The 57,671-nt window shown below is 40.6% G+C and carries 58 protein-coding genes (1 of these 58 running past the window's edge); 15 read left to right on the top strand and 43 right to left on the bottom strand.

Going from position 1 to position 57,671, the window contains the following annotated elements:
• Window positions 1-74 carry the 5' portion of a tRNA uracil 4-sulfurtransferase ThiI gene (gene thiI / locus OIZ54_RS10760; protein WP_096042132.1) on the bottom strand. The gene continues 1,384 nt to the left of window position 1, outside the view, so only the first 74 of its 1,458 coding nucleotides appear in the window; its start codon is at window positions 72-74; its stop codon lies beyond the left edge, outside the window.
• Between the two features lie 97 nt (window positions 75-171).
• Window positions 172-825 (bottom strand): TetR/AcrR family transcriptional regulator, encoded by a 654-nt coding sequence (locus OIZ54_RS10755; RefSeq protein WP_004588522.1) that lies wholly within the window; start codon window positions 823-825, stop codon window positions 172-174.
• A gap of 326 nt (window positions 826-1,151) precedes the next feature.
• On the opposite strand from OIZ54_RS10755, the gene coaD reads away from it, so the two are divergent.
• On the top strand, window positions 1,152-1,643 hold the full coding sequence (coaD, locus tag OIZ54_RS10750) for a pantetheine-phosphate adenylyltransferase (protein WP_004588523.1): 492 nt from the start codon (window positions 1,152-1,154) through the stop codon (window positions 1,641-1,643).
• Window positions 1,644-1,685: 42 nt separating this feature from the next.
• Here the strand turns inward: coaD and OIZ54_RS10745 are convergent, their stop codons facing one another.
• From OIZ54_RS10745 to argC, 11 genes are all read right to left on the bottom strand, one after another.
• A complete protein-coding gene (locus tag OIZ54_RS10745; RefSeq protein ID WP_264390388.1) occupies window positions 1,686-2,213 on the bottom strand; it encodes a hypothetical protein in 528 nt (175 codons plus the stop codon).
• On the bottom strand, window positions 2,206-2,727 hold the full coding sequence (locus OIZ54_RS10740) for a hypothetical protein (RefSeq protein ID WP_264390387.1): 522 nt from the start codon (window positions 2,725-2,727) through the stop codon (window positions 2,206-2,208). Before OIZ54_RS10740 ends, OIZ54_RS10745 begins: the two co-directional genes overlap by 8 nt.
• Window positions 2,720-3,232, bottom strand: a complete 513-nt coding sequence (locus OIZ54_RS10735) for a hypothetical protein (RefSeq protein WP_248462647.1) — start codon at window positions 3,230-3,232, stop codon at window positions 2,720-2,722. Before OIZ54_RS10735 ends, OIZ54_RS10740 begins: the two co-directional genes overlap by 8 nt.
• Window positions 3,232-3,750, bottom strand: a complete 519-nt coding sequence (locus tag OIZ54_RS10730) for a hypothetical protein (protein ID WP_264390386.1) — start codon at window positions 3,748-3,750, stop codon at window positions 3,232-3,234. The genes OIZ54_RS10735 and OIZ54_RS10730 overlap by 1 nt, the downstream gene beginning before the upstream one ends.
• A gap of 101 nt (window positions 3,751-3,851) precedes the next feature.
• Window positions 3,852-4,343, bottom strand: a complete 492-nt coding sequence (locus OIZ54_RS10725) for a hypothetical protein (protein ID WP_264390385.1) — start codon at window positions 4,341-4,343, stop codon at window positions 3,852-3,854.
• A 1,023-nt stretch (window positions 4,344-5,366) separates the two neighbouring features.
• Entirely contained in the window at window positions 5,367-5,573 is a 207-nt protein-coding gene (locus tag OIZ54_RS10715; protein WP_264390383.1) for a hypothetical protein, read from the bottom strand.
• A gap of 314 nt (window positions 5,574-5,887) precedes the next feature.
• Complete coding sequence (gene argH / locus OIZ54_RS10710; RefSeq protein WP_264390382.1) at window positions 5,888-7,753, bottom strand: argininosuccinate lyase; 1,866 nt, start codon at window positions 7,751-7,753, stop codon at window positions 5,888-5,890.
• 51 nt (window positions 7,754-7,804) lie between these two features.
• The gene (locus tag OIZ54_RS10705; RefSeq protein WP_004588532.1) at window positions 7,805-9,007 is read right to left on the bottom strand and encodes an argininosuccinate synthase; all 1,203 of its coding nucleotides are present in this window, start codon (window positions 9,005-9,007) and stop codon (window positions 7,805-7,807) included.
• On the bottom strand, window positions 9,004-9,936 hold the full coding sequence (locus OIZ54_RS10700; RefSeq protein WP_096740030.1) for an ornithine carbamoyltransferase: 933 nt from the start codon (window positions 9,934-9,936) through the stop codon (window positions 9,004-9,006). The genes OIZ54_RS10705 and OIZ54_RS10700 overlap by 4 nt, the downstream gene beginning before the upstream one ends.
• A gap of 7 nt (window positions 9,937-9,943) precedes the next feature.
• Window positions 9,944-10,711, bottom strand: coding sequence for an acetylglutamate kinase (gene argB, locus OIZ54_RS10695; RefSeq protein WP_024034342.1), 768 nt, complete (start codon window positions 10,709-10,711; stop codon window positions 9,944-9,946).
• The gene (gene argC / locus OIZ54_RS10690) at window positions 10,711-11,721 is read right to left on the bottom strand and encodes an N-acetyl-gamma-glutamyl-phosphate reductase (RefSeq protein ID WP_264390381.1); all 1,011 of its coding nucleotides are present in this window, start codon (window positions 11,719-11,721) and stop codon (window positions 10,711-10,713) included. Before argC ends, argB begins: the two co-directional genes overlap by 1 nt.
• 218 nt (window positions 11,722-11,939) lie before the next feature.
• Here argC and argE point away from each other — a divergent pair, with 218 nt between their 5' ends.
• On the top strand, window positions 11,940-13,091 hold the full coding sequence (gene argE, locus OIZ54_RS10685) for an acetylornithine deacetylase (RefSeq protein ID WP_264390380.1): 1,152 nt from the start codon (window positions 11,940-11,942) through the stop codon (window positions 13,089-13,091).
• Between the two features lie 79 nt (window positions 13,092-13,170).
• On the opposite strand, the gene panP is transcribed toward argE, so the two are convergent.
• Window positions 13,171-14,799, bottom strand: coding sequence for a pyridoxal-dependent aspartate 1-decarboxylase PanP (gene panP / locus OIZ54_RS10680; RefSeq protein WP_004588537.1), 1,629 nt, complete (start codon window positions 14,797-14,799; stop codon window positions 13,171-13,173).
• A gap of 276 nt (window positions 14,800-15,075) precedes the next feature.
• Between panP and OIZ54_RS10675 the strand changes: the two genes are divergently transcribed.
• Window positions 15,076-16,956, top strand: coding sequence for an EAL domain-containing protein (locus OIZ54_RS10675; RefSeq protein WP_413680505.1), 1,881 nt, complete (start codon window positions 15,076-15,078; stop codon window positions 16,954-16,956).
• Here OIZ54_RS10675 and trmB read toward each other — a convergent pair.
• The 8 genes from trmB to folB form a co-directional block, all read right to left on the bottom strand.
• Window positions 16,953-17,618: a tRNA (guanine(46)-N(7))-methyltransferase TrmB gene (trmB, locus tag OIZ54_RS10670; RefSeq protein WP_054983169.1), complete on the bottom strand. Its 666-nt coding sequence runs from the start codon at window positions 17,616-17,618 to the stop codon at window positions 16,953-16,955. The two genes, OIZ54_RS10675 and trmB, sit on opposite strands and share 4 nt — an antisense overlap.
• A complete protein-coding gene (locus OIZ54_RS10665; RefSeq protein ID WP_004588540.1) occupies window positions 17,618-18,385 on the bottom strand; it encodes an ABC transporter permease in 768 nt (255 codons plus the stop codon). The genes trmB and OIZ54_RS10665 overlap by 1 nt, the downstream gene beginning before the upstream one ends.
• Window positions 18,386-19,315, bottom strand: coding sequence for an ABC transporter ATP-binding protein (locus OIZ54_RS10660; RefSeq protein ID WP_004588541.1), 930 nt, complete (start codon window positions 19,313-19,315; stop codon window positions 18,386-18,388).
• Entirely contained in the window at window positions 19,315-19,935 is a 621-nt protein-coding gene (locus OIZ54_RS10655) for a flavin prenyltransferase UbiX (protein WP_264390379.1), read from the bottom strand. The genes OIZ54_RS10660 and OIZ54_RS10655 overlap by 1 nt, the downstream gene beginning before the upstream one ends.
• Before the next feature lies 1 nt (window position 19,936).
• Window positions 19,937-21,292 (bottom strand): UDP-N-acetylmuramate:L-alanyl-gamma-D-glutamyl-meso-diaminopimelate ligase, encoded by a 1,356-nt coding sequence (gene mpl / locus OIZ54_RS10650; RefSeq protein ID WP_264390378.1) that lies wholly within the window; start codon window positions 21,290-21,292, stop codon window positions 19,937-19,939.
• A 174-nt stretch (window positions 21,293-21,466) separates the two neighbouring features.
• Entirely contained in the window at window positions 21,467-22,267 is an 801-nt protein-coding gene (locus OIZ54_RS10645) for an undecaprenyl-diphosphate phosphatase (RefSeq protein WP_264390377.1), read from the bottom strand.
• Window positions 22,264-22,752 carry a 2-amino-4-hydroxy-6-hydroxymethyldihydropteridine diphosphokinase gene (gene folK, locus OIZ54_RS10640; protein ID WP_121637082.1) on the bottom strand — a complete coding sequence of 163 codons (489 nt, stop codon included), beginning with the start codon at window positions 22,750-22,752 and terminating at the stop codon, window positions 22,264-22,266. The genes OIZ54_RS10645 and folK overlap by 4 nt, the downstream gene beginning before the upstream one ends.
• Complete coding sequence (gene folB / locus OIZ54_RS10635) at window positions 22,753-23,112, bottom strand: dihydroneopterin aldolase (protein WP_004588546.1); 360 nt, start codon at window positions 23,110-23,112, stop codon at window positions 22,753-22,755.
• Between the two features lie 230 nt (window positions 23,113-23,342).
• Between folB and plsY the strand changes: the two genes are divergently transcribed.
• Window positions 23,343-23,951, top strand: a complete 609-nt coding sequence (plsY, locus tag OIZ54_RS10630; RefSeq protein ID WP_138578361.1) for a glycerol-3-phosphate 1-O-acyltransferase PlsY — start codon at window positions 23,343-23,345, stop codon at window positions 23,949-23,951.
• A 9-nt stretch (window positions 23,952-23,960) separates the two neighbouring features.
• Here plsY and tsaD read toward each other — a convergent pair whose 3' ends face one another.
• The 3 genes from tsaD to OIZ54_RS10615 form a co-directional block, all read right to left on the bottom strand.
• Window positions 23,961-24,974, bottom strand: coding sequence for a tRNA (adenosine(37)-N6)-threonylcarbamoyltransferase complex transferase subunit TsaD (gene tsaD, locus OIZ54_RS10625; protein ID WP_054983164.1), 1,014 nt, complete (start codon window positions 24,972-24,974; stop codon window positions 23,961-23,963).
• A 171-nt stretch (window positions 24,975-25,145) separates the two neighbouring features.
• Complete coding sequence (locus OIZ54_RS10620) at window positions 25,146-25,736, bottom strand: YjaG family protein (RefSeq protein WP_004588549.1); 591 nt, start codon at window positions 25,734-25,736, stop codon at window positions 25,146-25,148.
• Window positions 25,720-26,079 (bottom strand): DUF2007 domain-containing protein, encoded by a 360-nt coding sequence (locus OIZ54_RS10615; protein WP_264390376.1) that lies wholly within the window; start codon window positions 26,077-26,079, stop codon window positions 25,720-25,722. Before OIZ54_RS10615 ends, OIZ54_RS10620 begins: the two co-directional genes overlap by 17 nt.
• A gap of 83 nt (window positions 26,080-26,162) precedes the next feature.
• On the opposite strand from OIZ54_RS10615, the gene OIZ54_RS10610 reads away from it, so the two are divergent.
• From OIZ54_RS10610 to OIZ54_RS10600, 3 genes are all read left to right on the top strand, one after another.
• A complete protein-coding gene (locus tag OIZ54_RS10610) occupies window positions 26,163-26,600 on the top strand; it encodes a DUF2721 domain-containing protein (RefSeq protein WP_029773572.1) in 438 nt (145 codons plus the stop codon).
• Window positions 26,601-27,046: 446 nt separating this feature from the next.
• Entirely contained in the window at window positions 27,047-27,931 is an 885-nt protein-coding gene (locus OIZ54_RS10605) for a LysR family transcriptional regulator (RefSeq protein ID WP_004588552.1), read from the top strand.
• A 245-nt stretch (window positions 27,932-28,176) separates the two neighbouring features.
• On the top strand, window positions 28,177-28,797 hold the full coding sequence (locus tag OIZ54_RS10600) for a 2OG-Fe(II) oxygenase (protein ID WP_264390375.1): 621 nt from the start codon (window positions 28,177-28,179) through the stop codon (window positions 28,795-28,797).
• Between the two features lie 63 nt (window positions 28,798-28,860).
• On the opposite strand, the gene ubiA is transcribed toward OIZ54_RS10600, so the two are convergent.
• Both ubiA and OIZ54_RS10590 read right to left on the bottom strand, forming a co-directional pair.
• Entirely contained in the window at window positions 28,861-29,739 is an 879-nt protein-coding gene (gene ubiA / locus OIZ54_RS10595; RefSeq protein WP_264390374.1) for a 4-hydroxybenzoate octaprenyltransferase, read from the bottom strand.
• On the bottom strand, window positions 29,736-30,275 hold the full coding sequence (locus OIZ54_RS10590; protein ID WP_264390373.1) for a chorismate--pyruvate lyase family protein: 540 nt from the start codon (window positions 30,273-30,275) through the stop codon (window positions 29,736-29,738). The genes ubiA and OIZ54_RS10590 overlap by 4 nt, the downstream gene beginning before the upstream one ends.
• A gap of 154 nt (window positions 30,276-30,429) precedes the next feature.
• Here OIZ54_RS10590 and OIZ54_RS10585 point away from each other — a divergent pair, with 154 nt between their 5' ends.
• The gene (locus OIZ54_RS10585; RefSeq protein WP_138578367.1) at window positions 30,430-30,828 is read left to right on the top strand and encodes a flagellar basal body-associated protein FliL; all 399 of its coding nucleotides are present in this window, start codon (window positions 30,430-30,432) and stop codon (window positions 30,826-30,828) included.
• Between the two features lie 2 nt (window positions 30,829-30,830).
• Here OIZ54_RS10585 and glpG read toward each other — a convergent pair whose 3' ends face one another.
• From glpG to OIZ54_RS10555, 6 genes are all read right to left on the bottom strand, one after another.
• Entirely contained in the window at window positions 30,831-31,652 is an 822-nt protein-coding gene (glpG, locus tag OIZ54_RS10580; protein WP_004588557.1) for a rhomboid family intramembrane serine protease GlpG, read from the bottom strand.
• Window positions 31,649-31,966, bottom strand: coding sequence for a thiosulfate sulfurtransferase GlpE (gene glpE / locus OIZ54_RS10575; RefSeq protein ID WP_004588558.1), 318 nt, complete (start codon window positions 31,964-31,966; stop codon window positions 31,649-31,651). The genes glpG and glpE overlap by 4 nt, the downstream gene beginning before the upstream one ends.
• 64 nt (window positions 31,967-32,030) lie before the next feature.
• On the bottom strand, window positions 32,031-33,056 hold the full coding sequence (tdh, locus tag OIZ54_RS10570) for an L-threonine 3-dehydrogenase (protein WP_004588559.1): 1,026 nt from the start codon (window positions 33,054-33,056) through the stop codon (window positions 32,031-32,033).
• Between the two features lie 49 nt (window positions 33,057-33,105).
• A complete protein-coding gene (locus OIZ54_RS10565; RefSeq protein WP_024034359.1) occupies window positions 33,106-34,302 on the bottom strand; it encodes a glycine C-acetyltransferase in 1,197 nt (398 codons plus the stop codon).
• A gap of 174 nt (window positions 34,303-34,476) precedes the next feature.
• On the bottom strand, window positions 34,477-35,034 hold the full coding sequence (gmhB, locus tag OIZ54_RS10560) for a D-glycero-beta-D-manno-heptose 1,7-bisphosphate 7-phosphatase (RefSeq protein ID WP_264390372.1): 558 nt from the start codon (window positions 35,032-35,034) through the stop codon (window positions 34,477-34,479).
• Window positions 35,031-36,092 (bottom strand): glycosyltransferase family 9 protein, encoded by a 1,062-nt coding sequence (locus OIZ54_RS10555; RefSeq protein WP_264390371.1) that lies wholly within the window; start codon window positions 36,090-36,092, stop codon window positions 35,031-35,033. Before OIZ54_RS10555 ends, gmhB begins: the two co-directional genes overlap by 4 nt.
• 124 nt (window positions 36,093-36,216) lie before the next feature.
• Between OIZ54_RS10555 and OIZ54_RS10550 the strand changes: the two genes are divergently transcribed.
• A complete protein-coding gene (locus OIZ54_RS10550; RefSeq protein ID WP_264390370.1) occupies window positions 36,217-36,945 on the top strand; it encodes a 3-deoxy-D-manno-octulosonic acid kinase in 729 nt (242 codons plus the stop codon).
• On the opposite strand, the gene OIZ54_RS10545 is transcribed toward OIZ54_RS10550, so the two are convergent.
• Both OIZ54_RS10545 and OIZ54_RS10540 read right to left on the bottom strand, forming a co-directional pair.
• Window positions 36,928-38,010: a glycosyltransferase gene (locus tag OIZ54_RS10545; protein WP_264390369.1), complete on the bottom strand. Its 1,083-nt coding sequence runs from the start codon at window positions 38,008-38,010 to the stop codon at window positions 36,928-36,930. The genes OIZ54_RS10550 and OIZ54_RS10545 overlap by 18 nt on opposite strands.
• Window positions 38,007-39,080 carry a glycosyltransferase family 1 protein gene (locus tag OIZ54_RS10540; RefSeq protein ID WP_264390368.1) on the bottom strand — a complete coding sequence of 358 codons (1,074 nt, stop codon included), beginning with the start codon at window positions 39,078-39,080 and terminating at the stop codon, window positions 38,007-38,009. Before OIZ54_RS10540 ends, OIZ54_RS10545 begins: the two co-directional genes overlap by 4 nt.
• Window positions 39,081-39,291: 211 nt before the next feature.
• Here OIZ54_RS10540 and OIZ54_RS10535 point away from each other — a divergent pair, with 211 nt between their 5' ends.
• Window positions 39,292-40,797, top strand: a complete 1,506-nt coding sequence (locus tag OIZ54_RS10535) for a capsule assembly Wzi family protein (RefSeq protein WP_264390463.1) — start codon at window positions 39,292-39,294, stop codon at window positions 40,795-40,797.
• Window positions 40,798-40,895: 98 nt separating this feature from the next.
• Here the strand turns inward: OIZ54_RS10535 and hldE are convergent, their stop codons facing one another.
• Both hldE and OIZ54_RS10525 read right to left on the bottom strand, forming a co-directional pair.
• Window positions 40,896-42,335, bottom strand: coding sequence for a bifunctional D-glycero-beta-D-manno-heptose-7-phosphate kinase/D-glycero-beta-D-manno-heptose 1-phosphate adenylyltransferase HldE (hldE, locus tag OIZ54_RS10530; RefSeq protein ID WP_029773562.1), 1,440 nt, complete (start codon window positions 42,333-42,335; stop codon window positions 40,896-40,898).
• Window positions 42,335-42,925, bottom strand: coding sequence for an SIS domain-containing protein (locus tag OIZ54_RS10525; RefSeq protein ID WP_004588568.1), 591 nt, complete (start codon window positions 42,923-42,925; stop codon window positions 42,335-42,337). Before OIZ54_RS10525 ends, hldE begins: the two co-directional genes overlap by 1 nt.
• A 182-nt stretch (window positions 42,926-43,107) precedes the next feature.
• Here OIZ54_RS10525 and waaA point away from each other — a divergent pair, with 182 nt between their 5' ends.
• Window positions 43,108-44,391, top strand: coding sequence for a lipid IV(A) 3-deoxy-D-manno-octulosonic acid transferase (waaA, locus tag OIZ54_RS10520; RefSeq protein WP_264390367.1), 1,284 nt, complete (start codon window positions 43,108-43,110; stop codon window positions 44,389-44,391).
• Window positions 44,388-44,936, top strand: a complete 549-nt coding sequence (locus tag OIZ54_RS10515; RefSeq protein ID WP_264390366.1) for a DUF1415 domain-containing protein — start codon at window positions 44,388-44,390, stop codon at window positions 44,934-44,936. Before waaA ends, OIZ54_RS10515 begins: the two co-directional genes overlap by 4 nt.
• Window positions 44,937-44,973: 37 nt before the next feature.
• Here the strand turns inward: OIZ54_RS10515 and OIZ54_RS10510 are convergent, their stop codons facing one another.
• The 4 genes from OIZ54_RS10510 to purL form a co-directional block, all read right to left on the bottom strand.
• Window positions 44,974-45,303 carry a YdbL family protein gene (locus OIZ54_RS10510; protein ID WP_004588571.1) on the bottom strand — a complete coding sequence of 110 codons (330 nt, stop codon included), beginning with the start codon at window positions 45,301-45,303 and terminating at the stop codon, window positions 44,974-44,976.
• 10 nt (window positions 45,304-45,313) lie between these two features.
• Window positions 45,314-45,511, bottom strand: coding sequence for a YnbE family lipoprotein (locus OIZ54_RS10505; RefSeq protein WP_004588572.1), 198 nt, complete (start codon window positions 45,509-45,511; stop codon window positions 45,314-45,316).
• A gap of 2 nt (window positions 45,512-45,513) precedes the next feature.
• Entirely contained in the window at window positions 45,514-47,970 is a 2,457-nt protein-coding gene (locus OIZ54_RS10500; protein ID WP_264390365.1) for a YdbH domain-containing protein, read from the bottom strand.
• Window positions 47,971-48,103: 133 nt separating this feature from the next.
• A complete protein-coding gene (gene purL, locus OIZ54_RS10495) occupies window positions 48,104-51,994 on the bottom strand; it encodes a phosphoribosylformylglycinamidine synthase (RefSeq protein ID WP_264390364.1) in 3,891 nt (1,296 codons plus the stop codon).
• A 211-nt stretch (window positions 51,995-52,205) separates the two neighbouring features.
• On the opposite strand from purL, the gene mltF reads away from it, so the two are divergent.
• Both mltF and OIZ54_RS10485 read left to right on the top strand, forming a co-directional pair.
• A complete protein-coding gene (gene mltF / locus OIZ54_RS10490) occupies window positions 52,206-53,708 on the top strand; it encodes a membrane-bound lytic murein transglycosylase MltF (RefSeq protein WP_064386928.1) in 1,503 nt (500 codons plus the stop codon).
• 245 nt (window positions 53,709-53,953) lie between these two features.
• Window positions 53,954-54,118, top strand: a complete 165-nt coding sequence (locus OIZ54_RS10485; protein ID WP_004588576.1) for a hypothetical protein — start codon at window positions 53,954-53,956, stop codon at window positions 54,116-54,118.
• Here the strand turns inward: OIZ54_RS10485 and tadA are convergent.
• Complete coding sequence (gene tadA, locus OIZ54_RS10480; protein WP_004588577.1) at window positions 54,115-54,618, bottom strand: tRNA adenosine(34) deaminase TadA; 504 nt, start codon at window positions 54,616-54,618, stop codon at window positions 54,115-54,117. The genes OIZ54_RS10485 and tadA overlap by 4 nt on opposite strands.
• Window positions 54,619-54,796: 178 nt before the next feature.
• Here tadA and OIZ54_RS10475 point away from each other — a divergent pair, with 178 nt between their 5' ends.
• Window positions 54,797-56,101 carry an inosine/guanosine kinase gene (locus OIZ54_RS10475; protein WP_004588578.1) on the top strand — a complete coding sequence of 435 codons (1,305 nt, stop codon included), beginning with the start codon at window positions 54,797-54,799 and terminating at the stop codon, window positions 56,099-56,101.
• Window positions 56,102-56,135: 34 nt separating this feature from the next.
• Here OIZ54_RS10475 and glsB read toward each other — a convergent pair whose 3' ends face one another.
• A complete protein-coding gene (gene glsB, locus OIZ54_RS10470; RefSeq protein ID WP_004588579.1) occupies window positions 56,136-57,059 on the bottom strand; it encodes a glutaminase B in 924 nt (307 codons plus the stop codon).
• Window positions 57,060-57,671 lie beyond the last annotated feature (612 nt).

Raw genomic sequence — 57,671 nt, 5'->3', positions numbered from 1 at the left:
TTAGTAAAGCGTTTACGTACCGAACGGCTTTTAATGGCAATTTCAGGATGTAGTTTGACGATAAATTTAAGCATAGTTCACTCTTAGACTGCGGGAATTCGCGCTCCCAGGCATTGGGCGCGCGATTATAGCAAAAATTTTTGCGTCTAGGAACTAACCAACGAACAGCAGTTAGGCAAGCGCTGGCGCTTGCTCTGCAAGTTGGGTGTATTTTTCACGTAACTGATTCATTTTAAGTATGCTTTTTTCGGTGCTGTAAGCCCTAAATAATGCTAATACTTTTAAAATACCATGATAAATATCTTGCTCGGCTAAATTACCACTGAGCCTACGCGCTTTAATATACGGAGTCCAAAAACTAACGGTTAGTTTAAGAGTATGGGCAAGTTCAAGCGCATCTTGCTCTTCTATGGCAATCATTTCGTTATCGCGCAGGCCTAAAATAACTTGGCGAACCTGCTCTAATAAAGTTGACTGAAATCCAATGTAGGCTTGTTTTAAGCTTTCATCTCTGGAGAGGATGTCGCCTAAGTTGTCGTAAAAAAAATGATAGCGCCACATTAGCTCAAATAATGAATCTAAATAAGCAGTTAAATGATCAAACGCATCATCGTTTGCTTCAATAGGTTTAAAATGAGTATGTAAATGCTCGCTGTAAAGCGCAAAAATATGTCGGATAATGTCTTCTTTATTTTTAAAATGATAGTAAAGATTACCCGGGCTCATCCCTAAATGTGATGCAATATGATTGGTTGATATTGCACGCTCACCATGTTCATTAAATAACGAAATACTGGTGTGTATTATTTTATCCTTAGTATTCATATGCGACGACTCAAATTAACTTATAAACTACATTACACTAAATATCAGCCTTGCAGTATAAACAAATCAGGCTGGTTTAAATACCATCATAATTTACTATTTTAAAAACGAGGGTCAGATTATGCTGCACGCAGGCATTTGCATTAATGTGGTGCTGTTAACTAAAGTAAAGCCTAAGCAGCGTAATTACACTTTAAAAAATGGTAACGCATTTAAAGCACTTTTACTGATTAAATATCAAACATAAAAGCTCAACCTGATCTCCTAGGCTGATTTGTAGAACAAACACTGATAGACTACTTAAAAAATAATAGTTAGTGAAATCTATGAACGTTACGGCAATCTATCCTGGTACATTCGACCCGTTAACCAACGGCCACACCGACCTAATTCAGCGCGCAGCTAAAATGTTTAGCACGGTTATTGTTGCTATTGCTCATAACCCTTCTAAAAAGCCGTGCTTTAGTCTCGATGAGCGAGTTGATTTAGCCAACACTATTTTAGGGCATTTGAGTAATGTAAAAGTGATTGGCTTTTCAGGCTTACTAGCCGATTTGGCTTTTGATCATAAAGCTGATGTGCTTATTCGCGGTATTAGAGCGGTATCTGATTTTGATTACGAATTTCAGCTCGCAAATATGAACCGCCGCCTAAATCCAGATTTAGAAAGCGTGTTTTTAACACCTTCTGAGCGCAACTCGTTTATATCATCAACCTTGGTAAAAGAAGTTGCCCGCCATAATGGCGATGTGAGCGAATTTGTAAGCCCACTTGTAGTGGATGCTTTAAAACAAAAGTTAGGCTGCGACGCAAGCTAAAAAAAACACAATTAGCGCACTTTGGTGCGCTAATATACCTAACTACTTTTTAGCCATAACTTGTAATTCATTGCGGTTAAATAAAGCGCGTTTAAGCTTTACCAAGCCTAAAATATCTTTGTTTATAATTAATACTATTGCCATTATTAAGTCACTCGAAAACTGGCCAACCCCGTAGACCCCCCATAACCACCAATAGTCTATATTCCCAACAACGATACTATCGTAATGCATACCGTAAAATACAAACGCATTAAAACTAAGCCCCACGATTAAATAATAAAAAGCGATCGGTTTAGCTTTCGATAAAAAAATCATCCATATCATCAAAGCGATTATGGTAACTGCATCAAATAAGAACAGTTTTAAGTGAGGTGTGGCTGTTTGCGGGTCCATAACCATACTTGATGTATATGAAGCCATCATAATAAATGATATTTGGGCTAAACTTTTATCTGACTTATTTATGCTTGTAGATAAGCAATATAAAAATGCAAAAACAAACAGCCATGTAATTAAAATGGTTATGTAATCATAAAGATCAGCCATCGCCCATAACAGGTTATGCATATCGGAAACGCTTCAACTTTGTAGCTAAATAATTACTTAGCTTTACTAAACCTAAGATATCTTTATTAACAACTAAAACCACCGGCATTAATAAATCAGTAAAATACATGCCAAACACATAAACATTCCAAAACCACCAATAATACAATGTGCCACGCACTTCGATATCGTAATGCATACCTAAAAATAAGCAGGCATTAAAGCTTAGCCCTACAATTAAATAATAAAAGGGCGTAGGTATAGTTTGTTTGGTGAAATTACGCCACAGAAGTAAAACCAGGATAGTTACAGCATCATGATAAAAATAGTTTAAGTGCGGCGTTGCAATAAGTGGGTCCATAAACAAACTAGCTGTGTAGGATACCATCATAATAAATGAAAGCTGTGCTCTGCTCTTATCTGGCTTATTAATACTTGCCGATAAGTTATACAAAAAGGCAATAAGAAAAAACCACGTAAACAAAATACCTACGTTGTCCCCTAAATCGACCAGTCCCCAAAGAACATCAGCCACTTTGCTTTAACCTCATAACACCGTTCACCAACTTATCAGTAGCATGCACTAACATTAAAAAATCCTTTTTAACGAAAAAAATACCAACCATGATGATATCCATCATATTAATAACAACTGTATAAACAGACCAAAACCACCACGGTTCGTAATTACCACGTACAAACACATCTATGTGCATAGCTAAAAATAATAACGAATTGATGCTCAAGCCAAATAATAAGTAAGTAGATATGCGCTTTTCAGGTAGGAAATACCGCAGAAATAAAATAAAAAATAAAGTGCCTACATCATAGCAAAACAGTTCTATGTAACTAATGTTGTAAATATCTATAACTGTACTTAAGCAGTAAGAAACTACCATAACTAAAGATAGCCATACTGCCTGTTTTGATGGATTGTTAATGCTAGTTGTTAGTGAATATAAAAAGGCCATTAAAAACCCCCACTGCACTAACGCACCGATATAAACTGACACTTCAGGAGGGATTAGAACATTATTCACTATTGCGGTTTCTTAGCAAAGAACGAGTAAATAAGGTTTTTTAAATAAATAATTTTTAAAAAATCTCTATTGATAAACAGCACTAAAATCATGCTTAAATCTAATACCAATACTACCGTTACATAAAAATCATAAAACCACCAGTGGGTGTAATTCTGTAAAATATGACGGTCTAAGTACATACCCAGAGCTAAACACATGTTTATACTCAGCCCAAACATAAGGTAGGTAAAGGCAATTGTTTTTTCTTTAATATATAAGTTCTGCACAAGTGCCAATACAACTAGGGTTATAGCATCTAATAAAGCAATATCAAAATAAGTAACCGTTTGAAAATTAAAGAACATCCCTGGAAAATATGAAACAGCCATTATAAGCGAAAGAACAACTAATGCTTTAAAGCGTGAGTTAATAGATGAAACTAACGAGTATAAAAACGCCATGAGAAAACCCCATTGCATGATGATACTTAAAGTATGTGCAAAGCTTATATCTGATATAAAAGAAATAAACCCCATCTTAAAAGCAAGCTCGGAGAATAAAGATCTCGAAATTTATTAAAACAACCATTTACTAAACAACCTGACTTAACACAAAACTTTTTAACAATTATTATTAATTACAAAGCTTTATTTAGAAACCAACTTTTTAACCTAACAAGGCCTAAGAAATCTCGGTTAATAAAGCACACTATGATCATGCAAATATTTACACTTCCTACCACAACCGTAAATACTGACCAAAACCACCAATATTCATAATATTTTGAAAAAGTCATATCTAGGTGCATTAAAAAACTAAAAATAATATTAGAGCATAATCCTGCAGTGACATAATAATACGCTACCGGGTATGATTTAAATTTGAAGCGCTTTAAAAAGAGTAGAGCAAGTAATGTACATGCATCTAATAAAATAAAATCTAAATAAGTAGTTTGCCCATAATCAGTGAACAAACTTCCCGAATAGCAAATGCACATAACAAGTGAGATATATACAAGCTCTTTATCTGGCTTGTTAATCGAGTTTGCTAATGCATGCAAAAATGCAAACAAAAAACCCCATTGTACAATTGCTCCAAGATAAATTGCGTAATTATAACTTACTGTCATTTTCCCCTCTATTTAAAATAACGGGTTGAGAGGGATTTACCATTCGGTGGTTAACCACTAATGAAAGCATCATTAATACATCGATAAGGTTCACACCAATGGAGTAGACACTCAAGTACCACCATGGCTCATAATTATACAAAACGTATATATCATAATACAGAGCCAACGTTAGCAAAGCATTGGTTGTTAATGCTAGTACAAGGAACAGAAAAGCTTTATTTCGTTTAAAGGCATTAAAGTACTGTAAAATTAACAGTGCCACAATTGTAATAAAATCGTAGAAAGCCCAATTAAGGTATAATATTTCTAGTAGTTTTATATAGCTGCTAAAAATATATGAGCAAAGCATAAGTGCAGATAAATACACAGGAGATTTATTTTCGTTGTTTATGCTGGAGACCAAACAAAAGAAGAAGGCCATCAAGAAAGCCGCTACATAATCCATTAGGGCTTCAGGTAAGTACATTTAAGCTAGGTCGAGGGCTGAGACTTTGTCGATTTAAACAAACCACATAGCTTACTTTTTAATTTGTGTAGGCCTAAAAAGTCTCTATCTACGATTAGCGCTATAGCCATTAGTAAGTCAAGTGCGAAAACTGAAAAGGTATACAGGTCCCAAAAAAACCAAGGCTCGCTATTTTCTAGAATAAATACATCCAACTGCATACCAAGAGCTAATAAAAGATTTATAGATAGCCCAGTTAATAGATATATTAGTGAAGGTGAGCTTGAAACAATTATCTTTCGGATAAAAAGTAATGAAAGTATTATAAAAAAGTTGTAAATAGCAAAATCAAAATAAGTTAATCTATATACAGACAGCCAATCTAAAAAGTAATTTAGTAATGAGCACGATAATAACATTATGAATGAACTGAGTAACAGGGTCGTGTTTCTTTTAATGCCTAAACAATATACAAAGATATTAAAAAACAATGCCATCAAAAATGCCCACATTATAAAAGCCGATAGCGAAAATAGACCAAACAACTCAGTTAGAAACATCTTTTACCTTAAATATTACTTAGGACGAGGATTTCCTCCAGGAAGAATTATTGGAGGATGAGCCATAGCTTCATTACTCGCTGCTGCCATCGCCTCGTGAGAGAAACTTACTGTATCAGATTGTAGGGTTTTAGGGCTAGCAATTTGTTCCGCTGCAGGCTGTAATTGTTGTGTTTTATTGTATGCTTGCATTTGTAATTGGCTATTAGCTGAAACTTGCATGTGATTGATCCTTGTAAAAGTTTTAATATTATTTGGCGCAACTTTTAATCACACCATTATCTAGGTAATTGCATTACCTGTTTTAAGCAGTGATAGCTATTTTGCTATCTGACTTATACAAAGCAACCAGCGTGCCAAGATTTTTTGACATACCCATAATATATGCTAACAAGGTATTTTATTCACACTAAGCCTTAAGTTAACCCTTATTACTAAAGTGAAAACTCGCACACACCCCAAACTCATCAGACCAGCTTATTATACACATAAAAAAACGCACAGGGGTAACCGTACGTTTTTTATATCCAGGGAATTTAAGCCACGTATTTACACGGGATCTCCGCACGTGTACTTGGCTTTAAAATATATTCCATTGCTACTTCGTCACAGTTTTCTTTACGAAGGCAAAGTTCGCAATCTTTCATTACCTTCTCTGGTAACGATTCTTTACTACAAAAAGTAAAACGTTGCTGTTCAAAAAAATCTGGCACACGGGTTAGTACAATAACACGATTAAGCGCCAATTTTTTGGCTTTTGCTAATAAGTGCTCTACAAGCTGCCTACCCTGCCCAGTTACCGCGCTTTGTGGATCTATGCCTAAAGAGCGTATTTCAGCAAGCCCCGTGTCATAAATGTATAACGATGCACATCCCGACACTTTGCCGTCTATTTCTGTTACTGCAAATTCGTTAATTGAATGCACCATGTCGCTTTTAGCACGCGGCAAGTTTTCACCTACAGTGGCCCAGTGCTGTATCAGCCTAGCAATATCTTCAACATCATCTAAATTTGCATCACGAACCGTTATTTGCTGTTTTTTTTTGGCTTCTTTAACCGCTTTAGTTACTTGTTCAATAGATGTACCGCCAAGCGCTTGACGTGCTTTAATACAGGCATCTATTTCAAGTACTGGGTAAACGTCATCTTCAAATACGTCATTAACTGACTTGTACTGCTCAAGCGAAAGCTCTTCAAGGGTTTTACCTTCGCTTATAGCAAGCTGCACAAGTACACCCACAATGTGGTGGCCTTCTCTAAATGGCACACCTTTAGCTACTAAGTAGTCTGCAAGCTCTGTTGCATTAGCATGGCCACCTTTTGCTGCTGCAAGCGTTTTATCGCCGTTTACTTTTACGCCTTTGATACACGCTTGCGCCATGTGAATACAGGCAAGCCAAGTTGGCATAGCGTCAAAAAGACCTTCTTTGTCTTCTTGCATATCTTTATTGTACGCAAGAGGGAGTGCTTTTAAGGTCATCATCATGGCACTAAACGCACCAAATACACGGCCCGTTTTACCACGAATAAGCTCTAGTGCATCAGGGTTCTTTTTCTGCGGCATTAACGATGAGCCAGAGGTAACATTATCAGCAAGCTCTATAAATCCGGCTTCACCAGAATTATAAAATATTAGATCTTCAGCCATTCGCGATAAATGAATCATCGAAATAGAGGCACAGCTTAAAAGCTCTACTACAAAATCACGGTCAGATACGCCATCAAGGCTGTTTTTAGTTGCGCCAGTAAAGCCTAGGCCTTGCGCCAAAGCTTGGCGATCAATTGGGTAGGCAGTACCTGCTAGTGCACCACTGCCTAGAGGGCAAAAATTAAAACGCGCTTTGGCATCTTGCAAGCGGCTTTCATCACGCTCTAGCATTTCTACATAAGCCATACACCAATGGCTAAACAGTACAGGTTGAGCACGTTGTAAATGAGTGTAGCCTGGCAATATAGTGCCCAGCTCGCGCTCAGCTAACGCCACAAACTCAGCTTTTAGTGCAGCAATTGCACTAAGCAAATGATCGGCAGTATCGCGGCACCATAATCTAAAGTCAGTGGCTACTTGGTCATTACGGCTTCGGCCTGTGTGTAGCTTTTTAGCTAAATCACCTACTTTTTCGATTAATGCAGCTTCTACGTGCGAGTGTATGTCTTCTGCACCTGAGGTTGCCACTGCTTGTGGATCTGCTTTTACTTCTTCAAGCAGTTCATTTAGTGCTGCAACCAATTTGGTGTGCTCATCGCTTGTAAGTACATTTACTTGCTCAAGCGCACCTGCCCATGCCACAGAGCCAATAATATCTTGCTCTGCTAACTGATAATCGAACGGAAGTGAGTCGTTAAATTGTTTAAACGCCTCATCTGGACCCGTAGAAAAACGTCCGCCCCATAATGCCATGAAATCTCTCCAAACCCTGTAATGCCCCTTATACAAGGGGCTATAAATAATTTACTTTTTAGCCATTGCTGAAATTCTGCTCGAAAGCGAGAATAAACGAATAAAGCCTTCAGCATGTGACTGGTCATATACGTCGTCTTCACCAAATGTAGCAAAGTCTTCGCTGTATAAGCTATTAGGTGATTTTTTCTGAACGGCTGTCACTTGGCCTTTGTAAAGCTTAAGTACAACTTCACCTGTAGCAAGTGTAGAAAGCGCTTCTGCACCGGCTAAAATAGAGTCTTTTAGTGGTGTAAACCAACGACCATCATAAACTAAGTGCGAAAACTCACCGCCCAATACTTCTTTCCATTTACGGCTTGATTTATCAAGTACTAGCTCGTCAATAGCTTGCAGTGCCGCCATAATAACGGTACCGCCTGGTGTTTCGTAACAGCCGCGCGATTTCATGCCTACTAAACGGTTTTCTACAATATCTACACGGCCAACACCATGTGGCGCAGCAATGTCGTTTAATTTAACTAAACAGTCATAAGGTTTAAGCTGCTCGCCATTTACGGCAACCACTTCACCCTCAATAACCGTAAGCGTTACATGCTCAGCTTTATCTGGTGCTTGCTCTGGTGAATTAGTCCAGGTCCAAACTTGGTCACTAGGCTCACACCATGGATCTTCAAGCTCGCCGCCTTCGTGCGAAATATGCCATGCGTTAGCATCACGGCTGTAAATTTTTGTTGCTGAAGCAGAACACGGAATATCACGCTCAGCCAAGTAATCTAATAATGATTCACGGCTTGATAAATCCCACTCACGCCATGGTGCAATTACTTTTAAATCGGGTGCAAGCGCTGCAAAGCACGATTCAAAACGTACTTGGTCATTACCTTTACCAGTACAACCATGCGAAAGTGCATCGGCACCTACTTTACGTGCAATTTCAACTTGCGCTTTAGCAATAATAGGACGCGCCATAGACGTACCTAATAAATAAGTACCTTCGTAAATAGAACCCGTTTTAAGCGTTGGGTAAATGTACTCACTTACCATTTCATCTTTTAAGTCAACTACGTAACACTCAGATGCGCCAGATGCGATTGCTTTTTCTTCAACGCCTTCAAGCTCTTCAGCGCCTTGGCCTACATCGGCAACAAAGGCAATTACTTCACAACCGTAGTTTTCTTTTAACCATGGCACGATAGCTGAAGTATCAAGACCACCTGAATAGGCTAAAACGACTTTTTTAATTGAACTCATAGGTGTTCCTTAACAAAATTTGGATTTAGTAATGTAACTAGCAGAGCATTTTGCGCATGCATGCGATTTTCTGCTTGTTGAATAATTTTTGATGCTGGGCCATCCATTACCTCAGAGGTAATTTCAAACTCACGGTGAGCCGGTTGGCAATGTAATACCGTAGTCGCACCTGTTTGTTCTAGCAATGCTTGGTTTAGCTGATAAGGCATGTATTTTTCTTTAACTTGCTCAAGAGGCGTATCATCGCCCATAGACACCCACGTATCTGCATATACAACATTAGCGCCTACAGCGGCTTCTACACGGTCGCTTACCATTACTGATGCGCCGTTCATTGCAGCAATTTGCTCTGCCTTTTTAAGAATTTGCGAATCAGGCGAGCTGCCTTTTGGTGTAACAGCAACAAAATCTGTACCTAGCGTTGCCGCTAATAACATAAGTGAATGAGTAACGTTGTTACCTTCACCTAAGTAAGCCACTTTTAGCTCGCTTACATCGCCGTGTACTTCTTGTAGCGTTAAAAAATCAGCCAATGCCTGGCACGGGTGATATAAATCACACAAGCTATTAACGACAGGTACATTAGAGTATTCACCTAAGGTGGTTAACGTGCTGTGCTGGTTTACACGCGCTACAATACCATCAGCCCACGTAGAAATATTAAGTGCAAAGTCTTTTACAGATTCACGTGCACCCATAGCGCCGTTTTGCTGATCTAAATACACAGCGTGGCCGCCTAAACGGTTAATACCAATATCAAACGATAAACGCGTACGTAAACTTTGCTTTTCAAATAAGGTAACAATTGACTTACCCGCTAATACTTGGCTGTATTTTTCTGGCTTTGCTTTTAAATCACGCGCTAGTTTTAGTAAATTTAGTGCGCCTTGTTGGTCTAATTCTAGACCCGTTAAAAAATTCTCTAACATGATAACCCTATGGTGTAATTTTTGTTCCGACATGCTCGCCCTGTAGCAAAGCAGTTAAATTGTCTGGCTTTTGCCAGCTGGAAATATACACACCGCGTCGTAAATGTTGGGCAGCGTGCAGGCTGGTCTTAACTTTGACCTCCATTCCGCCCAAAATTACCCCTTCATCAATTAAAGTATCAATGTGTTTTGTGTCAAGTTGATGTAACGGCTGCTTGTTTGCATCAAGTACTGCTTCTACATCTGTCATAAAAATAAGTTCTGCATTTAAGTTGCTAGCAATCGCTGCGGCAGCTTCATCAGCATTAACGTTATACCAGTTACCTTGCTCATCAAACCCAATAGAGCTCACGATAGGTAACCGACCAAGCTTAAGTAAATCGTTAACAATTGAATCATCATTACTTTCGCACTTACCTACTTGCCCAAGCGCTTTTAGCTTTTGAGACGCCATAACTCCGGCTTCATACAAACAAAGGCCAACAGGTTTATGGCCTGCATTAATAGCTTGGCTTACCAGCTGCTTATTTGCACAGCCAGCCAGCGCCCCCACTATGTAAGGCATTTGCTCACTTGGGCTAATACGCAGTCCTTGGTGCTTTGCACTAGCAAAGCCTGCTTGTTTTAGCCAAGTGTCGACTAACGAGCCACCGCCATGAACAATAACAAACTGATTATTTTGATCAGCGCTTAATACATCAAACAAAGCTTTTGCCGCGTTTTCAGTATTAAGTACAGCACCACCTAATTTAATTACCCACGTTTTAGTGCTCATTAAAAGGCTCCTTTTAAGCCAGTGGTGTGATCTAAATTCATTGATAAGTTAATACATTGCAAGGCTTGGCCCGCAGCGCCTTTTAATAGATTATCTATCGCTGCCATAACAATCAGTTGAGAGCCTTGCTGCTGCCAACCAATATCAACATAGGGTTGTTTTACCACGCTTTTAATAGATGGCACTTTATCAGCTAACAAACGAATCAACGGCTCGTTATTAAGTACTTGATAAGCATCAGATACGTTTTCCTTGGTAACGCCTGGCTTAAGCTGTACATAAATAGTTTCTAAAATTCCACGCGGAAAGTTACCTAAGTGCGGTGTAAATAACACCTTGTGGCCAAGGTGTTGTTCAATTTCAGGCCCATGACGATGGTTAAATAAACCATACGGGGCAAGCGATACTTCACAAAAGTGAGTACCTACGCTGGCTTTACGCCCTGCGCCAGTAACACCTGAAACAGCATTAATAATCACTTTTTCATCACTCAACAAGCCTGCCTGTTGCAACGGCTTTAACGCATTAAGCGCAGCGGTTGGGTAACAGCCGGCTACTGCCACAAGATTTGCATTGGCAATTGCACTGCTATTCCACTCTGCTAACCCGTAGGCTGCTTCGTTTAATAACTCAGGATGTTGGTGCTCAAAACCATAGTAAGTAACATAGTCGTCGTTGCTAGTAAGGCGGTAACCACCTGATAGGTCGAATACTTTTTTACCCATAGCTAAAAACTGCGGGGCTAAATCAACACTTACTTTGTGATCAGTACATAAGCAGATGTAATCGGCACTCGAATTTATGTCATCAAACGCTGATTCGCTCAGTGGTAGTAGAGGAATATCAAGAAGGTTTCTATGTTCTGGGTATAAATCACTTAATAATTTATGTTTATCTAAACTTCCCTCAGAGACATAACAGCCCGATAACGTTAAATTAGGGTGCTTAGCAACTAAGCTTGCTAATTCTGCGCCGCTATAACCGCTTGCGCCAATAATCGCTACATTCATTTTTTACTCGTTTATAAATTTACTACTAAATAGGTGTGGTGTTCGCTTACACTAGCTTAGATGCTAGCTAATACTTTTCTCAATGAATTGTTGATTATCGTCGCATTATCTTCATGGCTATACTTAATATATTTATGCTTAAAAAGTGAATTGATATTCATCATAAATACTTTTATATTGTTATGCAATTAAATTGAATAATTATTTTGGATTTTTTTATGTCTTTGCCGTCATTTATCTCTATGTACCAACAACTCATTGCAGCCCCCTCTATTAGTGCAATAGAAGATGAGCTTTGTATGAGTAATAAAGGGGTAATAGAGTTGCTAGCACGTTGGTGCGAAAGTTTAGGTTTTACTTGCGAAATTATAGAGTTAGAAGGTGGAAAAGGCCGATACAACTTACTTGCAAAGCGAGGGCAAGGCGATGGCGGCTTAATGCTTGCTGGCCATACAGACACCGTACCGTTTGACGATAGCCGCTGGAACCACGACCCATTTAAACTCACTGAACATAATAATAACTTATATGGGTTAGGTAGTATTGATATGAAAGGCTTTTTTGCTTTTGTATTACAAGCTATTAGTGAGCTTGATATAAAACAGCAAACACAACCTATTTTAATACTCGCCACTGCCGATGAAGAAACCACCATGGCGGGAGCGCAGCAAATTTGTAAGCATCCTAATTTAAAACCTGCGCGTTGTATTATTGGTGAACCTACTGATATGACTCCTGTATTTACTCACAAAGGACATATGAGCACGGCTATAAGAGTGATTGGCCGCTCAGGTCATAGTTCCGATCCCGAACGTGGTCTTAACGCCATCGAAGTCATGCATAAAGTGATTACAAAATTGCTGATCTTAAAAGAGCAGTTAAAGAATAAATATTCAGCTGAACATTTTGAAATACCTTACCCTACCTTAAATTTAGGTAATATTCATGGTGGCGACAACGCAAATCGAATTTGTGGCTGCTGCGAAATGCATATAGACATGCGCCCGCTCCCAGGGTTAAGCATTAAAGACTTACAAGCCTTACTTATTGATGCCACCAGCGATATAAACGCGCAATACCCAAGCGCAGTGAGCGTAATTGATTTACACGAGCCCATTCCAGCTTTTAGTGGCAGCACTGATAGCGCACTCGTTAAAATGGCAGAAAAAATTGCAGGAGAAAAAGCCGTTGCAGTAAATTATTGCACAGAAGCTCCGTTTATTCAGCAACTTGGCTGTGAAACAATAGTCATGGGGCCAGGCTCAATTAATCAAGCCCACCAACCTGATGAATTTTTAGCAATGGAGAAAATAAACCCATCGCAAAAAATTATAACTGACATTATTAGGGCAAACTGCTTTAACGCTTAAAAAGAAGACTGTATTAAAACTCACAGCAAAAATAACAAAGGCGCCCATTGGCGCCTTTGTTTTAGTTTATACCTAGGCGTTACTGCATATACTTACTTAAGTACTTTTTAAATACAGGGTCTGTTTTAGCAAGCTCTTTTTGCTCAGCTAAAATCTCTTTTAATATAACACCCGATGTGAGCGGATTAGCCAATACCACTCTAAATACCACCGTCGGCTGATTATCGTACTTTGAAGGGGTTAAGCGAGTACGCGATACAAACGAGCGCCCTGATTCACGTTGGCGTTTTTGCATACTGGCAGTAAAGCGATTGAGCGACGCGAAAATTTCTAACCGTGTTGCGGCATCTGCTTGGGCTATGGCTTGTTTAATTTGTTTAGGCACATAGCGGTATGTAAGCAAACACAGCTCAGGCTCTGAAATCAGCTCAAAGTCTTCATCGGCTTTAATTAAATCAGCAAAGTAATGTGCTTTTTTGATACTACGATCAATAAGCATTTCGTAGCCTTTGCGGCCAATAACGCGTAAGCAAGCATGTACTAACATAGCCATACCTGGGCGGCTGCCTTCGAGTGTATGGCTTCCTAAATCTTTTGAACCTTTACGTAATATGTACTCTGCATGGTGCTCTATTGCATCCGTAGCAGTTGGGTCTTTAAACAGCACTAAACCCGCGCCCATTGGCACATACATTTGTTTGTGTGCATCAATGGTAATCGAATCTGCGCGCTCAATTCCTTTTAATAATGGGCGATGCGTTTGCGATAAAAGCGTTGCCCCACCCCACGCTGCATCAACGTGAAAATGGCAGTTTATTTGCTGTGCTAAATCGGCCATATCATCAAGAGGGTCGATATTACCGGTCTCGGTTGTGCCAGCAACCCCTACAATCGCCATAACTTTTATGCCTTGCGATTCAAGCTCTAAGGCTTTTTCGCGCATGGCATTCACATCAACCTTGTTATTTTCGCAGGTTTTTACACCAATTAAATTTTCACGGCCGATGCCTAGTAAGTCAATTGATTTACCTAAAGAGTAATGCCCTCGCTCCGACACTAAAACGGCCAGCCCTTTGTAGCCATAATGCAGCATACCGGCAACGAGCCCTTGAGCGGCTATGCCTTTAAAGCTGCCATCGGGTTTTAATAAACGGTTACGCGCAATCCACAATGCCGTTATGTTTGCAACTGTACCACCGGAACAAAAAGCACCGAGTGATGTTTTAGCACTGTGCATCCATTTAGAATAAAACGATTCATCTTGTGAGTAAGCTAAATGATGCATCATGCCTAGCACTTGGCGCTCTAGAGGCGTAAATGCTTTTGAGGTTTCTATTTTTACTAGGTTTTGATTAAGCCCCACCATCAATTTTGAAAGCGGTAGTAAAAAATGCGGAAGAGCCGATGTCATATGCCCAATAAAGCTAGGCGCAGCCGTGTGTACCGAATGGGCAACTAGCTGCTCCATAATATCTTGGGCGTAAGCAGATACAAACGTTGGGTTTTCTGGGATCACCGCAGCCTGAAAATCTTTTTCAATTTCGTGTAATGGTTTTTCAATTGCCGCTATATTTTCGTTTAAAAACCCTGCTAAATTACTCGAAATTTCAAGCTCAATTTTGCTTAAAGTTGAGTCTGGCGCTTCAGGTACAGTAAATATACGCTTAAGGCTTTCTTTAGAGGCGACGGCACAACGCTTTTGATCCATCTTTATACCTAGTGTGTGTGTAGCTAAAACACGCGTTTAACAGTTAAAAATGCCAAACTATGGCGCTATTATAAGTAGCGTGCTTCTTTTAAAAATTGCGCTAACTTTACTGCAATATAAGTAAAATGTCTCCCTTTAAGCCATAAAAGCGACTAAACGGATGACAAATATTGTAAAAAAATTTCAATAATAGGATTTTATTAAAAAGTCACATTTTAGTTTTGGGCAAATTGCATTTATGCGTATACTTAATATGTGTAACAATAAGGGACAAGTATGCTCACAGGGAAATTAAAAGGGAAGTGGTTTATAGCTGGCTTTACATTGTTTTTGGTCAGTTTATTAGTCTATGTTTATTACACCTATAGCTCAGCGCGTAGCGAAATAATGCACGCTGTCGATGAGCGCCTTCTAAATGCCGCCACCAGCGTAAAACATATTTTAGGGCAAAGTTACCACGATAGAATTAGCCAAGGTTACGATATTGGTTTTTCGGTTTACCAAACTAAAAGCAAACAACTCTCAGAGCTTGCACAAGCGCTTGATATAGCTTACGTCTATTCGATGATCATGCGCGATAACAAAGTTTACTTTACCTCATCCAGCTACACCAAAGACGATCAAGAAAACGCACGTGTTACGCAATTTCTTGATTTATACCCAGAGGCCACCGACATTAACAGGGGCGCGTTTTATTCTACCGAGCCTGTTTTTGAGCAATCGAGCGACCAATGGGGTGATTTTAAAACTGTTTTTATTCCCTTTGTAGATAAATATGGTACCACCTACATTACGGGTGCCGACATAACCTTAGATGATTTAAATAAAAAGCTTCAATACAGTGTCACTAAAGCCATAATAACGGCGTGTTTTTTCTTTTTTATTGCGGTACTGGTTGCAGCTATTTATATATATTTGTTAAAGCGTACCCTAGCAACAGATGCCAGTACGGGCTTTGCCAATCATATTGCGCTTGAGTACTTTATCAAAAAGAGTAATTCACACCACATGCAACTTGCCATTATTTGGGTGAACGAAATTGAAGATATTAATAGCTTTTATGGCACTCAAGTTGGCGACAACGTAATGAAAAGCTTGCTCAGTCATTATCAAAGTCGCAGCCCGCAAAGCTGTAAGGTGTATCGCCTTGCTACTAATAAAATTGCCGTGCTTACCCCTAAAAGCTTTAAAAGCAGCGAACTGAGCGATTTAGTTGAGTCGTATAACGCAAACAGCCCGGTATTAACAAACCCATTTATTTATATAACTTACTGCGCAGGTATCGCCAGTGGTAATAAATCACTACTGATTGAAAACGCGCACATTGCAACGCTTCAGGCTAAACATGGGCGCGGTAAGGTTGTTAGCTACTCAAAAGTAATGAGCGATGTAAAAAACCAGTATCAATACAATGTAAGCCTTGCCAAAGAGGTTCAAGAAGCATTTGATAACAACCGCATAGTGCCTTATTTTCAAGCTATGTTTAACACCACCAATAATGAAGTTGTACATTACGAATGCTTAGCCAGAATGGTGACTAAAAATGGCGAAATTTTAAAACCCGACTCATTTTTAAATGTAGTGAGCCGCTCAAGAATGGGCGGACTACTAACGCGCACGCTATTTAGCCAATGTATAGAGCGGTTTAGAAAAACAGATATATGCTGGAGCTTAAATATAAGCGATAAAGATATACTCGACCCTAGTTTGAGTGAATACATTGCTAGCGAGCTTAAGCGCTACCCGCACCCAGAAAACATAACGCTTGGCCTTTTAGAGTCACACGCTATTACTAATTTTTTAGAGGTTAAAACGTTTATTTCTATGGTAAAAACCAAAGGGGTGAATGTCATTATTACTGGTTTTGGTAGTGGTTATTCAAATATTTCGAATGCGCTAAAGCTTGAAGTAAACGGTATAAAACTCGACGCCGCATTAGTAAAACAAGCAGTAAGTGATGAAAATATAGCCTTATTTATTGAGCATACAGTTCATGCTGCAAAGCAACTTGGTTTAACGCTCATGGCAGAGTCGGTAGAAAATGTAAGTATTGAAAATGCGCTTAAAAATGTAGATGTGGCGCTGATGCAAGGCAATTACTTTGCTTACCCAGCACCACATGTTAACTCATCTAGCCAAGAGGAAGTGGCCGTTTAAAGGTCTATCACTAAACGATGGCTTTGTTGGCCGCTGGCCCAGTATTTACGCTCAAACGGAGTAATCGCTTCGTTTGACTCATACAGCGTTACCTCACACGGGTGTCCCGTTAGCTCAAGCGCTCTGGCAAACTCTTTTACATAAATATCCCAGTTGCTGCGCACCTCTAAACGACCGCCTAGCTTAACAATAAACGGAAAAATAGCCGCGCCGTGCCACCTACGCTGGATATGCTTAGATTTAGGCCATGGGTTAGGATAAAGCAAATAATGATGAGTAGGCTGCCAATTAGCAGCCACAGCTAAACGCCAAAAGTCATTTAAGTCAGCTTGTACCAAAATGTACTGGCCGCTGTCTGTTTGTTTATATTCAACATCGTGCTTATCTAAGCGGTGTGACGATTTATCAATACCAATAATTAATGCATCTGGGTGGCGCTTAGCTAAATTAGCCGAGCTCTCCCCTACTCCACAACATGAGTCTATAATAAGCGGTCCATTAAAAGCTTGAACCTGCTCATTGACTTCATCAAACGCTTGTTGAGTGTGCTCAGCAATAGGCTTTTTAAACTCTGCGTTTAAATGCTTGTTAACGATTTCATCAAGCTTTTCGTGTATACCCGCCTGATTAGATACAATACTGCGTGAATTTGCATCGCTCATTAATGTCTAAGCCCCACACCTTTTTTAATTAACGTTAGCGCTAAAGTAAATAGCACCGTAATAAATACTAATATAACGCCAAGCGCGACACTTAAATCAACATCCGACACGCCTAAAAAGCCATAACGAAACGCATTAACCATATAAATAATTGGGTTTATCTGCGATACATTTTGCCAAAACTCTGGCAGTAGCGTAATTGAATAAAATACGCCACCTAAGTATGTTAGTGGCGTTAAAATAAAGGTTGGGATAATACTAATATCGTCAAAACTATTGGCGTAAATAGCGTTAATTAAACCACCTAGTGCAAACACCGCTGAGGTTAAAATTACCGTCGCCATAATTACAAATATATTGTGTATTTGAATATCAACAAACAATAGCGATACACAGGTAACAATAAAGCCCACCATCATGCCGCGGGTCATACCGCCGCCCATATAACCAAGTACAATTATGTAATTAGGCACAGGCGCAACCAATAGCTCTTCAATACTTTTTTGAAACTTGGTTGAATAAAAACTAGAAGCAACATTAGAATATGAGTTGGTAATAACCGACATCATTATTAGCCCCGGAACAATAAATTCCATATAGCTAAAACCACCCATTTCACCAATACGTGAGCCAATTAAATTACCAAAAATAACAAAGTATAAACTCATCGTAATCGCCGGCGGTACTAAGGTTTGCACCCAAATACGTAAAAAACGAATACACTCTTTAATCCATAAACTCTTCAAGGCTACGCCATATTTAAACATTTATTCGCCCCGCCCTTGCTCTAGTAATCCTACAAATAACTCTTCTAATCTGTTTGCTTTATTACGCATACTCAAAACAGTGTTGCCTTGCTCGGTTAGCGCACTGAAAACTGCATTTAAGCCTTGAGATTTAGCCACTTCAACTTCTATGGTGTGCTCATCAGGCATGCTAAATGAGTACCCCTCAAGGGTGACTGGCTGTGCTGGCTGTTTTAAATCAAGCACAAAGGTTTCTTTATCAAGCTTAGCTAGTAATGCTTTTATAGTGGTGTTTTCAACAATACGGCCAGTATCAATAATGGCGATGTTTTTACATAAAAGCTCAGCTTCTTCAAGGTAATGCGTGGTTAAAATAATCGTTACGCCTTGCTCATTAATTTGGCGTAAAAAGTCCCACATTGAGCGGCGCAGCTCTATATCAACCCCTGCTGTGGGCTCATCTAATATTAGTAGCTTTGGCTCATGCATTAATGCACGGGCAATCATTAAACGGCGTTTCATACCCCCAGAAAGCGTACGTGCTTGCTTGTCTTTTTTTTCTAATAAGCCAAGCTGAGTTAAATATTTATCGGCACGCTTATGCGCTTCTGCGCGGGTAACACCGTAGTAGCCTGCTTGATTTACCAATATTTGGCCAAGCGTTTCAAACTGACTAAAGTTAAACTCTTGTGGCACAAGGCCTAAATGCGCTTTAGCAGCTTCAAGGTCGGTATCGATGTTGTGACCAAACACTTCCACCTTACCTTGTGTTTTATTCACCAAGGACGATATAACACCAATAGTGGTCGACTTACCGGCACCATTTGGGCCAAGCAAAGCAAAAAAGTCGCCTTCAAAAACTTGTAAATCAACACCTTTCACGGCCTCTACACCGTTTTTATAAACCTTGGTCAGGCCTTCTATATTTAAAGCAACATTTTGCTTATTCATTATTTACCCTCACCATAACCCCAACGTTTAGTTAGGTTATGTTCAATGTTTAAATGATCTAAAATTCGCGCCACCATAAAATCAACTAAGTCTTCAATACGTTGTGGCTTATGATAAAAACCAGGCGCAGCGGGCATAATAGTGACCCCTAAACGCGCAAGCTTTAACATATTCTCAAGGTGAATTTCGCTAAAGGGAGTTTCGCGTGGCACTAAAATTAACTGCCCTCGCTCTTTAATAACAACATCGGCTGCACGCTCGAGTAGGTTATCTGATGCTCCGAGCGCAATAGCAGATACAGACCCTGCACTGCACGGGCATACTACCATTTTTTTAGGCGCTGCAGAGCCTGAAGCTACAGGACTAAACCAGTTATCTTTACCAAATACTTTTAACTGCTCTGGCTTGGCATTAAATAAAGCACTTAACTGCTCGGTTGCTTTATCTTCATTAGCTGAGAGTTTAATGTTTGACTCTGTATCAAGCACCACGCGCGCAGCACTTGATATAAGTACATACACTTGAAATTGCTGCGCGATTAATACTTCAAGCAATCTTAAACCGTAAGGCGCGCCTGAAGCACCACTAAACGCCAGTGTAATTTTATCTTTAAACTGCACATTATTCTCCGCTGTATTTTTTAGCTAAACCATCAACTAAGTGTTGATGTAAGCCATTAAAACCGCCATTGCTCATAATTAATATGTGCTGATTTGGCATTATATTTTCAAGCACAGTGCCAATAATCATTTGCGTACTATTAAAACACTGCATACCGGCATTATCGGCTTGCGATTTAAGAGACCAATTTAGGTTATCGGGCTCAAATAACAGCACGTCATCGGCATCACTTAACGAAGCAAGTAGCGTATGTTGGTGCACACCCATCTTCATGGTGTTTGAGCGAGGCTCTAAAATAGCAATAATTTTTTCATCACCCACTTTTGCACGTAACCCCGCAAGCGTGGTTTTAATGGCTGTTGGGTGGTGCGCAAAATCGTCGTACACTTTAATGTTATTTATATCGGCTTTAAGCTCCATACGCCGTTTAGGGCTAATAAACTCTTCAAGCGCTGCAATGCTATGCTCAACGGCTATACCTACATGGCGCGCTGCCGCGATAGCCATAATGGCATTTTTAACATTATGTTCGCCTATTGCCTGCCAATTAACTGTGCCTTGAAGCTCATTGTTTAAAAGCACATTAAATTGGCTACCATCAGCGCTTAGCAAGTCATAATGCCAATCACCATTTAGGGTTTCACTTTCGCTCCAGAGCCCTTGCTTAATAACATCATCAAGTGCGACATCGTCTTTTGGCCAAATTACCTTGCCAGTATGAGGTAATGTACGCATTAAGTGATGAAATTGTTTTTTTATTGCGTTTAAATCGTCAAAAATATCGGCGTGGTCAAACTCAAGGTTATTTAAAATGAGCGTACGTGGTAAGTAATGCACAAATTTACTGCGCTTATCAAAAAAAGCGGTATCGTATTCATCCGCTTCTATTACAAAAAACGGGGTTTCGCCCACTTTCGCTGACACACCAAAGTTTTGAACTATGCCACCAATTAAAAACCCGGGTTTTAAACCTGCATACTCTAAAATCCACGCCAGCATGCTTGCTGTGGTGGTTTTGCCATGTGTGCCTGCCACCGCAAGTACCCAAGCATTTTGCAATAGGTTATGTTTAAGCCACTCTGGCCCCGATGTATACGGCAAGCCCTTATCTAACACATACTCTACGCAGGGGTTGCCTCGGCTCATGGCATTACCAATAACCACCATGTCTGGCTTTGGCTCTAACTGTTTTACGTCGTAACCTTGGGTTAGCTCAATGCCCAGCTGCTCAAGTTGAGTGCTCATTGGCGGGTAAACATTTTGATCAGAGCCGGTTACTTTATGGCCAAGCGATTTAGCAATAGCCGCTATACCGCCCATAAAGGTGCCGCAAATGCCTAATATATGAATATGCATAACTTTTAAATCCTTTCGTACTTCGCACGTCTGTGAAGTTTAATGGCGCTATAATGCCAAATTTTAGGCTTCGTGACTATGCACGTCTCGTCAATTCACTGATGCTAAAACAGCGTTGATAAAATAAAAAAGCCCTCTTACCTAAGTAAGAGGGCTTGCTGGTAATAAGCTAAATTACAGCGTTAAAAATACAATTAAGCCAACGCCAAGTAAAAGTCTGTAAATTACAAACGGCAGCATACCCATTCGTTCTATCACTTTTAAAAACATGAAAATACAGGCGTACGCCGATAAAAACGAAAGGACTACACCTAAAATTAATGTGCTCCAATCAACCACATGATCGCCTAAAGCCAGCTCTATTGTGTAGTAAAGGCCCATCATAGAAATAATAGGTATAGCGAGTAAAAACGAAAAACGCGCTGCGCTTTGTTTATTCATGCCCAGCAATAAACCCGCTGTCATGGTAATGCCAGAGCGAGAGGTACCTGGGATCATAGCCACCGCTTGAGCAAAGCCAATAAGCAGCGCTGTTTTCCAGTTAAGCTGATAAATTGTTTTCATTTGCTTACCTTTGGCATCGGCGTACCAAAGTAATAAACCAAAAATAATAGTCGTAGCAGCTATAACCCAGGCACTGCGCAGGTACAGCTCAACAACGTCTTTTAGCAATAAGCCTAATAACGCAGCAGGTACAGTGCCCAGTATAATCCACCAGCCAAGTTTACTGTCCTCGGTGGTGCCTTGAGCGCCAAACGATTTAAACCAGGCGCTAAGAATATCAGCCACTTCTTTACGAAAATATATAACAACCGCTATTAACGTACCAACATGCACAGCCACATCAAAAGCAAGGCCTTGGTCTTCCCATCCCAAAATTTGCGAAGGTAAAATTAAGTGAGCTGAGCTCGAAATAGGTAAAAACTCAGTAAATCCTTGTATCAGGGCTAAAATAATTATTTCTAAAATACTCATGGGTTAGAAAACTCCACCTTCCATAGTTTTTGTTGAGGGTTGTTATACGCACTCCATAGCGCAGCAATGGTTTGCTTAGCAACGGGGTGATAAAAATTGGGGGCGACTTCACAAAGAGGCTGAAGTACAAAAGCGTTTTTGGTAATTTCATCGCGAGGTAATTGTGCAGGCGAATCGCAAACAACGTCATCGTAAAAGAGCAGATCTAAATCTAATGTACGGGGGCTAAATTTTTTATCATCCGCTTTACGCCCGTTATCACGCTCTATTTGTTTTAATAACTTACATACACGCTCAAGCGGCATTGATGTGGTAGCAGCCACCACCGAGTTATAAAAGTTATTTCCTTTAAACCCTACAGCTTCGCTTTCAAAAACAGATGAATGCACAATATTTGTAAAGTGTTGCTCAAGTGCATCAAGCGCACAGCGAATATAATGCGCTTTATTTATATTTGAGCCTAAGCTGATATAAATTTGCGCCATTTAGCTCATAGCCTTTGTGCGTGTTATTTCTACACCTACGGTGTTTGCTTGCGCTACAGCGGCCGGTTTGCTCACTCTAATTGTTACTTGTGGTGTATTAAATTCGGTTAATATAATAGTTGCTAGTTGCTCTACTAAGGTTTCAAGTAACTCAACCGGCTTAGCCGTAGTGTGCTCAATCACTCGCTCGCTTACTTTTGCATAATCCAGTGCTAAATTAATGTCATCATTTGCTGCTGCAGGCTTTATATCGCTGAGCATTTCAATATCAAAATAAAGGCTTTGTTTACTTTCTTTTTCAAAGTCGTACACTCCAATAATTGTGTCGACGTGTAGTTGAGATATAAAAACCTTATCCATTGATACTCCAAATAACTATAAACACTCTCTAAGCACACAATGCATTGATAAAATTAATACTGTATATGCTTTAAGCAGTGTTTAAATATGTAAAAATTACTTCTACAATAGCCAAATAGCTAGATTAACTGCAAAATACAGCAGTTAATAATTTTCACGATAAATTGTGCCGCCAATAATAGCGTAAAAGTGCTATCGATGGGTATAGCAATTAAAAAATAAGGGACTTTGTGTTAGCCATTTTACTGTTTGTTTTAGCCTACTTATTAGGGTCGATTTCATCGGCTATATTAGTGTCTCGGCTATTCAAACTGCCAGACCCTCGCAGCAGCGGTTCAAATAACCCAGGTGCCACCAATGTGTATCGTTTAGGTGGAGCATTTCCTGCGTGCTTAGTATTAGTGTTTGATATTTTAAAAGGCACTATCCCCGTATGGGGGGCTTATTTTTTAGACCTAACGCCTTTAGCGCTTGGTTTGGTCGCCGTTGCCGCGTGCTTAGGGCATATGTACCCACTATTTTTTAGCTTTAAAGGCGGAAAAGCGGTAGCTACTGCATTTGGCTCTTTATTGCCGATTGGTTTATCGTTGGCGGGGCTATTAATAAGTACCTGGATTATTGTGGTTGCTATTACGCGCTTTTCTTCATTAGGCGCTTTGGTCACGGTGTCGCTTGCTCCACTGTATACGTGGTTGATTAAACCGCTTTACACCCTACCGGTAACCTTTATTACCGTGCTAATTATATTTCGTCATCGCACTAATATTATGCGCCTTTTTAAAGGTGAAGAACCAAAAGTGGGCGCCAAAAAAGCACCCACTAATGAAAAAAATCAATAATTATTGATGCTAAATCGCTTCTAAGCTGTCTATTGGCCAACGCGGTTTGGTTTTCATGTCGAGTGTGGCGAACTGGCCTGCTTTTAAACGCTGCATACCAGCATAGGCAATCATTGCGCCATTATCAGTACAAAACTCAGTACGTGGGTAGTAAACCTGTCCTTTCATCCCTTGCATAACACGCTCAAGCTGTAAGCGCAGCTGTGTATTTGCACTTACTCCGCCGGCAATCACTAAACGTTTTATCCCGGTTTGTTTTAGAGCACGCTTACACTTAATAACCAATGTATCAATCACTGCTGTTTGAAACGCATGGGCGATATCTGCTTTGGTTTGTGCGTCATCATCATTTTCGCGAATCGCTATAGAAGCTGCTGTTTTTAAGCCACTAAAGCTAAAATCAAGGCCTGGCTTATCCGTCATAGGGCGTGGAAAAACAAACCGTTTTGCAACACCTTGCTCAGCCATTTTAGCTAGTCGAGGGCCGCCTGGGTAATCAAGCCCTAGCAGTTTAGCTGTTTTATCAAATGCTTCACCTGCGGCATCATCAACAGATTCACCCAATACTTCGTACTGGCCTATACCGGCTACTTTTACCATCATGGTATGGCCGCCCGACACGAGCAAAGCAATAAAGGGAAACTCAGGCACGTTTTCTTCAAGCATAGGAGCAAGTAAATGCCCTTCCATATGATGCACGGCAACAGCTGGAATATCCCAACCATAGGCTAAAGAGCGTCCAATAGAGGTACCTACCAATAACGCCCCTACTAAACCAGGGCCTGCGGTGTATGCAATGCCATCTAAATCTTCAGGGCCACAACCGGCTTGAGCAAAAGCAGCGTCAATAAGTGGCAGGGTTTTACGAACGTGATCGCGCGATGCAAGCTCAGGTACAACACCGCCATAATCTGCATGTACTTTTACTTGGCTGTATAACTGGTGAGCCAATAAGCCTTTTTCATCATCGTAAATTGCAATACCGGTTTCATCACACGATGACTCAATGCCTAAAATTCGCACTTTACTTCTCCTGCCTTTATTTACTGCTTAACCGCACTGTGGTTAAGAGATTTACACACATATTTAAAACTATTTAATTTTATCATTCTCTAGCTAAGGTTTTTACTAAGTTCAACGTAATAAACGCTAAAAATTGCTAGAGAGCAATTAACCACAGTTAATTAATTACAACTATAACGCCAAACCAATATTGGTTTGTCCATCTGCAACGGCCTGCTTTTTAAGTGCCTTAACGTTTTCAGAAGTCACGCGGCCCATATTTTCTACAAAGTCGATTAGCTCACTCAAAACTTCAATTTCGTATTGCATTAATGGGTGTTCTCGTACGGCTTTATTGTCAGCTACTTCACCTTCAACCGTCATTTGGTATTCAATAAAACGCGCCACTGTTGCTTGCGATATTTTACTAACACTTATAAATTCTTGCTCGTCTTGCCCCATCAAGCCGTGCATTAGGCTCAAAAGCGACGTTGCAGCGTCTATTGCGGGGTAAGTACCAAACATATCAAAGTCGGCAAGTTCAGGTACATTTGGCTCAATTTTTTCTACTTGTTTTTCGAGATCTATTTTACTTTTTGGTAGTAATATTTTTTCCCAGCAAACATTTAACGCACTGCGTAATAAGGCTTCATCACCAAAACCGGTGGCTTCACTAAATAAACCATAATTAGGTAACATACGCTCAATTAAAGCACTTGCTAACACTGCTTTTTGTAAGTAGTTTAGCTCTCTAATACGTTGAAAGTTATTCGCTTTTGTCATTTCTTAACGTCTCACATGACCAACAAAAATCAAATGTTGATCCATTATGCTCATTACAGTTAGGGCATACCCAATCTGGAGCGGATTGTTTTACTTGTTGGTAGTTTACCAATATTTCGCGCGCGTGGCGCTCTTTTATCGAATAAACCTGCACACTTACTTGGGTTTGTTCAAAGGGGATTTCGCCTAAGGCGCCTTGAAGCATTTCACCTTGAATTTGGCACTCAATTCCCGCGCTTAATAACAGCCCTTTGATTATATTTGCCTCTAACGTGTTATCTGCTTTGTAGAGCGTTACCCACTGAAAAGCTTGCTGAGTATTATGAGTATTAATATTTTGCAATTATCACCTCAATTATTTTGTGTTTACAATATCCTACGATACTCTACTAAAGTGTATAGCAGGTAACTTTTTAGGATAAAACAATGACACTTACTACCCCAGGTTTACTTTTTCCAGCAATCTCACTGTTGCTGCTTGCTTACACAAACCGCTTTTTAGTACTAGCGCAATTAATCCGAGAATTAAATTCACGAGAAGGTGAGTCTATTCGCCCCGTTGTTGTGGCTCAAATAACAAACTTAAGAAAGCGCATTAAGCTAATACGTACCATGCAAGTGTATGGGGTGGCCTCTTTTTTATTGTGTACGCTATCAATGTTTGCCTTATTTATAGAATTTAACACCACAGGTATTATTTTGTTTGGGGTGAGCTTAGCGTGCTTAAGCCTTTCGTTATTAACATCGTTGTTTGAAATTCATATTTCGTGCGATGCCATAGAAATAGAGCTACAAAGTATTGAAGACAAACCCCTAAGTAACCGCATTACTAAAAACTTTACTAACAAAAGTAGTAAGCCTTAGCGGCTTACTTTTCTAAATTCTTAAACAAGAATAAAGCGATGGCATAACCTAAAACTATAAGCGTTTATGCCTCACTTCATTACAAATCACTACGTAGGATTTTCCTATAGCCTTTTTTCTGGCATACTTTTTTATTAATTAATGCTAAATTATGTCTAAAGTATTACTTTTAAAAGCATCAAAGCGCCTAAGTCATTGTATTTAGTCTTACTTGCTAACATAGCTTAGTTTTAAATAGAGTAATAAATCACTATAAATAAGCCTAATTGGTAATACTTTTAAATGCGTCTTCTCTTTAAATAATACTAAAAGAGGGATATGCTGAGGCAAATATGTCATAAATTTGCAAACACAGTTACATATTAGGCTTCGCTTTTTGAAAGCTCGAATCTAATATTATTGATGTTCGCGACACACGCGACTTACTTATAAAAAGGGACTATAAAGTGAGATTTGAACAGTTAGAACAATTTGTAGCGCTTGGTGTGTTACGCCACTTCAGACAAGCAGCCGAACAAACTCAAATTAGCACATCAGCGCTAACGCGCAGCATTCAAACCCTAGAAGACGAAATGGGGTACGAACTGGTGAAACGCTCAACACGTTCAGTAAAGTTAACACCCGAAGGCGAGCTATTTCTTGATTACGCCAAAAACACCCTTGCCGAACTTGAGCATACAAAAAAACGAATTTCTCAATCGGTTAACGGCAATACTGACGAAAAGTTAGTCATTGGCTATACCAACAAAGCCAGCAGTGTAGTGCCTATCTCATGCGGGCAATTTTTAGCACAATACCCCCATGTTAAAATAGAAATGCAATTGCAAGAGCAGCACGAACTTGCACGCAAACTGCAAGAGGGCGAAATTGATATCAGTGTTTATTCGCAGGCAATTAACAGCATCGGCAGCGACATACACCTGCCAGACCAACTGGTATTGTTTGTTTCTAAACACCATCCGTTAGCAAATAAAAGCGATATCAGCAAACACGATTTAGATAGCTACCCTATGTACGGCTGTTTTTCTCAGTCTAAACAAGTACAAAGCATGCTTAACGAAGCCATCGATATGCTCAATAAATCGGCTAGCATTAAGGTAGGCAGCATTGAGCAAGTAATGTCAGGGCTGGTTAAATCAGATCACTTTGCTATTGCAAGTATTGAACACGCGAGCACTCTTGCAGAGCACACAGAGCTTGTACAGCTAAAAACAAATAAAGACTTAAGTCACGAACAACTTGTTATACAAACAAGCCAACAAGCAGCAGTTGGCGAACACATTGACCATTTATTATCTCTTATCAAAAAAGCATCTACGACTATTACTTAAGCCAAGATAAAAAGAGCATACCGCATTGCCCTTAAACCTTTTAAGGGCAACCAATTTAGATAGCCCTTACTGATTTACTCTTCTTGTTACCAAAACCTGCAGCACAGCTGCTTAACCTAAAAAGCCCTTTTAGTTTTTATGCTTACGCGTTAGGTTTTTATTTGCTTAAGTAGCGGCGCACAAACCACTAGCTATTAAATTTTTTTAGGCTACACTGTCGCACCTTTTTTAATCAACAGACATAAATGAACACACTTTTTAGTTCTGATGTTTATTTAGATGCAATAGAAACCCATGGTTATGTTGTTATACCTAACGCACTTATTAGCGAGCTAGTAGAGAGTTTAGTCACCGATTGCCACCGTATTAACCCGCATTTTAGCGCTGCAGGTATTGGCCGTTTAAATGACTTACAAATAGATAAAACCATTCGTAAAGATAAAACCTATTGGTTTGATGGCAGCTCACAAGCACAGCTAACTTATCAAGCAATAATGGAAAGTATAAAAACCACACTTAATCGGCAGTTTTTTATGGGCTTATTTGATTATGAGTGCCACTACGCTAAATACACCCAAGGCGACTTTTATAAAAAGCATTTTGATGCATTTAAAGGGCGATCTAACCGCGTATTTACAACAATCCTTTATTTAAATACGCCCGAGCAAGGCGGCGAGCTTGTTATTTACAAGCCAAAAAGTAAGCAAGTAGAGATAATAATCAAACCCACCGCGGGGACACTCGTTATGTTTGAAAGCGAGCGTTTTGCGCACGAGGTATTACCTGCCATTAATGAGCGCTACTCTATTGCTGGCTGGTTTAGAAAAAACGCCTCAATAAGTGGAGTAATTGACCCGCCACGATAAAACCAACATAGCCACAACAACTAGTGGCTATGCTGAGGTTAAATTAATAGCGTTGAGATGAAATTAACGCGCAAATACAAATGACAAGAACAAGCCAACAAAAATAGCTAATCCAACATAGTGATTATTTAAAAACGCTTTAAAACATGCATCACGCGCACGTTTATGTATAAGCACTTGTTGATAAATAAGTAACCCAGCGGCAGTACATAAACCTGCAACAAACGCTAAGCCTAGCTGGTTAATTAAGCCAATAAGCGCCAACAACGCTATAAAATTAGCGTTTAATAAAAATATGATATGGCGGTCGTATTTACCAAATAAAATAGCAGTAGATTTAACCCCTATTTTTAAATCGTCATCTCTGTCGACCATGGCATACATAGTGTCGTACGCTACCGTCCAACAAATATTTGCAACAAATAACAGCCACGCCTGCAGCGGTAATGAGTCAATTGATGCCATATATGCCATAGGTATTGCCCAACCAAATGCAGCGCCTAAGACTACCTGCGGAAGGTGTGTATAGCGTTTCATAAACGGGTAGCAAAATGCCAGTGCCAACGCCCCAAATGACAATAAAATAGTGTTGAAGCTAAGTAGCAATACCAATACAAAAGCAATGGCTATCAGTAATATAAATAAACTCAGTGCTTCACCTGCACTTACTTGTCCTGTGGCCAAAGGCCGCCCTGCTGTACGCTTAACTGAGCCGTCTATTTTTCTATCTGCAAAATCGTTAATAACGCAGCCAGCACTGCGCATAACAATTACGCCTAAGGTAAATACAATAAAGTTAACTAGGCTTGGCATACCGGCGTTTGCAAGCCATAGAGCCCAATAAGTAGGCCACAGTAATAGTAATGAACCGATAGGTTTGTCAATGCGCATAAGCTGAATATAAAAAGGGCTATGCTGTAATTGCAAAGGGGCTAATTTCATGAGTACAAATAGGCTCCGGGTAAAAATACTTCGCACACTAAAAAGTGATAATCATTAATAGAAAACACACTACGACGACCTAATAAAGGGTGCGTAGTTAAGTTCAACTCTTTAACAAGTGACTGCAGCGCATGTTCAGAGTCAAAGCGCCCTATCTCAATATTACTTCGGGTAAGTTCAGGGTGCTGAAAAATAACATCACCTAAAGGGCGCGCGCCCATATTATGCAGTGTTGTTTGCGTTTGTGTACTGGGCAGCCAACTTTGGGCATACACCATGGGTGTATTGTCACACAATAAAAGCACCTCGCGATTAAGTGCTTTATTTGTATTTGAGCCAAGTAGTTGTTGCTGTGCATCGCTTAGGGTAAAAGTTTGCTCATTAAGCACTTTTACACTAAAAGTTTGTGCATTACTTTTTAATTTAGCGGTTAATGAATGTGGCTCAAATAGCCACTCTTGCTCTAACGCAGATAAGTTATTTACCAAAGAAGCACATTGCCAATTGGCAGATATAGAAAGCGGAAATGTAATCACAATAGCTCAATAAAATAAAAACCGAGACGATGATAACATTGCCAAAGCATTTGAAAAAGTGATGTTTTACTGCCGATAAATAATTGCAGGAGCTGTTTATTAGGCGCTATTAAGTATAAACTATTTGTATTAAGAAAATGGAAACACACTAAAGATGAAAAAAATAGTATACGCAGGTTTTTTAGCACTGATCCTAAACTGTTTTAGCTTCTCGGCAAAAGCGGAATCGACAGTGGGCTATTTTGGTTTTGAGCCAGACATTATTACCAATTACATAGGCGCCTCAAGTAAAAAAATGGGCTATGTACGCGTGACTATAGATTTAATGCTTAGCAATAATACAGATATTGCTATTGTAGAGCACCATACTCCGCTTTTACGCGATGCGTTAGTAGAAATACTATCTAAAGAACCTGAAGAAAAAATAAAGTCGCTTACTGGGCGTGAAGAAATTAGAGCAAAGTGTGCCGAAAAATTAAAAAGCCTGTTAAAAGAAGAAACAGGCCAAGAGATTATTCGTGAAGTATTATTTACTAAGTATTTATACCACTAAGCTTACGCTTTTTTAGCATTAAATAAATTAGCGGTTACGGCATAAGCCATGCCGCTTAAAAGCCCACCTAAATGCGCCCAATTAGCCATACCAACAAACAACACATCAGCAAAACCGAGTACCAGCCAAATTAACATAAAGCCAATAATGGCAGTGCTTACTAGCGCAGGTTGCTTAGGATTTAAATAGCTGTGAATCCAACAAAAACCCAATAAACCATACACAACGCCACTTAAGCCACCAAAGTTAGGCCCCACAATTAAAAACTGAGCCCAGTTACTAATAAGTGCAGTAACCACAAATAGCCCTACTAAACTCAGCTTGCCGCATTGCTTTTCAATATTATCACCTAACGACATCCACCAAATTAAGTTAAATACAATGTGCATTGCGCTAAAATGAACAAGTGCCGGCGTTAACCAGTTCAGTGGTTGGCTCGGGTTAAACTGCAAAGCAGTGTATATTTGCTCAAAGCCACCCAATAAAAATGCAAAGTAAATAGCAACGCTTACAATACTTACGGTTTTATTTAGCCAGCTTAGTGCTTTAAAGCGCGCCACTAAATTAAGCGATTGTCCTTGATACGTTAAGCCAGATTGCGTACTGCCCACATCCCAAGAAGCTTGTTGATAACGCTCATGATTGGGGTTTTGTACAAATTCAGCCCACAAAGGTTGCACTTGATGAAAGTGCTCGCCCGCAACACAAATAATAACATTACTGCCATCAGCACTGCGCAGTTGCCCTTCTAAGCCTTGGCTTTTTAAATAATCTATAAAGCCCTGTGCGGCACGAGGATTATTTAAACTACCTAGCTCAATCATCGTTCCACTTTCTCGCTGTAAGCCGCTTCCCAAGCTGTAAAGCCACCATCCATGCTATATACATCTTCAAAGCCCTGCTCTACTAAATAACTAGCCGCACCTTGTGAGCTCATGCCGTGGTAGCAAACAATAATAATAGGCTGATCGAACTCTTTTTCCATCATAAACTGAGCTATATTGGCATTTGAAAGCGCTTCAGAGCCAGGAATATGCCCTGCTTGGTACGAATTAGGATCGCGTATATCTGCGATCACTACATCTTCTTTATCAAGTAGTTCGTGCGTTTGTGCTATAGATATATGTTTAAATGCCATTGAAATCTCTTTTAAAAATATAATAAAAAGGCGGCTAAAGCCGCCTCTGTATGCAAACTTTAAACTATTCCCAGTTTAAAATTACTTTACCAGATTGACCTGAAATCATCATATCAAAGCCAGCTTGGAAGTCATCTACCGAATATTGATGCGTAATAATAGGGTCTAAATTAAGGCCTGATTGAATCAAGCTTGCCATTTTGTACCACGTTTCGAACATCTCGCGACCATATATACCTTTGATCACTAAGCCTTTAAATATAACTTTATTCCAATCTACGGCCATATCTGATGGTGGAATACCCAACATGGCAATTTTGCCACCATGGTTCATGTTATTTAACATAGAATTAAAGGCGCTTGGCACACCTGACATTTCAAGGCCAATATCAAAACCTTCAGTCATACCTAGCTCATTCATTACATCTTCAAGCTTATCATTCGCAACGTTTACGGCACGTGTAGCGCCCATTTTACGCGCAAGCTCTAAACGGTATTCGTTAACATCGGTAATCACAACATGGCGAGCACCCACATGCTTAGCAACGGCTGCCGCCATAATACCAATTGGCCCAGCCCCTGTAATAAGCACATCTTCGCCCACTAAATCAAACGATAAAGCGGTGTGCACAGCATTACCAAACGGGTCAAAAATAGACGCAAGCTCGTCAGAAATATTGTCAGGAATTTTAAACGCATTAAAGGCCGGAATAACTAAATATTCTGCAAATGCGCCTTCGCGATTAACACCTACACCCGTTGTATTTCGGCACAAATGCACACGACCAGCACGACAGTTACGACAATGCCCACACGTAATATGTCCCTCGCCAGATACGCGGTCACCTACTGCAAAGCCACGTACTTCTTGGCCCATATCAACCACTTCACCCACGTACTCATGGCCTACAACCATAGGGGTTGGAATGGTTTTTTGTGACCACTCATCCCATTTATAAATATGAACGTCGGTGCCACAAATCGCGGTTTTACGAATTTTAATAAGTAGATCGTTATGACCTACTTCAGGCTTGGGTACGTCGGTCATCCAGATGCCGGTTTCGGCTTTTAATTTTGATAAGGCTTTCATAGTTAACACTCAACTAAAAAACCGAAGCAATACTTCGGTTTATAAAAAATTAAATAACGCCCATTTCTTTACCAATACGGGTAAAGGCAGCAATTGCGGTGTCTAGTTGTTCAATACTGTGCGCAGCTGAAATTTGTGTACGAATACGCGCTTGGCCTTTTGGCACAACAGGGAACGAAAAGCCGGTTACATAAATGCCTTCAGCGAGTAGCTTGTCTGCCATTAATGAAGCAACTTTAGCATCGCCAAGCATTACAGGAATAATGGCATGATCTTTACCCGCACACGTAAAGCCTGCAGCTTCCATTTGCTCACGGAAATATTTAGCATTTGACCAAAGTTTAGCGCGTAACTCGCCACCATTTTCAAGCATTTCGAGTACTTTAATTGACGCAGTTACAATTGAAGGCGCTAATGAATTTGAGAATAAGTAAGGGCGCGAACGCTGACGTAGCCATTCAACAATTTCTTTTTTACCTGATGTATAACCGCCTGATGCACCGCCCAGCGCTTTACCTAGCGTGCCGGTAATAATATCTACACGGTCAAGCACATTACAGTACTCAGGCGTACCTTTACCGTTTTCGCCAACAAAGCCTACCGCATGTGAGTCATCAACCATCACTAATGCATCATACTTATCGGCAAGGTCACACACAGCTTCAAGGTTACAAATTACGCCATCCATAGAAAACACGCCATCGGTGGCAATTAATTTTGTTTTAGCGCCCGCTTCATCAGCTGCAATAAGTTGCTTTTCAAGATCCTCCATATCGTTATTAGCATAACGAAAACGCTTAGCTTTACATAAGCGTACGCCATCAATAATTGATGCGTGATTTAGAGAGTCAGAAATAATAGCATCTTCAGCGCCTAAAATAGTTTCAAATAGGCCCGTGTTAGCATCAAAACAAGACGAGTATAAAATTGTATCTTCGGTTTCTAAAAACGCACTAATTTTTTGCTCTAGTGTTTTATGAATATCCTGCGTGCCGCAAATGAAACGCACTGAAGCAACACCAAAGCCATGGTCATCTAAACCACCTTGCGCTGCTTTAATTAGCTCAGGGCTATTTGCTAAGCCTAAGTAATTGTTAGCACAAAAATTAATAACTTTATCGCCAGATGCAACTTCTATTTGAGCTTGTTGCTGCGAGGTAATAATACGCTCACTTTTATACAAACCTTGCGCTTTAACGTCTTCAATTTGCTCTTGTAGTTGGCTAAAAAAAGCAGATGCTCTCATCTGTAGTCTCCAATTAAATGAACGGGTAAACAACAACATTAAAGCCACTGTTTATTTTGGGGTGTATTGTAAAAGTTTAACAAGTAAAATGCACTGTTTGCAGCTCGTCGCTAATACAGGTAATGGCAGCAATACTTAACACTTTAGTTGCGAAAATATAAACGCACTTTATACCTAGTAGTGTGCTGGTAAATCGTTAATAGAGTCAATCACTAAATCGGCGTATTGTTTAGCGGTTTCGTCAAATTGTTGACCAGAGCGAACTAGCACTCGCGTGCTAATAGCTGCTTTTTGTGCCGCTTGCATATCGCTCAGTTTATCACCCACCATAACACTGCTCGAAGGGTCAATATTATGCTCTTGCATAGCTTGTAACAGCATACCTGGAGCTGGCTTTCTGCACTGGCACTGTTTTAAATATTGCGCCATCGCTTTTTTGGGATGGTGCGGGCAAAAATACACATCTGTAATTTTAATATTGTGCTTACTAAATTGTGTTTTCATCCACTGAGTTAAAGCTAAAAAGTCATCTTCAGTGTAGTAACCTCGCCCTATTCCCGATTGATTAGTCACTATGATAATTTTATAACCTGCATCATAAAATGCTTTACAGGTACTAAACACACCGTCTATAAATTCAAATTTTTCACTTCGATACACATAGCCATGATCAATATTTACCACGCCATCTCGGTCTAAAAAAAGTGCTTTGTTTTTTTCTGTTACACTCATTTTATAGACTCTCTTTGTACCACATGATCAAACATAGCTTTAACACTGTCTACGGTTATTTGGCTCATAAGGTCATCTCCCTTAACGCGCGTACCCCAAGGCAATTGTTGAGCTGTTTTACCCGTTTGCTTTAGCAGATTTTGATGATACACCTCAACTACGTAGTCTTGATATAAATAAGGGCCTGTACGTGCAGGATTAGAATGCGCATATAAACCAATAACCGGCGTACCTACCGTTACCGCCATATGTGCAGGGCCGGTATCGGGGGCTAAAACTAAATCAGCGCGCTTAAGCACACATAACAGCTCTTTAAGTTTTGTTTTACCTACTAAGTTTAAAATAGTGCAGTGACTGTGTTTTATAATTTGATTAGCTAAATTAATCTCAAGCTCAGTTGGGCCGCCCGTTAGTACTACGTTAAAGCCCTGCTCATGCGCGTAATCAGCAAGGGCAGCGTAGCGCTCTGGCAACCAGTTTCGCTGTGCTTTACTGGCCGCTGGCGATATTACCAATAACTTATTTGCCAAATGCGCAGGCCCTAATAGCTCATCTGCTTTGTTCTCATCCGCTAAGGTATAAGGCATATCCCAGGTAGGTGAATAGTCTTTAACTCCAATGGCACCCGCAAAGCCTTTAAACCCCTCTAGCACATGCGCTTCTTTTTGTGGGGCTATTCGTTTATTTATAAACAAGCTATGTAATTCTTTTGAACGTGCCCAATCAAAGCCTATTTTTACTTTAGCCGGAATACAGCGTGCAACAAAGCCAGCTCTTAATGCGACTTGCATATTAAGTAGCACATCAAACTGCTGCCCTTTAAAAGAATGTGCTAACTTTTTAAGTGCATCCTTACCTTGTTTTTTATCAAAAACCACCAGCTCAACTCCAGGTAAATCGGCAAGTAACATGGCTTCTATTTTACCCATTACCCACGTTATTTTTGCATTGGGGTGTGCTTTTTGAATGGCTTGTACAGCACTAACGGCATGACACACATCACCAATGGCAGAGAGTCTTAAAATACAAATTGAGGAGTAATTAGGCACTTGAGTCACGCGTTCCACTTTGGCTTTAAATAATAGACTGCGATCTTAAATTATACTCGCACTAATGCAAGCACTTATGCTGCGCTATAAAACACGTTAATATACACGCATTATTGAATTATTTTAACGAGCTATGTTTAAAACACTAACGCAAGGTAAGCACACTATTTTAAGCCACCCAGATTATTTTAACGAGGTTGATTTAAACTGGTTCAATGCAGATTATTGGCAACAGCAAAATAAAATAGTCGGTGCTAAAAAAGGCCGCGCCACAGCCTGGTTTTTTAAACACGATGATTTAACCGCTGTACTTAGGCACTATTGGCGCGGCGGTTTAGTTGGCAAGTTGTTAAGCGATCAGTACCTCTACCCTGGGCTTAAAAACACCCGTGTGTATAAAGAGTTCAGCTTAATGATAAGGCTTATTGAGCTTGGCTTAAATGTACCAAAACCCATTGCCGCCAAGGTAACAACCTCTGGCTTAATTTATCGTGGCGATATAATTACAGAGGCTGTAAAAGGGGCTAAAAGCCTGCTCGATATTTTAATTGAACGCCCACTAACAGAAGATGAGCTCAAGCGCATTGCCAATACTGTTGCGCTATTTCACTCAAAAGGTGTGTACCACGCTGATTTGAATATAAATAATATTTTATTTAATGAAACGGGCGAGGTTTATATTATCGACTTTGATCGCGGCGAAATAAAACCACCTAACAAGCAATGGCAACAAAGTAATATGGCACGTTTAGAGCGCTCATTTTTAAAAGAGCAAGGACGTAACAACGCTTTTTATTGGCAAAGTAATGACTGGCAAACTTTATTGGCTATTTATAAAGAGCAATTAACCACACAAAGCTAGGTATTGCTTAGCAACTTGTTCGGCCGTTACCTTTTGTAAAATGTCGGCATTATCTACATTAGGCTTAGCGTTTAAAACCAGCTCAATTTTAGCCGCTAGCTCATCGCTATGCCCTACAGGCGCTAAATATTTAGCCAAGTCGTTTGTTAAAATTTCGCTCGGTCCAAACGTACAGTTAGTACTTACTACAGGTGTGCCAACAGCTAATGCTTCAATTAACACTGTAGGGAGCCCTTCAAAATCAGAGCTTAATACTAATGCCTCAGCCTGCTTAATCCAGTTATACGGATTTTGTTCAAACCCTGGCACTATAAGTTGTCCCTCTATACCATACGTTTTTGCAAGCTTAAATGCTTTGCTAGGCTTATTGCATAAAAGGACTAATTTGTATTTTTTATCAAGCTTTGCAAATGCCGCAAATAAAATATCGTGGCGCTTTTGTTTAGCTAACCGCCCTACATGAATAACATACGGTGATTGTGGTATTTGCGTATTAACCTCATCTGAGAGCCGCTTTATATCTGCTAAATTAAAGGGATTATAAATAGTTGTGATGGCGCTTGGGCTAATTAAACGCCCTTGGGTAATTTCTTGCTCTACCCCTTTAGACACGCACACCAAGGATTTTCCGTTTAAGTTTTGCTTTGACTTTTTAAGATAGTGATAAGAAAACGGGCCTAACTTTTTTTGCCTCGCCAGCTCTGCATTAACAGAGTTATGCATAACAAAGTGAACATTTTTAATTTGGCTTTTAGCCAATAAGTTATTGCTTCTATCTAAATTGCTAAGCACTAAATCTATGGGGCCAATTTGTTTTTGTTTGTTATTAAACCACGCCTCTAGTTTTGCTACACTTTTGTTTATTTTCCAAAAGCGATCCACTTTAGTGGCTTTATCACTGAATAAACTTTCAACCTTTATGTTCGCAGGGATCGTGTATTCATATTTATTAGCCAACGATAAAATAGTAACGCTATGCGTTTTTACTAGCTGCTGAGCAAGGGTTAGCATCACTTTTTCGGCGCCGCCACCCGCTAACGAGTCTATTACAATCACTATATTCATCTATCGGCAACCATCATCATGCTTTTAACCCCTTGCGTTATTTCTTCATAGCTATGGGCGCTTTCAAGCAAAGAATATTTTTCTAGTAGCTGGTTAAAATGCGGCTCTATTAGTAAAGCACTGGCTTTATTTACTATGTCTTCAATCTCAAAGTTTGCTTTAATTACCACGCCAGTTGTGGCGCAACTTGCTAGGCGCTGTGTTTGATCTTTTGATATAGCGCATGCCACAGCAGGCGTTTTAACAGCAATCGCCTGCAATAGGGTGTCGCCAGCACTTAACAACGCAAATTTAGCTTGCTCCATAAGCGACAAAAACTCACTATTTTCTAACGTATCCAAATTTATAACAGTATTTGATGCTGGCAACGCTTTATCATAATTAGGGCCAAATACCACCACCGCCTTTAACCCTGTTTGCAATGAAATTTGCTCTGCGGCGGCAAAAAATACATCTGCACAGTTTTGATTATCTAGTACATGACCGCCAGAGCCTGCACTCACAATAAAGTAGCCTTGTTCATCAAGCTGATATTTTTTTAACACCTGTTTGGTATCGCACGCTGATGAAAATGCTATGTAAGGGCCCACGTTTTTAGGCATAGCCAAAGAAAACATATCTATTTTAGCTTTTTCAGCCCAGCTCAGCGGTTCAATGCAGTAATCAGGCTGTACCACCCAATGGCTATCAATTAAGTTGATACGGTTAAGTTTTAAGCCCTTCGCTCGCTTTTTCGCATGCTGAGAAATAAACACCACTTTGGCACCCACTTTTTTTGCAGCTTTCATGTGAGCAGCGCGCCCTGCACAATCAAATATTACAATGTCAGGTTTAAAATCGGCTATAACTTCACACACTTTATCGCGCTCTTTAGTCGCAGAGCGCTCAAGCAAGGTGGTATCATATGGGCAGTTTTTAGCGTAGTTCGTGTGTTTATTTAAAACAAAATGGATAGTAAGTGAACCTAGACATTCACTTTCAAGGCTTTGGGCTAGCAACAACGAGCGCATGTATTCACCTATTCCTTGTGGCGATGATACGGGTATAAATAAAAGTCGTTTGTTGCTCATTGCATTCTCTATTTCCTATTTGCGCAGCAGTATATCAACCCCATTGTTTTTACGATAGCTAGGTTACATTTTTATACACAAATTTAACGCCCTAAAATAGATTATTTACTGCAATAGCCATGTTAGATTGGTAAACTTAGCCGCAATCTTAATCACAAGGATCTGAACTTTGCGAAACAGAATCTTTCTACTTTCTTCTCTTTTTTGCGCTATGAGCGCATCAGTAACAGCAGAGCCCTGGGTAAAGCCAGACGATTACGGTCTACGAGCTGACATTCAACAACTGGCCGATGCCGGTGTTATTTTAGCGCCTGTAACCACCTACCCGCTAATGTGGAAAAGCTTTATTGGCGAGCTAGAATCGAGCAAGCTTGAACTTTTATCTCCCAGCCTGCAAGATGCACTGCTTCGTGTAAAACATCGTTATAAGTCAGAAAACAGCAGCTCGCACAGTGTACAACTCTCAGCGTTTGCCGCATCAGACCCAATTATAGCCACCAGCTTTGGGGCAACCAACACACAAGAATCTGAGCTTTCTGCGGCCTACGCCTACCTTGGCGATAACTTTGCGGCGAAGGTAGCCATTAATTACCGTAACGATGGTAAACAATGCTTAGTTGATGGCAAAACAACCGATGATATAGCCACTAACGAACAAGCACTTGAAGATTGTAACGATACCTCATTTGACGATAGCTACTTAGCCTACCGCTTAGGCAATTGGATTTTTAGAGCCGGTGCCGTAGAGCAGTTTTGGGGCCCAGGTGTTGATAACAGTTTAATTATGTCGGGTAATGCAAAGCCACTGCCGGCACTAAGTGTAACCCGTGAGCAAAGCACAGCGTTTGAAACATCTTGGTTAAGTTGGCTTGGCCAATGGAGCTTTACCGCGCAAATGGCAAAGTTAGAATCGACCCGCGTTATTCCTGATGCGCTGCTTTGGAGTAGCCGTGTTAACTTTCGCCCGATACAACAGCTTGAAATTGCTTTAAGTTGGTCTGCGCAGTGGGCCGGTGAAGGCCAACCAAGCTCAGCAGGTGATTTTATTGATGTTATTACTGGGCAAACTAGTTGTATTGATGGCAATGAAAATTGTGATAGCTCACTGGAGTCTAAAATTGGTAATCAGCTTGCTGGCATAGATGTGCGTTGGTCTGACACTTTATTTAGTCACCCCTATGCAATCTACGCAAGTACAATTGGCGAAGATGCCAGCTCGCAATTCAAACCTGCCGACAGAGCGTACTTATTTGGCGTACAAACTACGCAGCGCATTTACAATCAAAATGTGCTCGTTAACGTTGAATACATAGACACAGGTGTATCGTGCTCGGCCGAATCAACCAATGAAAACTGCTACTACGAACACTCCGATTATAAATCGGGCTATCGTTACCACGGTCGCACTATTGGCTCAACCTTTGATAATGATTCGCAGTCAGTGGTATTAACACTTTTAGGTCAGCTTTCAAATGGCGATGACTGGCAAGTAAAACTACGTAGTGTGGATTACAACAGCGATAATCTCGACCGTTACCCTAGTAACCCCGATTTAGGTAATACAATTACCAAAACCGGTTATAACTCAAAACAAGTTGAGCTACGCTACAGGCAGCTGGCTATGGGTGGGCGCTTAACGCTCGGCGCTTTTGCATCAAACAACGATGGCGCAGAAAACGACACATCAGCGTTTGCTAAGTACGAATATAATTTTTAAACCGTATATTTAAAAATAGCATTTTAAAGCCAGCTATTTATAACAAAAAAAGGGTTGAAAACTGCGTTTTCAACCCTTTTTTATTTAATCAGCAAATATCACTGCTTTATTTTGCTAATTACCTTAGAGGTTGAACAACCATCTAAAAATGTCAGCACTTCTACTTTGCCACCATGGCGTAGCACATGATCGGCGCCAGCTATTTGCTCTACAGTGTAATCACCACCTTTAACTAAAATATCGGGGCTTATTTGCTCGATTAATTTAGCCGGTGTGTCGTTTTCGTCCGCGCTGCCAAAGGGAATTACCCAATCCACAGAGGCAAGTGCACTTAATACCATTGCGCGCTCATCAAGCGGATTTATAGGGCGCTCAGGGCCTTTTAAACGCGTAATTGAATCATCATTATTTAAACCAACAACGAGTCTATCTCCACGCGCTTTAGCTTGGGCTAAATAGCGTACGTGGCCTGCGTGTAAAATATCAAAACAGCCATTGGTAAACACTATCGTTTCGCCATTTTGTTTAGCAAACTCAATGTGTTGCAGCACATCGTCAAACGGAGTTTGGTAGTGCTCGCCATTGGTGTGTAAGTATTGGCCAAGCTTTTGGCTAAGCTCTTCTGGTGAAACCGTTGCCGCCCCCAACTTACTTACTACAATGCCTGCGGCTAAATTAGCAATTTCTACCGCATCTTTAGGCTCCATACCTGCCCCTAGCATCACCGCAAGCGTGGCTATAACAGTATCGCCTGCGCCAGTTACATCACTTACTTCTAGCTGCTGCGCTGCAAAGTCGTGTTTTTCATCGGCGTTAATTAATGACATACCTTGCTCAGAGCGTGTAAGTAGCATGGCTTTAATACCATTTTTACTAATTAGCTCACGCGCGCTTTGTGCTAATATTTCTTCAGAGCCTGTTTTACCCCCAGCCAAATTAAATTCATGTAAATTAGGGGTAATGTAGTCTGCGCCTTCGTATAAGTGCAAATCGGGCGATTTAGGGTCTATAAGTACAGTTTTACCCGCCGCTTTAGCAACGCTAACCATTTCTTTAATTAAGCTCAGCGAGCCTTTGCTGTAATCAGAAAATACCACAAAGTCGTAATCATCAAGCACCAGCTCTAAACGGTTTAATAACAACTGGCTATGCTGCTCGCTAAAGGTTTCTTCTAAATCTAGGCGCACAAGTTGTTGATGGCGGCTAATTACACGCATTTTAGAAATAGTGGGTAAATCGCATACACTAACAAGCTGTGAATGTATTTTTTCACCTTTTAAAATAGTTTCTAAGATTTGCCCGCTTTCATCTTCACCAATTAAACCAAGTAAGCCCACTTTGGCATCAAGTCGCGCAATGTTTTTTGCAACATTTGCAGCGCCACCCGCTTTATCTTCAAACTTGCTTACTTTAACAACGGGTACTGGAGCCTCTGGCGAAATACGCCCTGTATCGCCATACCAGTATCTGTCTAGCATGACATCGCCGACAACTAAAATACGCGCTTTAGATAAGTTTTTTAATAGCGATAAATCCATTACTGCTGCTCCGCAACAACCATATCGATAGCTTCACATAACCAATGGCCAATAAACATATGTGCCTCTTGGATACGGGCTGTTTCATCATTTTTTATAATAATGGGCAATTTAGCAATGTCTTTTACTTTACCGCCCTCGCGACCGGTTAAGGCAACCGTAAACGCGCCAATCTTGTTAGCCGCTTCAAGTGCTAAATTAATATTGGCGCTGGTACCTGAGGTTGTTAAACCAATCACTAAATCTTCTGGTTTACATAAAGCCTGAACTTGACGTTCAAATACCGTATCAAAGTGGTAGTCGTTACTGTGCGCAGTTAATATTGAGGTATCTGTGGTCAGCGCCATTGAGGCAAGTGGGCCACGCTCTAACTTATAACGCACGACAAATTCGGCAGCTAAATGCTGTGCATCGGCAGCACTTCCGCCGTTACCAAACCAAATAACCTTACCACCAGCTTGCAATGCACTGTGGCACGCTTCTAATAATTGCATAGACTCTTGATGATAAGCCTCCATCGTTTCAAATAAGGCTTGATGACGGTTTAAACTTTCAACGTAGCTTGTTGCCACAGAATCGATAATTGACATGAAAAATTCCTCTAGGAACTGAAATGGCAGGAAAAAATTAAATCCATTATTCCATAGTTTTATTTAGTTGTGTGTATTTTATGGGAATATAGCTGAACTGAATTATAATTTAGTGCTTCACATGTTCAGAAATTATCACTTTCGCGTTAAACTAGCGCCACTTACCTTAATAAAAGTTCAGTATGGCACGCATTTTTTACTCACTCGCTTTAATTTTAATTAGCCCACTGATTGTATTTTACTTGTATGTACTAAGAGGTAAAAAAAATAAAGGCTACCGCGCGCACTTTAAAGAGCGCTTTGGTTTTATTAGCAAACACTTATTTAATAATAGCGCTAAACCGGTTGTGTTCCACTGCGCTTCTGTAGGTGAGGTCCTTGCTGCAGCGCCACTGATTAAAGCTCTGCAAAAACAACACCCGCAGCTTAATATACTTATTACCTGCAATACTCCTACCGGGCGTGCGCAAATTAGTGAACAATACAAAAATACCGTGGCGTGTTGTTATTTACCTATAGACTTTGCAGGTTCGAGCGCTCGATTTTTAAAGCGCGTAAATCCACAGGCACTGTGTATTTTAGAAACTGAGCTGTGGCCTAATTTAATGGCAATAAGCCATAAAAAGAATATTCCGGTATTAGTGCTTAATGCTCGCCTAAGCGAAAAATCGCAACAGGGGTATCAAAAGGTGGCAGGGTTAACGCATATAATTATGCGTTCAATTTCAGTGCTTGCAAGTCATAATAAAAATGATGCTAAGCGCTTTATTGAACTTGGTTTACCCCCTTCAAAAAGCCATGTTACAGGCTCAATAAAGTTCGACATTACGCCAAGCAATGAGCAACTAACTAAAGTTGCAAATCTTAAAGCCGAATATAAAACCAAAGAACGTTTTGTATGGGTGGCAGGCTCCACTCACCCGCTTGAACACGAAATGATATTAAACGCCTATCAGCAGCTATTAAAAAAATACCCTAATGCACTTTTAGTTATAGCACCGCGCCACCCTGAGCAATTTGATAAAGTAGCCGATACGTTAACTCAAAGCCCACTTAGCTTTAGTCGTCGCAGCAACAATAACTATCAAAACGAGCAGGTACTATTAGCTGATACACTGGGCGAACTTCAGTGTTTATATGGCGCAGCGAATGTAAGTTACATAGGCGGCAGTTTAATTCGCCGAGGTGGGCACAACCCACTTGAAGCTGCTGCTTTTTCGGTTGGTGTTATTACAGGCCCACACACGTATAATTTTGATCATATCTACCCTGAGTTAATTAAACTTAAAGGGGCTGTCGTTGTTGAAAATACCGATGAGCTTGCTAAACAATTAATTAATTTAAGCCAAAACACCAAAGCGTGCCAAAGCTTGGGTATTAAAGCGCAGCAATGTGTAGTAAAAAACCAAGGCGCCATTGAAAAAACATTAACCATTATAAATCAGTATTTAGAGCCAAAAGCATGACTCATCAAGCAATCTCCCAAACCCGCGAGTGGGTATCATCCGTTATTGTAAAATATAATTTTTGCCCATTTGCCCGTAAAGAAGTAGAAAACAACTGTATTCATTATGTGCTTAGCCCTGCAACAAAAATTGATGACGCTGTAATGGACATGCTAGAGCAGTGTGTGCAGCTTGATCAAAATGCAGAGCGCGAAACCACATTAATACTGTTTGATAACGGCTTTAGCGATTTTGAAGACTTTTTAGATTTAGTCGATTTAGCCAATGCCTTACTGGTAGCGCAAGGGTTTGAAGGTAAATACCAAATTGCTAATTTTCATCCCGATTACGTGTTTGCCGACAGCGATGAAGATGATGCGGCAAATTACACTAACCGAGCCCCCTACCCTACACTGCATTTAATTCGCGAACTGAGTATGAGCGAAGCGCTTGATAACTATAACGAGCCTGAATCTATACCAGAGCACAATATAAAGCTTGCAAGGCGCAAAGGATTCGACTTTTGGCAGCAACTTTTAGCAAATATAAAAAAACCGAGCGCCTAAACGCTCGGTTCTTAAGTAATATGTTTAGCTGCTTGTATTACTTTTTAACCCAGTTACCATTCACTTCAATATAGTGGCCACTTTTGGTCTTTTCGATTGTTTTAGCTGCTGCGAGTGCTTCTACTTGTGCCAGCGATAAATCGTTCTTTTTAGCCAGCTTTAAATACTGTGCTTTACGTTTAGCATTAATTTCCTCAACCACGGCTTTTGCCTCGCTGTTTTGTACCACAAGCCCTAAGTAACCTGAGCTATCTTCACCCACTAAGCCTTGGTTTTTAGCATCATCTAAACTAATAGCCCACGCCGAAAACGACAAACATACCGCACTTACTAGAGTAGCAATACTTAATTTATTTTTTATAGTCATCATTTAGCTCCTAAAATAATTCACTGTCGTCACTGAATAAGTTATCGAGTTCTTTATCTACTTTTACTCGAATTTCGTGATCTACTTTTACATTTAGATTGATCGTTATCGGCTCTTTCGCTGCCACCTCTACTCTGTGGGTACATGCGCTTAAAGCGCTAATAGCAGCAAGTGCAATAACGGCCTTAATGCTCAACAAATTTTTCATCATTAGTTTCCTTTTTTAGAGTATTGCTGCTCAACTTTTTGCGTTATTTCGTCGCTCAGTCTAAGCGCTCTTAGCAACGTAAACACGTTTTCTTCGTGATTATAATTAAAGTTAACTTGTTGCTGCTCTGGCTCATTAAAACCTTGTAAGTTAACACCTAAGTTTAACCAGCCATCACTTTTAAGCGCTACTGTACTATTAAGCTTTTGTATATCAAGGTTTTTTAGCAACCCAAGCACAGGTTGTAACTCTTGTTGCTGGCGCATAACAGCGTCAAACGCTTCGTTATTACTAATAATAAGCTTACCTTGGCCTTGATTGGCTAGGCTGCCATTTTTTACCTCAACCCCTGTTTCATCAAAATAAAATGGTAACGACCCTTTTAGCCTACCTGTTAGGGTAATACCCGACTTATCGTCAAGCGTTATTAATTTACTGGCATCAACATTTTCAAACGTAACATTCGCTGTTTGCTGCTGCTTTAAAAGTGTGTATTTATCTAAAGAAAATTTACCACCCAAAATATCGCCTTCAACATCAAAGGCCTGCGCGCTATTATTAACCACTTTAATATTACCCGTGATACTTTTAACTACAGCGCCTGCACGTAATTCATTAACATTAAAGGTAGTAGGGGCAACATTAAGCTGTCCTGAATCGTACTGCCCACCTAGCTGCATACTAAATTGATTAGCTAAGTAGTCGTTATACAGTGCAATGGTATCAGTCATCGTTAAAGTAAAATTTGCTTTTTGTAAATTTACATCACCACTTATACGCCCACCCAATTTTCCTTGGGTTAGCTGAGCTAACGGTTCAAATTGGCTAACGATTGAATTTAACGAAAGCACACTTTGCTCTGGTATAATCACTTCAAACGGATGCGCTACCTTTGAAACATGGTGATTGGCCACCAACTCAACACCATTTACAAATACATGATGAGACGCTTTAAGCGCGCGACTTTGCAGCCCAGTTGACGTTACGTTTATAGTATTTAAATCGACATTTGGACTAGTGAGTGTATTTATTTGGGTGTTTGCATTTAAGTGAGCAAATAACTCTCCCACACCTAAGCTTGCCCTTGCACTAAGGGTGTTATTAATACCAGTGAGTTTATATTCGTTGTATTGCACGCTTTTAAGCTTACTTTTAAGCGTTACTTTTGCATCGAGCTTTTCATTCATACTTGCTTCAAGGTTACCTGTGTAGCCGTTAAGAGCGCTGCCATAAGCAGCTGCGCTATCAACGCTTAACTCAATACGTGCGCTACCTTCTGGCTTAAAGTCAATAAGTTGAGTGACTGTAAAGTCCCCTTTAGCTTTAATATTGTTAGCCTCAGCCGGTAAAAATTCAGGCAAAGCGGTAAGCGCAATATCATAATTACCGCTTAATTGAGCGTTTTTAAGCTGCGTACTTAGCGTTATAGCGTCTATTTCATCTGTATGTAGCTGTGCCTTTAGCTGTGTGCGGGCGCTTTGTAACGGTGCTGCAGTATTTATAAACGTATCTGTAAACGTTATATCTATATTTTGCTTGGCTTGCTCTGCACTTTTGAGCGTTATTAACGGTAAGGTTAGGTTGTTATGTGCAAAGTTAATTGGTTTAGCTAAAGCCCACTGCCAATTAAGTGGAAGCTGCTTTACAGCAAATGACTTGTAGGCACTTTCAGGAATAAGAGATTGGCAGTTATTACTAAGTTTTACATTATTTTTAAGCTTGCTTGGGTCAAGCTCAAGGTTTTGGCTATTTAAATTATAGGTAGCACTTAGCACACCTTTGGAGCTGTTTGTTATATCGCAGCTTTGTATTTTATAGTCATACTGGGCTTGTAAATCACCACTAAGGCTTGCCTCTACCCCGTTAAAGCTAAATGTTTGCGCTGTATTAAAGCTAAGTCCACTTAATAACTCATTATCTGTTTTAAGTAGTTGCTTCAATAATCCATCATTTATTTTAAGCTGCCCTTGTACCTTATTATTGTAAAGCGTTGCGCTTGCGTTTAAATCACCATTGACTACAAACTGGTTAAGCGTGGGCTCGGTGATATTTAGCATTAGCGGGCGCTTTAAAAGCGCACTGTGTATAGTTAAATGCTCAACTGTAATTGTTGGCCTTTTTTCAGGAAGCGCTAAATCTAAAATTGTGGCAGCAGTGCTTGTTTTACTACTTTGAGGAAATGGATTTACATTAAGTACTGCGTGTTTAACTTTAACATGCTTAGTATTAGCAGTAATACCTGTAAGAGCAAGCTCTTGATTTTGGTAACTTAAACAGGCTTTTTGTACGTGCACATTTAACTTACTCGTAAGCGAAAAATCTAAGCAGCTTAAGGTAACACCTTCTTTTTCAAGTTCAGGCGCTACAGCCCATTGTAATAGTGGCAAACGAAATATATAGCCAAGCAAAACTATACTTAGCAATACAGCACCCATAATTAAACCAATGCGCTTTAACATACTGTCCTTATAAGCTTTTATTCATACCTTACAAACTATCGTAATTTTAAATCTACGCAATCAAAAAAGGCTGCACAGTGCAGCCTTTTTTATTTTACAGCTAGATTATGAATCTAACTTGTATATGTCGTTTTTAACCTACATTTTTACGTGCGTTGCGGAACATACGCATCCATGGGCTATCCTCTTTCCACTCATCTGGGTGCCACGAGTTAGCAACAGCGCGGAATACACGCTCAGGGTGTGGCATCATTACAGTGGCACGGCCATCAGTAGAGGTAATACCGGTAATACCCTCTGGTGAACCATTTGGGTTAGCCGGATATTGCGTTGTCGGATTACCATAGTTATCTACAAATTTAACCGCAACAGTGCCGCTTTCAAGCGCAGCTTTAGTGGCGGTATCGTTTGCAAATTCTGCATGGCCTTCACCATGAGATACAGCAATTGGCATACGCGACCCAGCCATTCCATTAAAGAATACAGACGGGTTTTCTTGTATTTCAACTAAACTGAAGCGAGCTTCAAAACGCTCTGACTTATTTGTTACAAAACGTGGCCAATGCTCAGTACCCGGAATTAACTCTTTCAATGTTGATAACATTTGACAACCATTACACACACCTAAGCTAAAGGTGTCTTCACGGTGGAAGAAGTTTTGGAACTGATCGCGTGCCATATCGTTAAACAATATAGACTTAGCCCAACCTTCACCGGCGCCTAATACGTCACCGTAAGAGAAACCACCACACGCCACTAAGCCTTTAAATTGCTCAAGGGTTAAACGCCCTTCGAGGATATCGCTCATGTGTACATCAACAGCGGCAAAACCAGCACGGTTAAACGCAGCAGCCATTTCTAAATGCGAGTTAACGCCTTGCTCACGTAAAATAGCCATTTGCGGCTTAGCGCCCGTTGCAATGTACGGTGCGGCTATATCTTCGTTTAAGTCAAAGTTAAGTTTTACGTTTAAGCCTGGATCTTTTGCATCAAACTTGGCATCAAACTCTTGCTTAGCACAATCAGGGTTATCACGACGTGCTTGCATTTGGTACGTTGTTTCGCCCCAAATAGTACGTAATTCAGTACGAGTATGATTAAGTACAGTTTGCTCACCGCGGTTAAATACAATGCTATCGTCGCTATTAAGCGAGCCAATCACGTGGCTAATTGCAGCTACACCGTGTTGTTCAAACACAGCATTTACGGCATCTAAATCGCTGTTAGCAACTTGAATTACCGCGCCAAGCTCTTCGTTATAAAGTACTTCTAGGTCTGTCCCTGTTAACCCAGCTAAATCAACAGTCACACCGGTGTGCCCAGCAAATGCCATTTCAGTTACCGTAGTAAATAAACCACCGTCTGAGCGGTCATGATAGGCAAGTAGCTTGCTATCAGCGACAAGTGCTTGCATGGCATTGTAAAAGCCTTTAAGTAGCTCAGGGCTGTCAACATCTGGAGTAACATCACCAAGCTGCTTGTAAACCTGTGCAAGGCTTGATGCGCCCAGTCGGTTTTTACCCGCGCCTAAGTCAACTAAAATAAGTGATGTATCGCCTTTATCAGTACGTAACTGCGGAGTCACTGTTTTACGCACGTCGTCAACACGGCCAAAGGCAGTAATAATAAGAGATAACGGAGAAGTAACTGATTGCTCAGCACTATCATCTTCGTTTTTCCATGTCGTTTTCATCGACATAGAATCCTTACCTACAGGTATAGTTAAACCAAGCGCAGGACAAAGCTCTTCGCCCACCGCTTTTACAGCTTCGTAAAGGCCGGCGTCTTCACCAGGGTGACCTGCTGCAGCCATCCAGTTAGCCGATAGCTTAATGTTCTCTAGGCTGCCAATGTTGGCACAGGCAATATTAGTTAACGACTCTGCCACGGCTAAACGCGCCGATGCACCATAATTTAATAATGCTGCCGGCGTGCGCTCACCCAGTGACATAGCTTCACCGTGGTATGTGTCGTACGTTGCTGCGGTAACTGCACAGTTAGCCACAGGTACTTGCCAAGGACCCACCATTTGATCTCGTGCTACTAAACCGGTAACCGAGCGATCGCCAATGGTAATTAAGAATGTTTTTTCTGCAATGGTAGGTAAGCGTAATAAACGCTGAGCAGCCTCAGCTATATCAATCGACTCTGCATCAATTGCCTTACCGGTAACTTGCTTTGAAGTTACATCGCGATGCATTTTAGGTGCTTTACCTAATAATACATCAAGCGGCAAATCAACAGGGCTGTTATCAAAGTGGCTGTCGGCAACAGTTAAGTGGCGCTCTTCTGTGGCTTCACCTATTACTGCGTACTGCGCACGTTCGCGCTTACAAATGGCTTCAAAGCGATCAAAGTCTTCAACAGCAACAGCCAGTACATAACGTTCTTGCGATTCGTTACACCAAATTTCGTGTGGGGCCATGCCAGGCTCATCGTTAGGAATATCACGTAGTTGGAATTTACCACCACGGCCACCATCATCTACAAGCTCAGGAAACGCATTAGATAAACCACCGGCGCCTACATCGTGAATAAACGCAATTGGGTTTTCATCCCCTAGTTGCCAACACTTATCGATCACTTCTTGGCAACGGCGTTCCATTTCTGGGTTTTCACGCTGTACAGAAGCAAAATCTAAATCTTCGTTTGATTGGCCCGATGCCATGCTTGATGCTGCACCGCCGCCTAAACCAATGTTCATTGCAGGGCCACCTAGTGCAATAAGTTTTGCACCGACTGGAATATCCCCTTTTTGAACATGATCAGCACGAATATTACCTAACCCACCGGCAAGCATAATAGGCTTGTGGTAACCACGCACCTCTTCACCATTGTGACTTGTTACTTTTTCTTCGTAGGTACGGAAGTAACCTAATAAGTTAGGACGTCCAAACTCATTATTAAATGCCGCGCCACCTAAAGGGCCGTCCATCATAATATCAAGCGCATTTACGATACGATTAGGCTTACCAAAGTCGCTTTCCCATGGTTGCTCGTAACCCGGAATACGTAAGTTAGAAACCGTAAAACCAACTAAACCCGCTTTTGGCTTAGAGCCGCGGCCTGTTGCGCCTTCATCGCGAATTTCACCACCTGAGCCTGTAGCCGCACCAGAAAATGGTGCTATAGCTGTTGGGTGGTTATGGGTTTCTACCTTCATTAAAATTTCTATGTCTTCTTGATGATACGCATATTCACCTTGCGCATTCGGGAAGAAACGACCCGCTTTTGATCCCTTCATTACTGCTGCGTTATCTTTGTACGCCGACAGCACATTTTCAGGATTGTGCTCAAATGTATTTTTGATCATTTTAAACAGCGATTTAGGCTGCTCAATACCATCAATTGTCCAATCAGCATTAAATATTTTATGACGACAATGCTCAGAGTTTGCTTGCGCAAACATAAATAACTCTATGTCGTTAGGGTTACGGCCTAACTTTTTAAAGTTTTCTACTAAGTAGTCTATCTCGTCATCAGCAAGCGCAAAACCTTGTTCAACGTTTGCCGCAGCCAATGCTTCGCGCCCGCCACCTAAAATGTCAACTGATGACATTTCGCGAGGTGAGTCATTGCGGAATAACTGCGCTGCAGAAGCAAGTTCGCTATGCGTTGCCTCAGTCATACGGTCGTGTAATAACGCAGTTACTTGAGCAAGCTGATCTGCACTTAGTTCACCTTCTACGTAATAAGCAATACCACGCTCAACACGGTGAACCTGTTTAAGGCCACAGTTATGCGCTATGTCAGTTGCTTTAGATGCCCATGGTGAAATGGTGCCAGGGCGAGGGGTAACTAAAATAAGTGTGCCAGCTGGGGTATGCTCGGCAATAGTTGGACCGTAAGTAAGTAGTTTTTCAAGCTTAGTTTGCTCATCAACACTCAAAGGCGAGGTTAAATCGGCAAAATGTGCATACTCGGCATATACATTGGTGACTGGAAGTTGCGATAGTTTGCAACGCGCTAAAATTTTATTAACTCTGAACTCTGAAAGTGCTGGTGCACCACGAAGGATCAACATAGATAATTTCATCCGGGGTTAGGGATTGAACGATATTTTAGGCGGGCATTATAGTCTATGTAGCACCGAGTTTTAACTCCAAATTACGCTTTTCAGAAAATTAACTTTTTATTTATATAAACAGCAGCAAAATTACCAATAAAAGCTAAACGCTAAGTGACGCCATAGTGAAGTTTTGGTATAACGGGGTATGAGCTTTATGGGGCGGTTAATGTTGAAAGAAAAGCTAATAATTATCATCACTTTAGTTATGTTGTTGTGTGCGTGTAATATGCAGGAGCAACAAACTCAACTTGCCCAAATTAAAGCACAAAACAAAATACGTGTAGGTACCCTTGCCAGTGCCAGCAACTACTACCAAGCCGTGCAAGGCGAGCAAGGTTTTGAATACGAGCTATCTCAAGCTTTTGCCGACTACCTAGGTGTTGAACTAGAAATAGTACCGTTTTTTAATTTATCCGATATGTTTGAGCGCCTTGAAAGCGGCGATTTAGACTTAATAGCCTCAGGACTTACCTACAACAAAGTGCGTGCACAGCAATACCGCTATGGCCCCACTTACAGAACAATTAGCCAAAAGTTGGTTTATAAACAAGGTCGAGTTCGCCCACGTGAATTTGACGACCTTGATGGAAACTTTACAGTTATAGCCAAAAGTAGCCACTCTTTAACCTTACAAAAAATAAAAAAGAGTAACCCAGATTTAACTTGGCAAGAAACCGAAGAACTCGATGAAGAGGAGCTTTTACAAGCCGTTATCGATGGCGAAATAGATTACACCCTCGCCGACTCACACACGCTTTCGCTGTTTAGACGCTACCACCCAAATTTAAGTATCGGCTTTTCAGTTACCCGAAATGACCCCATAGCTTGGATCCTTAATAAATCAAAAGATGATTCGCTTTATGCACTGCTAGTGCCCTTTTTTGGTGACGTAAAACAAAGTAACCAACTGTATGTGCTCGAAGAAAAGTACTTTGGGCACGTACGCCAGTTTAACTACGTTAATACGCTTGCATACATAGAGGCTATAAAAGAAACGCTCCCCACTTACAGGCCTTGGTTTGAGCAATATGCAGGTAGCCTTGACTGGCGCTTACTTGCTGCGCTTAGCTACCAAGAATCTATGTGGAACCCTCGCGCTAAATCGCCTACAGGTGTAAGAGGCATTATGATGCTGACACGCAGTACCGCTAAACAAGTGGGCGTAACAAATAGGTTAGAGCCAGAGCAAAACATCCGTGGCGGAGCTAAATACTTAGCTAAGCTCGTTAAACGCATCCCCGATAGAATCCCGCAGCCCGATAGAACTTGGCTTGCACTGGCAGCCTATAATGTAGGTTGGGGGCACGTTAACGACGCGCGCATTATTACCGAACAACAAGGGGCGAGCCCTGATAAATGGGCCGACGTTAAAAAGCGCTTACCACTTTTAATCAAAAAACGTTATTACCGTAAAACCCGTTACGGCTATGCGCGTGGCGATGTTGCGGTAAAATATGTTGATAACATTCGCAGGTATTACGATGCACTTGTATGGCTTGATGAAAATAATGCCCTAGCGCCAGAGCCAGAACCTGAAGCACCTGAAGTTGAAAAAGCAGCTCAACCAAGCAAAGAGCCTATAAACAACGATAAAACCAAACCTACCCCTTCGCTTTCACCTGAAGAAAAAAGTAAGCAAGGTGAAAATAACACGCAGCAGTCTCAGTAAAGCGTTTATATTTACGTTTTAAATGGGCTGCTCAGGCCTGTGAAACATTAAAATGTGGGCATTAAATGCTTATTTTCTCATCTTAGCAGGCGCTAATTTCCCCTTCAGGCTTAACCACCTTAGTAACTAAATTAAAAATCTGTTTACTTGTCATGAAATGATCACTAATGTGTGTTTATAGTATATTTACCTGATTTTTAATATATATCTTGTGCCTTTCTCACTCTCACGCATTAGGAGAACACATGCTAAAACGTAGACGCACGCAAAAACTAAAACGCAATATTATTCATTCAACAGCCACCAGACGTCGTATTATGCTACGTAACTTACATAAAAAAATTATTTGGCGTCGTCGTATGTTTGCTATGCAGCAAATGATAGAAGTAGATTCAGATAAGGCTAACTAGTCACTAATTTGGCGAGCTGCTTTTTTAGCCGCTTTAATTTGTTCTCGGCGTTGTTTAAAAAACGCCGAAATAGTACTCCCACAGGTTTGACCAAGCACCCCACCTAATACCTCTACCTGATGGTTCAGCCTCGGCTCTTGCAATAAGTTCATAATAGATCCAGCCGAGCCTGTTTTAGCATCAGGCGCACCGTACACAAGGCGCTTTATTCTGCTATGCACTAACAGCCCGGCACACATAGAGCATGGCTCTAACGTAACGTACAAAGTGCAATCAATTAAACGGTAATTATTTAAAGCTCTTCCTCCTTCACGAACTGCAATCATTTCGGCGTGCGCAGAGGGATCGTTATCAGTAATTGAACGATTATAACCTGCTGCAATAAGCGTGTTATCTTTCACAAGGACAGCTCCTACCGGAATTTCGCCCAATTGCTGCGCCTTATTGGCATAAACTAATGCCTGCTCCATCCAATACTCATCGCTTTTAAGATCGTTCATAGTGCTTACTTTAAATAAATTTTCTCTCGCTATTATATCAACTTGCCTGTTTAAAATGCGTAATTGATTAAATTATTGCAAAAATAAAACAAAATAATGTGGTTTATCGTGGCTCATAGAGTGTGATTTACGCTATAATCTCACGCTTTTTTTATTTAGCTCACAACACAGGTAGCAAATGAAATTTCCTGGACGCCGCAGACATAAACATTATTTTCCAGTGGAAGCTAAAGATCCACTTACTAATCAGCTAAACGCAACTGAGCGATTACAACGTAGCTACATTACGGGTATCGACCAGATCGTTGTTGATATTGAAGCCAAAGTCGATCAGGCTTTTTTAGACGAGTTTCAACTTCGCCGAGGAATGTCGCAAGTTATTGATAGCGATATTACTAACGCACTTTACGACCGTTTAAAACTAAACGACATGGTTGATTACGAATTTGCCGGTGGCACCATTGGTAACACAATGCATAACTACTCTGTACTAGCAGATGACCGTTCAGTATTGCTCGGTGTTATGAGTGAAAACATAAAAATTGGCAGCTATGCCTACCGCTTTTTATGTAACACATCAAGCCGCGTTGATTTAGACTATTTACAACCTGTCGATGGCCCTATTGGCCGTTGTTTTACTTTAATTGATGAAACAGGCGAGCGTACATTCGCAATTAGCGCCGGTTTAATGAATCACTTAAAGCCTGAGTCTATCGATAAACACTTAATTGAGCAGTCATCAGCACTTGTGATCAGCGCCTACCTAATGCGTACACAGGGTGATGAAACAATGACTGAAGCAACCATGCAAGCAGTTAAATACGCTAACGATGCAGGTGTACCGGTAGTTTTAACACTCGGCACTAAGTTTTTAATTGAGCAAGATCCAACCTGGTGGGCTAACTTTGTAAACGAGCATGTCGATATACTTGCCATGAACGAAGAAGAAGGGCTAGCAATTACTGGCTTTGAAGACCCATTATTAGCCGCAGACAAAGCACTTGACTGGGTAGACTTAGTTATTTGTACCGCTGGCGAAAAAGGCTTATTTATGGCCGGTTACGTTGATGAGAGCTTTAAACGTGCAACCGAGTACCCACTATTACCAGGTGCCATTGCCGATTTTAATCGCTATGAGTTTTCTCGTGCAATGAAAAAATCCGATTGCGAAAACCCGATAAAAGCGTATAGCCATACGGCGCCATTCATGGGTGGGCCTGATTCAATCAAAAACACCAATGGTGCTGGCGATTGTGCGTTGGCTGCCGTGTTACACGATTTATCAGCAAACGTTTATCATAAGTTAAATGTCGCTAACTCAGCAAAACACGAACAAAAGGCCATTACCTACTCTTCTCTTGCACAAATTAGTAAGTACGCTAACCGCGCAAGTTACGAGGTATTAGTACAGCACTCTCCACGTTTATCACGTGGGTTGCCAGAGCGCGAAGACTGCCTTGAGCAAGTGTACTGGGACCAATAAATAGGGAGCTTTACGTACTCCCTATTGCGGTATTTTAGAAAATCGAAATATCGAGCTTTTTAGATAGCAGCTCTAATGCTGCTATCCCCGCCACAGAATTACCAAATTCATTAAGCCCTGGTGAATATACTGCCACTGTAAACTTACCCGGTAATACCGCCAATATAGTGCCTGACACACCCGATTTACCCGGCATTCCCACTCTGTAGCCAAAGTCACCTGCCGCATCATATAAGCCGCTGGTGAATAAAATCGAATTTAATTGTTTATTTTGGCGACTACTCAAAACGCGCTTACCCGAGCTGTAATCAACCCCTTTATTCGCTAAAAAGTTATACGCTCTAGCTAGCTCAATACAGTTAAGCTCAATCGCACAAAAATTAAAGTAAGACCAAAGTACATCATCTACGTCATTCTCAAAATTACCAAACGACTTCATTAAATGCGCCATTGCCGCATTTCTATGCCTAAACTCGTATTCAGAATTAGCCACTTTTTTATCAATCACTATTGCACTATTACCTGCAAGTAACCTAAACGTTTCAAGCATTGAGTGGCGAGGTGCTGATAATCGACTGTACAAAGCATCGCACGTCACAATCGCGCCAGCATTAATAAAAGGGTTACGTGGTACGCCTTTTTCGAACTCTAACTGCGTAAGAGAATTAAACGCGGTTCCTGAGGGCTCTTTGCCTACCCGATGCCATAGCTCGTCGCCATAGCGCTGTAGCGCCATTGTAAGTGTCATTACTTTAGAAACTGACTGAATAGTAAAACGTTTTGAGCAATCACCCGCACAAATGGTTTCGCCATCAGTGGTATAAATAGCAATAGAAAACTGCTCGCTAGAAACCTCAGCAAGTGCAGGTATATAGTCCGCAACCTTACCTTGTGATAACAAAGGGCGCACTTCGTGTGCTATTTCATCTAGTACAGTTTGGTAGTCAGCAGTGGGCAATTGACACCTCTATTTTGGCATTTATAAAAATTTGATTTTAACACGCACAACTTCTGCACGCCTAGCTATGTTACATGAATAAAATAGCAGATAAGCATGAACTTAATGTTTATTTTCAAAGTGATATTTTCTATATCAAAGTAATACCAATCCGCAATAAGCCTTAATCATTTTGCGAGGCTATAAAAAACTGATTACACTCAGCACGATGTGCGCCGTGACTTTGCTTCAGGAGCTTAGCGTTATATAGGGATATGAATGTTATGGCTCAAAGAATTTACAAGGGCGGGCATTACAGAGACTGAGTTAGTATGAGATCTTGGCTTTTTATTAAGCCCCAGACAGCAAAAAACCCGTTACATCGCTGTAACGGGTTTCTTTAATTTGAATCCTGGTAATGTCGTAGTGCCCACAGCGGTGGAGAGTCACATAGCAAATGCTACATTATCGTTGGCCGGGGCTCGCCTTCAAGCTGTTTTGTTTGACTACTGAGTTTGGCGTGGGCTCTTGGTTATTTACTAAACCCCAGACAGCAAAAAACCCGTTACATCGCTGTAACGGGTTTCTTTAATTTGAATCCTGGCAATGTCCTACTTTCACATAGCAAATGCT

Source organism: Pseudoalteromonas sp. A3 (genome assembly GCF_025942345.1).
GTDB lineage: Bacteria > Pseudomonadota > Gammaproteobacteria > Enterobacterales > Alteromonadaceae > Pseudoalteromonas > Pseudoalteromonas atlantica.
This window is presented reverse-complemented; position numbering and strand designations above follow the sequence as displayed.

What these genes read in the sequence shown, in the direction of transcription:
- OIZ54_RS10755 (WP_004588522.1), bottom strand. Translation starts at nt 825, where the DNA reads ATGAATACTAAGGATAAAATAATACACACCAGTATTTCGTTATTTAAT.
- coaD (WP_004588523.1), top strand. Translation starts at nt 1,152, where the DNA reads ATGAACGTTACGGCAATCTATCCTGGTACATTCGACCCGTTAACCAAC.
- OIZ54_RS10745 (WP_264390388.1), bottom strand. Translation starts at nt 2,213, where the DNA reads ATGCATAACCTGTTATGGGCGATGGCTGATCTTTATGATTACATAACC.
- OIZ54_RS10730 (WP_264390386.1), bottom strand. Translation starts at nt 3,750, where the DNA reads ATGGGGTTTATTTCTTTTATATCAGATATAAGCTTTGCACATACTTTA.
- OIZ54_RS10725 (WP_264390385.1), bottom strand. Translation starts at nt 4,343, where the DNA reads ATGACAGTAAGTTATAATTACGCAATTTATCTTGGAGCAATTGTACAA.
- OIZ54_RS10715 (WP_264390383.1), bottom strand. Translation starts at nt 5,573, where the DNA reads ATGCAAGTTTCAGCTAATAGCCAATTACAAATGCAAGCATACAATAAA.
- argH (WP_264390382.1), bottom strand. Translation starts at nt 7,753, where the DNA reads ATGGCATTATGGGGCGGACGTTTTTCTACGGGTCCAGATGAGGCGTTT.
- OIZ54_RS10705 (WP_004588532.1), bottom strand. Translation starts at nt 9,007, where the DNA reads ATGAGTTCAATTAAAAAAGTCGTTTTAGCCTATTCAGGTGGTCTTGAT.
- OIZ54_RS10700 (WP_096740030.1), bottom strand. Translation starts at nt 9,936, where the DNA reads ATGTTAGAGAATTTTTTAACGGGTCTAGAATTAGACCAACAAGGCGCA.
- argB (WP_024034342.1), bottom strand. Translation starts at nt 10,711, where the DNA reads ATGAGCACTAAAACGTGGGTAATTAAATTAGGTGGTGCTGTACTTAAT.
- argC (WP_264390381.1), bottom strand. Translation starts at nt 11,721, where the DNA reads ATGAATGTAGCGATTATTGGCGCAAGCGGTTATAGCGGCGCAGAATTA.
- argE (WP_264390380.1), top strand. Translation starts at nt 11,940, where the DNA reads ATGTCTTTGCCGTCATTTATCTCTATGTACCAACAACTCATTGCAGCC.
- panP (WP_004588537.1), bottom strand. Translation starts at nt 14,799, where the DNA reads ATGGATCAAAAGCGTTGTGCCGTCGCCTCTAAAGAAAGCCTTAAGCGT.
- OIZ54_RS10675 (WP_413680505.1), top strand. Translation starts at nt 15,076, where the DNA reads ATGCTCACAGGGAAATTAAAAGGGAAGTGGTTTATAGCTGGCTTTACA.
- trmB (WP_054983169.1), bottom strand. Translation starts at nt 17,618, where the DNA reads ATGAGCGATGCAAATTCACGCAGTATTGTATCTAATCAGGCGGGTATA.
- OIZ54_RS10665 (WP_004588540.1), bottom strand. Translation starts at nt 18,385, where the DNA reads ATGTTTAAATATGGCGTAGCCTTGAAGAGTTTATGGATTAAAGAGTGT.
- OIZ54_RS10660 (WP_004588541.1), bottom strand. Translation starts at nt 19,315, where the DNA reads ATGAATAAGCAAAATGTTGCTTTAAATATAGAAGGCCTGACCAAGGTT.
- mpl (WP_264390378.1), bottom strand. Translation starts at nt 21,292, where the DNA reads ATGCATATTCATATATTAGGCATTTGCGGCACCTTTATGGGCGGTATA.
- OIZ54_RS10645 (WP_264390377.1), bottom strand. Translation starts at nt 22,267, where the DNA reads ATGAGTATTTTAGAAATAATTATTTTAGCCCTGATACAAGGATTTACT.
- folK (WP_121637082.1), bottom strand. Translation starts at nt 22,752, where the DNA reads ATGGCGCAAATTTATATCAGCTTAGGCTCAAATATAAATAAAGCGCAT.
- folB (WP_004588546.1), bottom strand. Translation starts at nt 23,112, where the DNA reads ATGGATAAGGTTTTTATATCTCAACTACACGTCGACACAATTATTGGA.
- OIZ54_RS10620 (WP_004588549.1), bottom strand. Translation starts at nt 25,736, where the DNA reads ATGACAAAAGCGAATAACTTTCAACGTATTAGAGAGCTAAACTACTTA.
- OIZ54_RS10610 (WP_029773572.1), top strand. Translation starts at nt 26,163, where the DNA reads ATGACACTTACTACCCCAGGTTTACTTTTTCCAGCAATCTCACTGTTG.
- OIZ54_RS10600 (WP_264390375.1), top strand. Translation starts at nt 28,177, where the DNA reads ATGAACACACTTTTTAGTTCTGATGTTTATTTAGATGCAATAGAAACC.
- ubiA (WP_264390374.1), bottom strand. Translation starts at nt 29,739, where the DNA reads ATGAAATTAGCCCCTTTGCAATTACAGCATAGCCCTTTTTATATTCAG.
- OIZ54_RS10585 (WP_138578367.1), top strand. Translation starts at nt 30,430, where the DNA reads ATGAAAAAAATAGTATACGCAGGTTTTTTAGCACTGATCCTAAACTGT.
- glpG (WP_004588557.1), bottom strand. Translation starts at nt 31,652, where the DNA reads ATGATTGAGCTAGGTAGTTTAAATAATCCTCGTGCCGCACAGGGCTTT.
- glpE (WP_004588558.1), bottom strand. Translation starts at nt 31,966, where the DNA reads ATGGCATTTAAACATATATCTATAGCACAAACGCACGAACTACTTGAT.
- tdh (WP_004588559.1), bottom strand. Translation starts at nt 33,056, where the DNA reads ATGAAAGCCTTATCAAAATTAAAAGCCGAAACCGGCATCTGGATGACC.
- OIZ54_RS10565 (WP_024034359.1), bottom strand. Translation starts at nt 34,302, where the DNA reads ATGAGAGCATCTGCTTTTTTTAGCCAACTACAAGAGCAAATTGAAGAC.
- gmhB (WP_264390372.1), bottom strand. Translation starts at nt 35,034, where the DNA reads ATGAGTGTAACAGAAAAAAACAAAGCACTTTTTTTAGACCGAGATGGC.
- OIZ54_RS10550 (WP_264390370.1), top strand. Translation starts at nt 36,217, where the DNA reads ATGTTTAAAACACTAACGCAAGGTAAGCACACTATTTTAAGCCACCCA.
- OIZ54_RS10545 (WP_264390369.1), bottom strand. Translation starts at nt 38,010, where the DNA reads ATGAATATAGTGATTGTAATAGACTCGTTAGCGGGTGGCGGCGCCGAA.
- OIZ54_RS10540 (WP_264390368.1), bottom strand. Translation starts at nt 39,080, where the DNA reads ATGAGCAACAAACGACTTTTATTTATACCCGTATCATCGCCACAAGGA.
- OIZ54_RS10535 (WP_264390463.1), top strand. Translation starts at nt 39,292, where the DNA reads ATGAGCGCATCAGTAACAGCAGAGCCCTGGGTAAAGCCAGACGATTAC.
- hldE (WP_029773562.1), bottom strand. Translation starts at nt 42,335, where the DNA reads ATGGATTTATCGCTATTAAAAAACTTATCTAAAGCGCGTATTTTAGTT.
- OIZ54_RS10525 (WP_004588568.1), bottom strand. Translation starts at nt 42,925, where the DNA reads ATGTCAATTATCGATTCTGTGGCAACAAGCTACGTTGAAAGTTTAAAC.
- waaA (WP_264390367.1), top strand. Translation starts at nt 43,108, where the DNA reads ATGGCACGCATTTTTTACTCACTCGCTTTAATTTTAATTAGCCCACTG.
- OIZ54_RS10515 (WP_264390366.1), top strand. Translation starts at nt 44,388, where the DNA reads ATGACTCATCAAGCAATCTCCCAAACCCGCGAGTGGGTATCATCCGTT.
- OIZ54_RS10510 (WP_004588571.1), bottom strand. Translation starts at nt 45,303, where the DNA reads ATGACTATAAAAAATAAATTAAGTATTGCTACTCTAGTAAGTGCGGTA.
- OIZ54_RS10505 (WP_004588572.1), bottom strand. Translation starts at nt 45,511, where the DNA reads ATGAAAAATTTGTTGAGCATTAAGGCCGTTATTGCACTTGCTGCTATT.
- OIZ54_RS10500 (WP_264390365.1), bottom strand. Translation starts at nt 47,970, where the DNA reads ATGTTAAAGCGCATTGGTTTAATTATGGGTGCTGTATTGCTAAGTATA.
- purL (WP_264390364.1), bottom strand. Translation starts at nt 51,994, where the DNA reads ATGTTGATCCTTCGTGGTGCACCAGCACTTTCAGAGTTCAGAGTTAAT.
- mltF (WP_064386928.1), top strand. Translation starts at nt 52,206, where the DNA reads ATGTTGAAAGAAAAGCTAATAATTATCATCACTTTAGTTATGTTGTTG.
- OIZ54_RS10485 (WP_004588576.1), top strand. Translation starts at nt 53,954, where the DNA reads ATGCTAAAACGTAGACGCACGCAAAAACTAAAACGCAATATTATTCAT.
- tadA (WP_004588577.1), bottom strand. Translation starts at nt 54,618, where the DNA reads ATGAACGATCTTAAAAGCGATGAGTATTGGATGGAGCAGGCATTAGTT.
- OIZ54_RS10475 (WP_004588578.1), top strand. Translation starts at nt 54,797, where the DNA reads ATGAAATTTCCTGGACGCCGCAGACATAAACATTATTTTCCAGTGGAA.